We start from the raw sequence: 46,438 nt of genomic DNA, 5'->3' as shown, positions 1-46,438 counted from the left end.
AGCAGTGCCCATATTGCCGAAAGCAAATCCTTGAAAAACAGCGGCGAAAACACATTCTGCCAAAGTAGTGTTAGCCTAGCGCGCGATGATGATCGGCACACCATCAGCGGCTCCATTCATTTGCTTGCATGCTGCGGCAAGGACCGCATCGCTGTTGGATCAACTCAGTCTGAACTCCAATTCCTTCCTTTGCCGGACACACCCCCGGTCTTGGGTCGAGATGGAGAGGCATTCAGAGGATTTAGAGCGTATCGATCGCGTGCACGTGTACGCCTCTGACGGCTCTTCCGGACGGATCGTCCCTGTTCGCAAAATCCTGCGACCAGCGAAATGCGGTAGGCGTCGAGCATGCAATTGATGGACCGACAGGAACGGTGAGGCAGGCCGTCGGATTCTTGAAGATGCTGTCAAACACCGTTCTGTACCAATATCCCTCCTTTGATGTTGGCGTTTGCTGCGGAAATCGCTGCGACGCGTCCGCCATCATCTGGTCGGTGACCTTTTCCTCCGCGTGACGTTTCAAGCAGTCGATCCAGCCATAACCTACCCCGTCTGAAAATTGCTCTTTCTGCCGCCAAAGGATCTCCTCGGGGAGATAATCTCGGAACGCGAGACGCAGGATCCTCTTTTCAATCTTGTTGCCCGGACACATCTTGTCGGTCGGATCGATCGACATGGCGTAGTCGAGAAACTCCTTGTCCAGGAACGGCACCCGCGCTTCGACGCCCCAGGCGGCCGTGGCCTTATTCGCACGACAGCAATCGTACTTGCTAAGTGCAAAGAGCTTTCGCACGGTCTCCTGATGGAATTCCTCTGCTGTCGGCGCCATGTGGAAATACAGGTAGCCTCCGAACACCTCATCGGCTCCCTCTCCCGATAGCACCATCTTGATGCCCATAGACTTTATTTTGCGAGCCATAAGGTACATCGGCGTCGCCGCTCGGACAGACGTAACGTCAAAGGTCTCGAGATGGCGAATGACATCCGGTATGACATCAAGCCCCTCCTGGAGCGTGAAGACGGTCTCGTGATGAACCGTACCGACATGTGCAGCTACTTTGCGGGCGTACTTCATGTCCGGCGAACCCTCGAGGCCCACGGCAAACGAGTGCAATCTTGGCCACCACGCTTCCTCGGTGTCGTCTGATTCCATCCTCTTCAACCGGTGCTTTGACGCGATTGCAGCAATCAATGACGAATCGAGACCGCCCGATATGAGGACCCCGTATGGAACGTCGCACATCAGTTGCTGCTTGACGGCCGCCTCAAGTGTCGTTCGCAGCCTTTCCAAGGAGACCTTTTCGGTCGGGACATTGTGCGCCCACAAAGGATCGTACCATTTGACAAATCGCTTTTCGTTGCCTGCGTAGTAGTGTCCCGGCGGGAACTCTTGGACTGAGCTGCATACGCCGTCGAGAGCCTTCATCTCGCTCGCGACGTAGGTCGCACCGTCGTTATCCCATCCTATATAGAGCGGCACGACGCCTATGTGATCTCGCGCCACGAAGAAGTCGCCCTTCGCATCTGAAAGAGCAAAAGCGAAAATTCCGCTTAGCATTTGGCACAATGCAGGCCCATACTCGTCATAAAGATAGAGGATGATCTCACAGTCCGACTTCGTCCTCCATTCGTGCGAGCGTTTCAGCTTCTCGCGCAGCGCGACGTGGTTATAGATCTCGCCATTGACGGCAAGTGCGCGGCCTGCCGCGACATCGAGAAGCGGCTGGGCACCATGCTCCACGTCAACTATCGAAAGGCGCTCGTGCGCGAGGACCGCGTTGCCATCCGCGTATATTCCGCTCCAGTCCGGACCGCGATGTCTGATCGTTTTGACCATCTCCAGCGCGCGTGCGCGCACCGTCTCAGGAGGGTGCTTAAATTCGAAGATTCCGACAAAACCGCACAAGGATCACCCCCACCGCTACTAAATAATCCGCCTCATATTATATGTACTAATTCACTTTTATTTATCATCAACGTACAGGACGCAAGCTACGAAGCCTTCGCGTCCGGGGCCACCTGAGGGCGAGAGTCGCAGTCTGACACCTGATCGAGCCTCGCCTGGATCGATGCCGCAAGGATATTCACGTTCGGCCCAAGCAGCAACTCCTTGACTTCGAAGCCCCCCGCGAGATGGTGCTCGCAGAACGTTCCTGCCAACCCTCTCCATAGGTGTGATCGGTGCCACTTGTCGGCCGTGACGAACACATCGACGCGGCCAGCGTAGTGACGTGGTCTGTAGCTGCGGACGGCAGCTACAGTTGCCCTTTCGACTCGGTGCCTCGCGCGCAACTCGGCGGGAGGAACTGCTGCCTCGCTCCTTTTTCGTTCGAGGCGTAACAGCAGCCTGCGCCTGAAAGCGGCCGGTGTAAGCAACTCCGTGTAGCCCGACAGGCGGACCCATATCAGTGCCGCCCGGCTAAACACCGTGGGGAACGGACTGCCGATGAGCGCGAGCAGGGCCACCTCCTGGCCCGCGGCAACCAGTTGCTGGGCGACCTCGAAAGCGAGCGTCCCCCCGGCGCAATGCCCTGCAATCAAGTAAGGGCCTCTCGGTCGATAGCGGCGAATCTGCGAGATCTGATAACGTGCGAGCGCCGCCAGCGAGTCGAGCGGCTCCGTTCCATCAAGGCCCGGCGGCTGGACGCCAATCATCGGCTGCTCCGGGTGCAGGTGACGAGCCAATGGCCGAAGCCAGAAGACGTCGCCGCCATGGCCAGACACAGCGAAGATCGGTGGCCTGCCGCCATCGGCCTTTATCGGCACAATCGAGGCCGGGCCGCTGTTCAGTGCCTCCGCCTGGCGAAGGAAAGCAATGATCTCTTGCTTGCAGCTGGCCAGCCCCTGCCTTAGCCCGGCGTCCAGCGCTCCGACTGGAGCGCTGCACTTAAGGCAGGAGCCATCGATCCATAGCTTGACGTCGCGGGCACGAAGAGTCGAGAGAAGCGTGGCAGCGTCCATCACAGATCCAATTCCTCACGAAGACCCGAAAAGCACTGTGGAGACCCCGCGTATCGCCGGGAGCATGTCAATTGCTTCTGATAGTTTCGCCACTACCAACTGGGGACAACCCTCCGCCCGAAGGCTCCTTAGCACACCTTTTTTAAATATTTAAATGATCCACGCGAGCCGCACAACACCAATAACCGCCAAATTAAATGGTTGACCATTAAACCGAAAGCTAATATGGATTTTATTGATTAGTAATATATTGCATCAGAGCGTGTAGTGTCGCCGCCAGCGCAATTAACGCGGTCGATTACTTTTGTTTGTCGCGCCTTCTTTGACCGGACTGCCCTCGAAAATGAACCATAGCGTCCAGGCTGCCTTACCCTCGTTACGCCTCGCTCGCGGTCAAATCTTCGCCGGCTTGTACATTCTCGGCTGCGCCAACGGTTTATTCGCGAAAGCGATGCTGTCGGTCCACCGGCTTGGGTGGAGCGATGCCGTCTTCGGCACGTTCGACATAAGTGTCGTCGTCCTGGTGGCGTGCTTCATTGGCCTGTCGTTCGTTTTGGGCGACCATACAGGCACTTTAAACTTGGCCGATGTTACGGTCGCGACCTTTTTGTTGCTGCTTATCGCTCTTCCAATCGGCGCCATGAGCTGGTCAGCGGTAAGTTTGCTGAGTCTCTATATCCTGCTCCTTAGACGGTCGACAGAACTACAGCGCCGAGGCGCGATCATTCTTCTTGCCGCCACAGTGCCGATGATGTGGAGCCGCCTCGTCTTCGACTTGTTTGCCAATTTTATCCTCGGCGCGGACGCATTTCTTGTCGCATGGATGCTGGGTACAGGCCGGAGCGGAAACATGGTTGAATTTGCCGACGGCTCTGGCACGCTTGCGATCTTCCCCTCCTGCTCGTCGCTGGCGAATGTTTCGCTCGCAATATTGTGCTGGGTGACTGTTTCTCAGTCTGTACGGCATAAATGGCGCGTTCACGACATCCTGTGGTGCCTCCTTGCATGTTCTTCCGTGGTCGCAGTGAACGTCGTCCGGATCAGCCTCATGGGATTGAGCACTGCGCACTACGAGAATCTTCACACGCCAGTAGGGGAGACCGTCTCGAACATCGTGCTTCTGATATTGATTGTAGCAATCAGCATACTAGGTGTCAGACGTGATGCATTCGCTCGCGCTTAAGCTGTCCGTCGCCATAGCGCTGCCGCTTACAATCGGCTGGAAAGCCGCCGTGAAGCCCGAGAATCCGATTGAAATAAAGGACAGTATCGTAGGGTTTCTAACCAGAGAAGGGTTCGATGTTCGCGTTACGAACGAGATGTTGGAATACATGCCCGTCATCGAGGGCCGGTCGTCCTCGTGCCATTTGCGCGTAACAAGAGTTTCGCCACTCGGACACGAAGCCCGTCTGGTTCGCCAAACGAGTGCGGAGCGTACGGTTTTCGTATTTCGGGGCACTGCCTATCCTGAACAACCGGTCCCCCTGACGGTTGCAAGTTATCTATGGTTCAGGTCTCTTCGTGAGCTCGGCGTGGTCTCGCGCGTTCCGCCGGTCCTCGCCATTGTCGGCTCATGTGACGCGAACCAGCTACCTTGGGGCGATCTGGGTTCGCAGCAACCGACATGAATTGGACTACAAGAAGAATTCGATACGACGAGGGATCGGAGCAGGAGGCCACGCCGTCTGTTCAAAGGTTGTGACGACAGAGCCAAGCGAATCAATTTCGGAAAATACCAAGCAGATTGGATGGTGTTCCTGGAGTTCAGGGTAGTCAGGCCCCAAAAGATGCAGATTTTTGCCCATCGGCGGGTTAACATCAGCTCTACTTTAAATTTGGCATCGGTCTAATAATTCGAGTGTTGCAGCACGATGAAGGTAATCGAATTTAGACGATACGTGAAAATTGGCATCAGCTTGGCCTACTACGCTCTGCGAGGCATTTTTTGCTGCTCGTTTCGTCTGGTAGGACGCCCGTGTCCCCGTCGACTGACCATTCTTTACTATCATGCTGTCTCATCTGAAGATCGGATCCGCTTTGTGCGGCAAATGGGCGCATTGCATCGCCGAGCGCATGTGCTGCCGGCGTCGTACCGTGGCGAACTGCCGTCTGGGAAGAAATGTGTAGCAATTACGTTTGATGATGCGCTCGTCAGCGTTGCCGCCAATGCACTCCCCGAGCTCGCCATCCGTTCATTTCACTCAACCATATTCGTTCCGGTCGACTGGATCGGGCGAGTTCCGGGATGGGCCATGAAAAAGAGTGAACACGCAGCAGCAGCGGAGCAGGCGGAAGCTGTCATGTCGTCCGATCAGTTGCGAGCGCTCGATAGTTCGCTAGTCTCACTTGGCTCGCACAGCTTGACCCATCGGTCGATGGTCGAAGTCAGCATCACGCACGCACAGAAAGAAATCGAGCACTCGCGACACCGCCTGGCGGAGCTGAGCGGACGCGAAGTTCTCGAATTTTCGTTCCCCTACGGCGAATATGACGAGGCTGCAGTCGCAATCTGCCGTGCAGCTGGCTATACGACGGTATATTCCATAAGAGCCCACGGGACAGATACGACGACCGCCGGGCTCTTGCGGGGGCGGACCAAAGTCGATCCATCGGACGGTCAAATTGAGTTTTTCTTGAAGTTCAACGGCGCATATGACTGGATGGGCCACAATGTCTCTTTAAGGAAAATGTTGCGGTTAGGATTCGGAAAACGAGTGCAAAGTGTCCGGATCGAATCCCATTAAAGCCCACCATCCCTATTGCGCACCTTCTTTCTCCATTGAAGTCTTCGACGTAAGATGGTTCGCTGGGGCAGCCGTTCCGTGTGGCCCTACCCGATCTGTCGAGCACACGAGGCGAGCGACGGCGGCTCCGAGGGGATTGCTCAACCTCAACCGGACCTCGTGATCGATTTTGCAGAACTTGACGCAAATAACTGCTGCCCTCGTAGGCAACCTAGAGCCGATGAGATTAGAATGAATCGTGATCGCGCTTCAGGTTTTTGTTGAGCATGATCTTTCCGGAAAACCGCTGCGGACTTTTCCGGATCATGCTTTAGTCCTTTTCAGTGGTGGAACGTTGGCCGGCCGGTTTCACCCCTTACCCCTGCCAACAGTCCGCGCATAGCCGCCTTGAAATTCTTCGGGGAACGGGCAACGAGATAGGTCATGGCGTAGACGCACCCCAGGACCATGGCGAAAGGCAAATATCTTTGCCAGTGCATGCGAACGAATTCGAGATTGTTCCGGCTCTCCAGGTAGACTGAAAGCTGAGATCTTTCAGCGCGGAAACGTGCCGACCCGATCGTTGTGCCTCCCCTGTGGGCTACGATGGAGTCTGGAGCATACCCCAAACCATGTTCCTTTGCCCGTATCGACCAATCCGCATCCTCGTAAAACAGAAAGAAGCGCTCCTCCATCGGGCCAATCTTCTCCAGGCACTCGCGCGTGATATACATCGAGCCGCCGGCAATACAGTCGAGAGCCGCTTCGATGGCATGGAGGTCCACAGGCCCATCGATTGGATCACCGAGGCCAATCAGGGCAAGGCTCGTCCGTAGCTTGCGCCAGCGATGACCGGCACGACAATAGATATAATCGCGGCCTACTGTTGGCACGATGGTGCTGCCTACCATGCCCTTGTTGCCCGAGATGGCGCGCTCAACCAGAGCCTGCAACGCGCCGTTATCGGGTTCGGCGTCCGGATTTAGAACCCAGATGCCGTCCCAGCCCTCGATTGGCTGCAATCGATCAATCCAGACATTAATTCCACCAGCATAGCCTAAATTATGCGTGGCACAGCCCAGATACACCCGCGAGGACCGGTTCTTGAGCGCAAGACACTTGATGTCGCCCAGGCGCCCCGAGGGGGACGCAAGCGAATCCGGCAAATCATTCAATACGGCGCCGCATGGTCCCAGCGGGTCCGTCAACACCTCGAACAATTCACGAAACGATTCCCTCCCACCATTCTCGCAGACGAAAACGTCGAAGTCTGGTTCTGGCGCCGAGCGAGAGAGCGCCCCCAAGCACGCTCGCACGTCTTGCGGATTGCGGAAACCGACGATCAAAATCGCCACACGAAGTCTGCGTAGCTCGATCACTTGGGACTCCAAATCACACCAAGCCACCTTTGCTGGCGCTTTCGATTGCGAACGAAATCTCACACTGGCCCCACAACTGCGATCGGCTCCGTAGCGAAAGCGGCACTCTATCAGGAGCTTCGAACGGCGCAACTGCACTGTCGATGGTCAAAGCGTCCATACAAGTTAGAAACATGACCGTCTTGCTTGCTGCGCCCAAATCAGCCGATGCAGGCTGACCCTCGTGCCCGCAAACTCGGCTGCGATATCGGCGAAGGGTGGCATTTCAATAGGATTGTAAGAGCGCCTCGTGTCGGTGGCATCGTTCGGAAGCTTCCGCTCGACGCCATCATTTCAAACAATTGTGCGAACTCCCGCTCAAGCGACACCGTCGCTTGAAGACCCGGAACGTGCTGCGCCTCTCCAGTCGAGCCCGCCGGGGGACCGGATTGATCCATTCCACGTGACCCCGTTCGTGAACAGAGCGCCGCCTTACCCTCCCGCCTTGGCCAATGATCCCTCACCAATGTCAATCCTACTCCGATCCGAAGGATGCTTCGATCTGGCCAAACAGGAGAGCACCAAGTCCACGACGTACCAAGGATCGCCTTTGGACTATCGGTTGCGCTGCGAGGGGACTCACGGCGCCACCGCTTGTCGTTGCCGCGCCGCCGAGGCTCCGTGTTCGGAACGCCACCACTTGACGAGATCCGCGAGGCCATACTCGAGCGACACTGTTGCGTGAAAACCCAGTAAACGTTCCGCCTTTCCCGTAGAAGCCACACGACGCGGTACCGGATTGATCGAGCGTTCAGGCGCAAATTGCGGCAGCACGCCGCTATGGCCCATGACATTGGCCAGGACTGAAGCGAGCTGCATGAGGCTCGTTTCGATGCCGCTTCCCACGTTGAACACCTCGTCGCTGACCTGTGCCCTGGCAGCAAGGATGTTCGCGCGCGCAGCGTCACGGACATGGACTAGATCCAAGGTGTGCTGGCCCGGCCCAACAATCACCGGCGGCGTTCCAGCTTCCAATTGCTCCATCCAGCGGATCAACATCTCGGCGTATCGAGCGTGCACCTCCATGCGGCTGCCATACACGTTGAAATATCTGAGAGCGACGTATTCAAGGCCATACAGATCATTGTAGGCACGTAGCAGGCCTTCATTGCACGCCTTCGCGGCACCATGTACCGTACGGTTGCCATGAAAATTCTGACGCTCGGTTGTCGGAAACTCCTCCGCCATGCCGTACACCGAAGCCGACGACGCGGCGATGATCTTCTCGATGTCGTGCTTCACGCAGAGTTCGAGCAGTTCGAAGGTCCCATTCACCATGACATCCATGGCGAGACGCGGTTCGGCTGCGCAGCGGGTGTTCCGCAATGCCGCGTGATGAAAGACCATGTCGGCAGCTTCGACCAGCGCTTCCAATAATTTTGTGTCACGTATGTCGCCTTGGACCAGCCGCACCGGTCCCCGTGTCAGCGCCTTTTGAAGGTTCTGCGGTCGACCGGTCAACATATTGTCGAGCGCGACAATTTCGATGCAGCCTTCGTCACACAGCAGATCGATGATGTGCGAGCCGATAAACCCCGCACCTCCAGTAACAAGAATGCGTTTCCCCTTGAGATCGATCAACACCGTTCTCCGATATTAGACTACTGACCATGTTGAGGCAATTTCCTGAGTCCCCGGCTACTCCGATGATAGCGGCTGACGTCGCCACGAGGTTCATGGAGACCTTGATGACCCCATCGCCTGGCCCCACTCCGACCGCCAACAATGCCAAATAGAGCGCCAATGCGCCGATGCTGACGGCCCGGCAACAACCAATGTTGCAGTATGCGGCGAATTCACTCCCAAAAATACAAGCCTCAAGCCTCTGCGCAGATCGCTCGTTCCCGATGGCGCGCGTGATCGCAACATCGATCAGCGATTCGATCATTCGGGCCTGTACTTTCACGTCGGGGAAGGGCATCAAATCAGTCATCTCATCGCTAGTCCGCTCAACTTGCCCGTCACGTCCGCACAGGCATGTCCTGCCATATACCCCGCGTGTCGATTACATCGAGATGACGGCGCTCGGCCAGCGGCACCATCTTGAACTCATCGTGGTCGACCAGGAGAATGGCGATTTCACATGAACGCAACGCCTCATCTATGTTCACGAAGCCAACTTGGAAGTCGGCCAGTTCCGGCGGTAGCCGCCGCAGATTCGGTTCGACGACCTTGATCCGCTGGCCGTACTTCTTCGCCAAGTGTATTGCAATTTCCATGGCCGGACTCTCGCGTAGATCGTCCACGTTTGCCTTGAATGCCAGCCCGCAGCAGGCCACGCTTGCGTAAGGATGGTCGTCGATCAGAGCTTCGGCGCGCTTAATAATATTCTCCGTCTTGGCGTTGTTGACCTCGCGGCTCGTTCGCATTACGCGCGCGAGATCCGGCGCCGAGTCGATAATGAACCACGGATCGACGGCAATGCAGTGCCCACCCACGCCTGGTCCTGGCCGCAATACGTTAACCCGCGGATGACGGTTGGCGATATCGATCACCTCCCAGACGTTGATGTCGAACCTGTCGCAAATCAACGAGAGTTCATTGGCAAATGCGATGTTCACATCCCGAAATGCGTTCTCGGTCAATTTGACCAACTCGGCCGCTCGCGCCGTGGTGGCAACGCAGGCGCCGCGGACGAACAACTTGTAAAAGCGCTGAGCACGCCGCGTGCAGGCGGGAGTAATTCCCCCTATACATCGGTCGTTGTTGATAAGCTCGCTGAGGATCCGACCGGGCAAGACGCGCTCGGGACAATAAGCGACGTAGACCGCGCCGTCCTCACTGCCGTTGATGCCAATTCTCAGATCCGGCCTACGCTCGCCGATCCGCTTTGCAATGCCTTCGGTCGTCCCGATTGGCGACGTCGATTCGAGAATGATGAGATTGCCTGGGACAAGGAGATCCAGAATGCTCTCGACGGCGGCATTCACGTTGGACAAATCTGGTCGGTTGCTGCCATCGATAGGTGTGGGCACCGCGATGATGAAGACATCGGCGGCCTGTGGCTTGTTTGAGGTCGTCAGCGCGCCGCTCGACACGACCTTGGAAACGAGACCATCCAGATCTGGCTCTGCGATATGAATGGCTCCGGAAGCTACCGTCTTGACCACATACTCCTTTGTGTCCACGCCGACCACCTGAAATCCACGGCTGGCAATCAGCGCGGCGGTCGGCAAACCGATATAACCCAGTCCGACGACAGTCACTTTCTGGAACTCAGGCATCAAGAAGCACCTTCACGATACGCTCGCTGGCGTGCCCATCGCCAAAGGGATTATGGGACCGGGCCATCGCGGAATAAGTCTCATCGTCGTCAAGCAGACGGAATGTCTCCCCGACAATCCTGTCGTAGTTCGCGCCGACCAGGCGAGCGGTTCCCGCTTCGACCCCCTCTGGACGTTCGGTCGTGTCGCGCATCACAAGCACGGGCTTGCCGAATGTCGGCGCCTCCTCTTGCACGCCCCCGGAGTCGGTCAGCACAAGATGGGACAGCGACAGGAGACTGACAAAATCCGTGTACTCCTGCGGGGAAATGAGCACGACACGCGGATGGTTACCGAGTCGCGCTGCAAACACGTCACGGACATTCGGATTCGGATGAACAGGAAGCACGATGGCAACGTCCTCCCTGCACAAGATCGTCTCCAGTGCATTCACGATATTGAGGACTCCTTCGCCGAAATTCTCCCGGCGGTGGCAGGTGACCAAAATGATGCGGCGGTTGCCGTGATGTTTTTTGACGACGTCCCACCGGGACGAAAGCTGCGGACTGGCTTCAACCATCGCTTTCGCGAGGATCAGCGCGTCAACGACGGTATTTCCAGTAACGTGAATGCGATCGTTGGATACGTTCTCCGACCGTAGCGCGCTCGCGGCGCGCTCGGTCGGCGCGAAATGCTGATCGGCGATCGAGCCGACAATCTTGCGGTTCACCTCTTCCGGCCAAGGCGCGAAAATATCTCCACTTCGCAGGCCCGCCTCGACGTGCGAGACCGGAATGCGGTGATAGTACGATGCCAACGCGCCGGTCATCGCGGTCGCAGTGTCGCCCTGGACGATAACCCTGCTGGGTTTCACCCACTGCAGGACTTCACCGATTTGCGCCAACAATCGACCAGTAAGACTATCGAGCGTCTGGTCGACCGTCATCACGTTGAGATCGAAATCCGGCACGACGTTCGCCAGCTTGAGAACCTGGTCGAGCAGCTCCCGATGCTGCGCCGTGGCGCATACGGTGACGGCGACATCCTTGTTCTTTTCGGCCTTGAGCCGATTGATGACCGGAAAAAGCTTGATCGCTTCCGGTCGGGTTCCCAATAGAATCAGAAAATGCTTGCGCACGCTCAGCCTCCGATCCGCCCTGCTCCCGGCGGGAGAGCACTGTACATAGCGGGCGCTCGCCGGAGCGCATGTCGAACGAGCGCTTGCACCAGGACGCCGGCAAATAGCGTATTGGTCCTGGCATACCGCCACCACATGCGTCGGGGCTCCTGATAGATGCGGTACAACCATTCGAGACCGAACTGCTGCATCTGAATGGGCGCCCGAAGAACCTGGCCTGCGAGAACGTCGAACGAACCACCGACACCCATGATGAACGGCACGTCGAGCTCGTCGCGATGGGCGGCAAGGAAGCGTTCCTTGCGCGGCGTGGGCATACCGATGAAAAGGCAATCGGCGCCACTGGATCGGATATCGCGGACAATAGCGCTCTCCTGCTCGCGGCCGAAGTAACCATGCGTCAGTCCAGCAAAGACAAGCGAAGGGTGCCGCTCACGGGCACGCCGCGCCGCCTCGTGCAAGACGGCAGGGCTGGCTCCCAGAAAATAGGGACGGAAGCCCTCTCGCGCGCAAACTTCCAGCAGTTCGCTCAGGAGATCGACGCCCGTGACGCGCGACTTTGCCGGCAGACCAAGCGCTCGCGCGCCCCAAATGATGCCCATGCCATCGATGCCGACAATGTCGCTGTTGGCTACATCAGCGGCGAGCACGGGATCGGAACGCATGTTCACAAACTTCGCGACATTGAGAGCAACGTGCTGCAGACGCTGACGTCTTCGCATGGCCTGGCGCGCCAGGTCGATCGTCTCGGGCATCGTCAGAATATCGATGGGACATCCCAGAAATGAAACACGCATCGGCTTCCTCGCTTGAAACCGCGCCGGGCGTTAAACTGCCCGTCACTACGATTTAAAATCATCAATAAGATAATACTGACCTATCTATTTAATTTCAAGCTTTCTTGATATTATATTTTTAAACGTGTTTACTGGAGCTGCGGCATTACGCCAGATACCGCCAGCAAGGCCGCGACACCGCCGCAAGGCAATCAAGAGAGATTAAATGACATGATTTCGGTGATTATTCCGCATCTAAATCAGCCGCGCGAACTGGACATCTGCCTGGCGAGCCTGGAAGCGCAGAGTCTTTACCGCGGCTCGTTCGAGATCATCGTGGTGGACAATGGATCCGCCATTTTACCGACAGACGTTGTCGCCCGACATTCCGGGACACGACTGCTTCAAGAGGCGCAGCCCGGCCCTGGCCCGGCCCGAAATGCTGGCGTTGCGGCGGGAGCTGGCGAGGTGCTTGCCTTCATCGATGCCGATTGCCGGGCGCATCCGGACTGGCTGGGCAGCGTAGTGCGCTCATTGCATTCGTTGCCGCCCGGCACAGTCCTCGGGGGGGACGTTCGTATCTGGCAAGGCGAGAACGCGCAGCTCGACGCAATTGCGGCCTACGAGAGCGTTTTCGCCTATCGATTCAAGCTGTATATTGAACGCCATGGCTATTGCGGTACCGGCAACATGGCCATGCTTCGGCGAGACTTCGAGTCAGTGGGGCCGTTCGCGGGGATCGATGTAGCGGAAGACATGGAGTGGGGACATCGCGCACGTCGTTCCGGGCTTCGGTTTCGGTACGTACCGGAGATGATCGTCTTCCACCCGGCCCGGGGTTCCCTCCAGGAGCTTTACGTCAAGTGGGACCGGCAAATCGTCCACTACCGCAATATGGCCGAAGGTACTCCGGCTTGGAGATTGCGTTGGATCGCGCAAGCTCTTGTGGTGCTGGCCTCCCCAGCACCAAGCATTGTAACAGTTCTAACGAGCGACCGGCTCCATGGCGTTCGGCACCGCATCAAGGCTATCGCCGTCATGTGCGCCGTACGTCTGCATCGAGTGACGACCATGCTGTCATTGCTGCGCAATCGGCGCGTCGTCGCATGGAACCGCTAGCTGATCGAAACGCGCATTGTGTGCCCTGCCAAAGGCCGGGTTGCAGGCCAACTCTGGCAGATCGTTGCGCTGGCCAAAGGACCACAATATCCATCCCAATTCGTAGCTGCGGCATTCTAGCCGAAGCCCCACACCAGAACTCTCGATCAGCTCGGACTCGCGTCCCCTGTAGGCATTCCCGATCGCACGCAGCATCCTGGGCGCTCGCGCCGTGACTTCGCCCTTCCGAATCTGCGATCTGATGGTTAGTCCGAGATCAGGTACCAGCATTGAGCGGCGAAGCTGGTTTTCGCCGAGTATCCAGTTAAATCCCTTAATCAAGGCGTTGCGCGCGCCTGGAACGTCATAGCGCTCTGCCCACTCCAGCAGCGCGGGGGCCATGCCATATTGATGAACAGAGTAGACTTCATAGAAGTCGAGCACGCGGCCGCTAACGGCATCGAAAAACCAGGGCCACTCGCCCCGGGGTCCTTGAAGCTCAATCAACTTGCGTGCGCAGGCGCCTGCCATTGCAAGTGCGGATGAATCCCCTGCCAGTTCACCGTAGTGGTAGCATGCGATCGAAAGATAGATCTGGGTCGCGAAGGAGGCGAAGCGCCGCCGCAGCCCGAATCCCGCGTCGAAGAATAGGCCTGATCCGCTATGGAACCGCTGCTTGAGAAAACGATAGAGCGGTCCAGCAAAACAAGTCCATTCGTCGCCGCCCGCCCCGACTTGAGCAACGACGCCCGTCAACAGCATGCCCAAGTCCTGCGCACGAAATGCTTTCCACCTTTCCTGCTCGGTGAGAAGCGCTCTGACTTCGCGCCTCACTTGCTCGGGTACTTCGAAGCCAAGTTCTGCCGCAGCCCAAAGCGCCATGCCCAGCGCATATTTCCGCACCGGAAGCAAAGTGAGCTGGACTGCGTTTCGGTGGAATACGTCCGAAAGGTTGAGGCTGCTGGGAGTCTCCCGGATCCTGGACATTCCGAGCAGAACGTTGAGGGTGTAGAACACGTCGCTGTGGGGCAACGACTCGTTCGGCGATGTACGCCCGTCGAGATGGTAAATGTGAGACCAGCGGCCGTGTTCGGGAAGCCAACACCGTTCCAGTCCTTCGAGCGCATAGCGGACCAATGCGGAATTTTGCGACACGCCGGGCATCAAAGTCACGCCATTAATCGGAGTACACTTCATCTAAGCGCTACCGTGGCTTGGGCCTACACCAATATTTCCGACTACATCCGCTCAAACCAATAGTGGCTGCGCGGCGGCTACACCGTGCTGTCCCATCTTTTCTACGTGGCCGATCTCGCGTAAATATCGGCCGTAGCCGCTCTTCTCCAGCGGTTTTGCCAGCGCTTCGATCTGGTTACGGTCGATGAAGCCTTGCCGGAACGCGATTTCCTCGAGACAGGCAACCTTCATCCCTTGCCTTTTCTCAATGGTCTGCACGAACATCGCCGCATCAATCAGAGATTCCACCGTGCCGGTGTCCAGCCAGGCGAAACCACGCCCCATCCGTTCAACGTGGAGCGCCTTGGCCGAGAGATACCGCATCTGCAGATCGGTGATCTCTAGCTCGCCGCGTGCCGACGGCTCGACACGGCGCGCATATCGGACGACCTGGCTGTCGAAGAAGTAAAGACCCGTGATCGCCCAATTCGACTTTGGAAGCTTCGGCTTCTCCTCGATCTGAACTGGCCGATCGAGCTCGTCAAAGGTAACCACGCCATACCTCTCCGGATCCCGCACGTGGTAGGCGAAAACCGTTGCTCCCTCCTCACGACCCGCAGCTCTGGCGAGCAGTCCACTCAAGCCGTCTCCGAAGAAAATGTTGTCGCCCAGCACCATCGCAACGCGGTCGTTCCCGATGAAGTCGGCGCCAATAATGAAGGCATCCGCAAGACCGGCGGGACGGGGTTGCTCAGCATAACTGAGCCTGATCCCCCACTGACTACCGTCACCCAGCAACCTCTCGAACTGACACCGATCTGAAGGCGTGGTGATGACAAGAATCTCGCGGATGCCCGCCAGCATCAGTGTCGACAAAGGATAGTAGATCATCGGCTTGTCATAGATGGGCAGCAGCTGCTTGCTCACCACCCTCGTGATCGGATAAAGTCGCGTTCCGCTGCCGCCGGCCAGCACGATTCCTTTCAGCATCGATTTCACCTTCCACGAGTTGGTTGAGACAGGTTTCGAGAGAGCAAGGCCACGTCGGCAGTCGAATCCCGAGGACACGCTCGGCCTTCGCTGAATCGAGGCGCGAATTCCGTGGCCTCTGCGCGGCGGTTGGATACTGTTCCGTCGTGATCGCTTCGAGCCGGGGCACCTGCATACCGCGACGAGCGAGCAGGTCGAAAACCGCCTGGGCAAAGCCATACCACGTTGTTTCGCCTCGGCCGGCCAGATGAAAGATGCCGGCCATCGCTCTACGATCATGGGTTAGCAGCGGTCCCACGAGCTGAAGGATCGCCGCCGCAAGGTCGAGAGCAGATGTCGGAATTCCGTATTGGTCCTGGACGACCCTGACGATAGGCTTCGCTTCACGGAGCCGCAGCATCGTCCGAACAAAGTTGCTGCCGTGCGGACTGTAGATCCATGACGTTCTGATCACGGTTGCGAGCGGATGCGCGGCCAGAACGGCAGCTTCGCCAGCGAGCTTGGACGCGCCGTACACATTCAATGGCGCTGGAACATCGCTTTCGTCGTAGGCTTCCGATTTCCTTCCATCAAAAACGTAATCCGTTGAGACGTGGACAAACGGAATGTTCATCTGCCACGCGATGTCGGCCAATGCCGCCGGACCATCGCGATTGATGAGAAATGCTTTTGCTACTTCCGACTCCGCGAGGTCCACCGCCGTGTAAGCGGCAGCGTTGATGATCATGGACGGCAGGGTCCGATCGATGACCGTGCGGAGCTCGCCGCAAGTTTCAAGATCGAGTTCGCTGCGTCCGAGAGCGACGAGAGGGATACCGTGCATTGCCGCGAGGTCACGAAGACACCTTGCCAACTGACCGTTGCGGCCGGCAACCAAAATGGGCCTTTCCGTCATTGCACCCTCAGTGTTGAGTAGCGAGGAGACCGAGACGCGAGCCGTCGTAGACTCCGCTGCGAGCACGCTCCCACCACGCGCGGCCGTTAAGATACCAACTGACGGTTTGGGTGAGCCCCTCCTCGAACGTCCTTGTGGGCTGCCAGCCGAGCTCTCTGTGCGCTTTCGACGCGTCGATTGCGTAGCGAACATCGTGTCCTGGACGATCCGGCACAAACGTGATCATCGATCGTCTCGTTGTCGAACCGGGACATAGCCTATCCACGACGTCACAGATCTGGGTGACCACGTCCAGGTTAGAGCGTTCGCTGTCGCCGCCGAAATTGTACTTCTCGCCGGGCTTGCCTTCGGACAAAAGCTTGACGAGTCCTGCCGCATGATCCTCGACATGCAGCCAATCGCGTACGTTCCCGCCGTTGCCGTAGACCGGTAGCGGTTTGTGCTCGATCGCATTTAGGATCGTCAATGGAATGAGTTTTTCCGGAAATTGATATGGCCCGTAGTTGTTCGAGCAGTTCGACACGATCACCGGGAGGCCATAGGTCTTGAACCATGCAAGCGCGAGATGATCTGACGCCGCCTTGCTCGCAGAGTATGGAGAACTCGGGCGATAAGGCGTTTCCTCGCGAAAGTAGTCCGCGACACCCAACGAACCGTAGACTTCGTCGGTCGAAACGTGAACGAAGCGAAAGCGCTCTCGCCGCGGCCCCGTGAGGCGGTCATAATATTTTCTGGCCGCTTCCAACAAGGTGTAGCTGCCCACGATATTCGTGGTGATGAAAGCTGCCGAACCGGTGATTGAGCGGTCGACGTGACTTTCGGCCGCAAGGTGAATGACCGCGTCAGGCTGGTAGCGGTCGAACACGAGATCCATGGCTCCTTGATCGCAGACATCCTGCTGCTCAAAAGCGTAAGACCTCAACTCATCGAGGCACGCTAACGAGGTCAAGTTGGCTGCATAAGTCAGCTTGTCGACGTTAATGACTGCAGCACCCTTCTCCAGCACCAAGTGCCGGCACACTGCAGAGCCGATAAAGCCCGCTCCCCCGGTCACCAAAACGCGCATCCTACTACTCCCGTCATTCGAAAACGGTGCTAAACTGATCAAACCCGGGCAAAGACCGGTCTTTCTGAGATACCTGGGCGGCTCCTGTCGTCACGGGCCATTCGATCGCCAGCGCCGGATCGGCCCAATAGAGTCCTGCGTCATGGCTAGGAGCGTAGACCTGGTCGACCTTGTAGAACACGACGGTCTGGGGCCGCAGTGTGCAGAAACCGTGCGCAAAGCCTTTCGGAACAAACAGCTGATCACCAGTTTCGCTATCCAGTTCGATCGCTACGTGCTTCCCGAAGGCGGGCGACGAACGCCGAAGATCGACGACGACATCGAGAATGGCCCCGTTCAACACCCGAATGAGCTTAGCCTGGGCAAACGGCGGTCGCTGAAAGTGTAGACCCCGAACCGTCCCGATCCGATCTGAGCTGGATTGATTGTCTTGGACGAAGTCGTCCAGAATTCCCTTTTCTGCAAAGGCCGATCGCTGAAACGTCTCGCAAAAGTACCCCCGGGCGTCGGACACCCGACGTGTCCGAACCATCTTGACGTCGGGAATCTCCAAACATCTCACTTCCAGCATAGCGATGTACCCTCAGATGCGCGGTTCCAGGTCCTCCTCGTTAGGACCAGTTGGTTCTCCAAGCGCCAATCGAAGCTGCTCTCGCCATTGTCGTACGACGTACCCAACGGGGAGTTGCTCCCACCGGCGACGAGTCCGCGGTGCGGGCCAGGTTTGACAAGCTCGGCCGCTCCACCGAGCATCTCCTTCTGACCGCGAGTGCGCCATTCAGAGCCTGCACCGCCGCGGCGTGGGGGATTGGCTCCGATTTGATTTGACAGGTATTGCTTTTCCAACACGGGGTACGCCCGAAGATGTTCATTTAATTTCTGCTCAGAACTTTGATCAAATATTCGATATATTCATTCACGGCCGACTACTGCCGCGACGACGCGCGTTGAACCGTTGGCGCACCTGACCTGCCCGGCCCTGCACTGCCTCTCGACCGGCGCCTTCACATTATCCAAATATCATTTAATTTGGCAATGACTTTTTTCTCGTATATATATTTAGTAGTGTTATTAAATCCGGCGGTCAACGTACATACGTTGGCTACTAATCCACGTGCCTCACCCTGACAGGTCCCTATGCTGCAGAGCAATCTTCTACAAACCGACAGAACGCATCTGCAACTGGGGGGGCATACCCAACCCGATCAAATCAACGGCGGGGGAATCGGCGACCTTGTCAAATATGCCATCGCTTTACTAGAGCGTCGGCACCTTATGATTCTCGTCACTGCGGCCCTCGTATTTGCCGCTACCATGCTCTACCTTCGGTTTGCTCCCCCTACCTACACGGCAGAAGTACAGATCCTGCTGAAGAATCCGCAAGCCAAGTTCGTCCAGCAGCAGTCGCTTCTCCCAGAGCCGGTGATCGATAACGCTCAGATCGAAACGCAACTGCAGATGATAAGATCGAGAGCGATCGCTGCAGCAGTTCTAACGCAGCTTAAGCTCGCCAGCGATCCGGAATTTGCTGGGTCGATCCAGCCCCTAAGTTCTCTTCTGCAACGGATTCGAAGTCGAGGTCTCGGGCCCGATAACGATTCACAAGCCGATATATCGAATCACCCCTCCGAAGGAGCAATCGTAGCACTGCTGGACCGACTATCCGCGTCCAGGGTCGGCTACAGCAATATTATCGAGGTCAGCTACAGCTCGAGCAGCGCAACACGCGCGGCGGAGATCGCAAATGCCGTGGCTAACGCCTATATCAACGACCAGATGAATGCGAGGTTTGAAGCTGCACGAACGGCAGCGAATTGGCTGCAGGAACGCCTAACCAATCTTAATGAGCAGGCACTGGCGGCCGAACGCGCTGTAAGCGCATACAAGTCTCAGAACAACATGGTGTTTACGGGCGGAAAGTCGATCGACGAACAGCCCGTCAACGATCTTAGCGCCCGATTGGTAACCGCCCGAACGCAGACCTCTGATGCTCAGGTCAAATTCAATCGCTACGATGCAATCCTGCGCGCCAATGCAACGGGGTCGTCGACCATCAGCGCACCTGACGCGGCCAGCGCCGATGTCCTACAGAGCCCGATCATCAATTCCCTTCGCCAGCAATATCTTGACTTGTCACGTCGTGAAGGCGATTGGTCGGTCCGACTCGGTCGCAACCATTTGGCCGTCGTCAACTTGCGGACACGGATACGCGACATTCGCACATCTATCATCGAAGAAGTTACGAGGCTTGCTGATGCCAGCCGAAACGAACTGGAGGCAGCACAGCAACGGCAGAAGGAGCTCGAGAAGCAGCTCGCCGAAGCCGTATCTCAGTCGCGCCTGACGAACTCAGCGGAGCTAACAATACGGGAGCTGGAGATTCGGGCGAAAGGCCTCCGCGCCATGCACGAGGCGTTCCAGCAGCACTACATGGGATCGGCGCAGCAGGAGACATTTCCGAGTCCGGAGACACGGATCGTCTTTCCCGCCTCTCCGCCCGAGCGCAAAAGCCGACCGAAAACAAGATTGGTGCTGGGCTTCGGCCTGGTTTCCGGACTCGCACTCGGAATCGGCTTGGCTCTCCTGAGAGACGTTATGGACCGAGTGTTCCGGACGTCTTCACAGCTGGAGGCCGCATTGGAACTCCCCTGTTTGTCACTAGTCCCTGTGCTGTCACCTCCCAAGACCCCGAAGGCAATAGTTCGATCCGAGCAACAGACTGAGGATCTGCGATCACGGACGTTGGCGAATGTCCCGACAATTCACCGATCCGTCCTCGAGATGCCGCTTTCCCGGTTCACGGAAGCCATCCGTTCCATCAAGCTTGCCATTGACCACAGTCCGGCCAAGGCTTCCAATCAGGTGGTTGGAATCACGTCGGCTCTGCCGAACGAAGGTAAGACGACAATTGCGGCCTCCCTGGCACAGCTGATCGGACATAGCGGCAAGCGAGCCATCATCGTCGATTGCGATCTCCGAAACCCTTCACTTTCCGCCAGTCTGGCTCCCAAAGCCGCTTTTGGCCTCCTCGAAGTTCTAAACGGCAGCCGCTCACTCGAAGACACCATATGGCGAGATCCAAAAACCAATCTTGCACTCTTGCCCGTCGTGCGGCGCGGTGTCCTATTCCATACCAGCGAGATCCTTTCCGCCGACAATGTAACCAAACTGTTCGACCGTTTACGGACCGAGTATGACTACATCATCGTGGATCTTCCGCCATTGTCTCCTCTAGTCGACGTACGTGTCACTGCATCATTGATTGACTGCTACGTTCTTGTGGTAGAATGGGGACGCACGAAGATCGATGTGGTCCAACACGCCTTGCACACCGCGCCGACCATTTGCGATTCGGTGATCGGCGCCGTCCTCAACAAGACCGATATGAGGGCGATGGCCCGCTACGACACTTCCCGCAGTGATTACTATAATGACAGCCACTACATTAGATATGGCTTGTCGGACTCCTAGGATGACTCTCTGGCTACCGCCGACCAAACGATGCAGTCAGCGCCTTCTGCAATATGCTCTCCGTTTTGAGCGGGTCAGAGTCAGAGATGGTGTAAAATGGTTGTCCTATTAGGTCCAGGGGTGCTATCCGGCGTTCTTGCGGCCGCTATGCTGGCGGTGGGCCTCTTCGCCGCGTCGTCAACCCTCGCCTCCTTCGCGAAGCGTGTGCGGCCCCTCTTCATTCTGGCTCTTGCCGCACCCGTGCTTTGGATCGCATTGCAAGTTGTTCCGATCCCGCTCCGCGGCCTCGGAAATCAGATCTGGGCGACGGCATCGGCAGCCCTACACCAACCTCTCGCGGACAGGTTCTCGGTTGATGTACGGGAGACGATACTGGCGCTATCACATTACAACCTTGTTCTCGCCGTGGCTCTCGTCACCGCAGTCGTTACCCTGGACAAGCACCGGGCAGCGCAGGTCCTCTATGTCCTTGTATCGATCACCGCAGTCATCTGCATATCTTCGATATGGAGAAGAAGCAACCCGAGTGGCTCCTGGCCCGCCGAGCAAGTCTGGACGGGCTCGGCCGCAGCGGCACTTGGTGTGCTTCTCTCCATTGCAATGGGTATCCGTGCCGTCGACCAGCTGCGGCGACCTAGACGGTCCCTTCGCTCGCCGACAGGACCGCTCGCGATTCTTAGCTGCGCAATTCTGTCATTGATCGCCTACCTCTCGGCAACCCTGCTTTGCAGCGGCTTGACCGCGCTGATTGCTGTTCTGCTCGGAGCGACAACTATCCTTACGGTCGTCGCGGTCCGCAAATGGTTCTTTGGCGTGTGGGGCAGAGCTGGCGTTCTCGCGACCACCGCCATGTTTTTCGCCGCCAGCTTCACTTTCATTCCGATCAATCGGAATGCTGACCTGACGGTTGCCTTATCGACGCAAACTCAGGCCGCAACCGAGCGGATGCTACAGGACACTCACCCGATCGGGACCGGTGCAGGCACTTTTGTTGCGCTTCTGCCGATTTATGGCGACGTGGGCATGGCAGCAATGCGCGAACGGCCGACCGCTGCGGCGGCGGTCGCGGTCGAAATGGGACGTACGTTCCTCTGCGGCCTGTTGATAGTCACTGTCATCAGCACCTGCATTTTGTTCGGGCGCGCCTTGTCTCGCAATCACGATTACCTATACCCAGCCGTCGGCGCAGGCGCTTCCGTATCGTTGACAGTACTGGCCTTTGCCGAGAATAGCCTTTTCGAATTATGGACATCATTGTTGGTCGCGGGGGTCTACGGCCTGGCTTTTGCTCAAAGCCTGTCCGCTACGGCTCGCGACGTGGAGTCCACATTGCTGCGGCAGCTTGCTCAGGACGCGAGCGACCGAACCACGGCGCCGCAACGGATTCCTTCGCCTATCTTCGCTTCCCCATGGATCCTGACCCGCATTGCTCTAATAGTCATCGGATTGCTGTTGGCCGCGCAAGCAGCTTGGATAGTCTCGCAAAGCCGACCGTTTGGTGATCGCCTTCCCGTTGCATCGGTTGCGGGTTCGAGCGAAGCCTCAACCTCGGCGCTCCAATCCAGGCGCGAGAATGCCGCCGCTGCAACTGTACGCCTTAAGTCAGACAGGGCCACGGACCCGCAGAACATCGGCCGGTCCACAGGCTTGAATGCTTTTTCTGCAGTGTTGGAATACTCACCGCTTCGGGGCGACGCTTGGCTCATGCTTGCGGCGCTTTCAAAGCAGCACCAGACGGCATATGACACGACAAGCTTACTTAAAATGTCCTACTATACTGCACCAAACGCGCTGGAGCTTATTCCATTGCGGCTTACCGTGGCTCTCGGCACCGATGCTGCGGTCAAGGAGCCTGAGCTTCGGGATCTTATCCGGCGCGACCTTAAAGTTGCCATGACCGGCCGGACGGCACTCAGGCCAGCCGTCGCCGCCGCTTACCAGTCGGCATCGGCAGACGGCAGGGCGCTCGCCGAGAGTTCGATTTCCGAACTCGACCCAGGCTACGTCCAGAAGTTGCGCCCGCGAGGCCCATAGCCGGTTCAGCGGCGCGCCCCAGCCCTATTTGATATCGCGGCACGCACCAAAATTTCGATTAAATTTATCGACTCGCAGCGAATTTTGGTTGATTAATATATTTAAATTTTAGTATATTAAATTATTAAGCCACCGGCGTTCTGTATCAGCCATGAATTTTATCAACCGGCATATCGGTGGCCATGAGAGCGATCTAACTCTCCTCAACCGACGATTGTCCATTGCGAATGAAGGCAAATGGCCCGTCCGGTACGACTCTGTTGAATTTGTGATGATCTGCGCCGATATCTCGACCATTCTATTCGCCGGCTTCCTTTCCGCATTTCTTTCGCCCGGTAGCCCGGCACCAGCTGGCCTAGCCCAGGCATGCGCCTACGCGGCAGCAGCAGTATCTTTTGTCTACATTCTGAAAGGCAGGGGACTGTATCGGCCAACCGAACTCCTCGTACTCCGGAGCCAAGTTCGCGGCATTTGCCTCACGTGGATTTTGTTGCACGTTCTGGCGGCCACGGTGGAGATGCTCGATGACAATCCACACTTCTTCCGAGGCGCCGGCCTCCTGTTTGCGGCACTCGGCCTGGCGTCTTTGATTGCCCAACGGTGCGTTGCCAGGGTACTGCTGATAAAATGCGTCAGCGGCAGAAGGTTCGCTCGGACGAGTCTCATCCTCATCACCGATCAGCCGCCTTCGAATTATGCTGGTCTGTCGGAGACTCTTGCTGTCCTCGGCTATTGCGTTAAGGGCCGCTTTGATTTGCCTGCCATGGGCTCAGATCCTGGTTTCAGAAAACGGCTCAGCTCCCGCGTGATCGAACATATTAGGAATTCCGAAGTCGATAAAATCGTGCTCGAGGCCAATCCTGCACGATGGCCCGACCTTCGTGCCCTTGTCTCCGATCTGAGGGTGCTGCCATTCCCCATCATGTTCGTCCCGGTCGGCGCTGCATCCGAACTGCTTCGACATCCGGCAAGGAGCTTGGGAAGTGCCGCCTGCGTAGAGATCCAGGCTGGCTCCCTCACCGCAATCGAGCGCGCAAGCAAACGGACAATTGATATTATCGGTGCAGGACTTGCTTTGACGGTTCTTGCACCGTTGCTCGCGATAGCTGCCGTCGCGATCAGACTAGATTCTCCCGGCCCGGTCCTCTTCAAGCAACAACGATGCGGCTTCAATGGCCGAGTATTTTCCATCCGCAAGTTTCGGACGATGCATGTGCTTGAAGATGGGCCTGTCGTCGTTCAGGCAACGCCTCTCGACCCGCGTCTCACCAGGGTCGGCAGATGGCTACGGCGAACGAGCTTCGACGAGCTGCCGCAGTTGTTGAATGTCCTCGAGGGCAGCATGTCGCTAGTAGGCCCACGCCCCCATGCCGTGGCCCACGACGGACAGTTCGACAAGCTCGTCCGGAAGTACGCCTTCCGGCGCCGAGTGAGGCCGGGATTGACAGGATGGGCTCAAATCCATGGCTGCCGTGGACCAACGCCTACAGCGACCATGGTTGAAAAACGTGTTGAGTACGATCTCTGGTACATCGACAACTGGAGCGTTCGGCTGGACCTCACAATCCTACTGCGAACTCCCATGGAAGTGCTGCGGGGGCGAAACGCCTACTAGACGGATAGATTCACGGGTCTGCGCGGGCTAGCTGACTGCAACAATCCTGCCGATGAATGCGGATCCGGTCACGCCCGCTGACGAAGCTTCGGACTTGCTTCGCCTATGCGGAAGTCCTCAATCCTCCGGCCAGACTTCATCGCGGCAACCAACCACCGCGGCCGCTTGCCGCGTCCGGACCAAGTCTCGGACGTTTGTGGATTCCGATATTTCGGCAGCACCCGCGGATATTTACGCCTCTGTTTGCCGGCTGGAGACGCGTCCACCCCACTCGCGTCTGCCCGAGCAGCCATCCCACCCCCGAGAACTGCTAGGCGCTTCTCCAATTCGTGCTTTTCCGCCTTGATCCGGTCAGACAAAATCCCGCTAACTTCCTCATGAAGTGACCAGAGATCGTCAAGGGACATGGATTCTAGTTCGAGCTTCTTAGCTGACATCCTGGCACCGTGTAGTTGCACACATCTAATCTCGTCTAATATTGCCCCCGTCGACATTAATCAAGACAGGAGCCGAACTATCCCAAAGCAATGCATGGAACCGAACCGGATCTTGCACCTCAGATAACTGCCTCGATTTTCCTGATCAAGCAGATAAAGTGGCCAATCCGCGTGTCATTTAACTGGGTATCCGTGAAAAAATCCCAGGCCATTGATTTGGAAGGCATTTTGCCGTGGTGAGATTTGCCAGAAAGCGGGCCCGTGGAGCGGGATTCCTTGCAAACTTGATTTGGGATTTCCTCGCCTTTGGCAGTTTTGGCGAGGCGACGAGATGCGACCACGGGAGCGGAGCGTTACCCGAGAACAGGATCTTTTTCGCTCTCGGCTCGATCAGATCATGGACATGAAGCATCCGCTGGTAACGCTGGGTCACGCGGTGGATTGAAGCTTCCTGAAGGTGCGGTTCGCCGAGGTCTACACCGATGATCCCCGCCGGCCGACGCGGTTGATGGCGGGGCTGGCAATCCTCAAGCACACCTACGACCTGTCGGACGAGGTGCTGTGCGAGCCGTGGATCGAGAACCCCTATTCCCAATACTTCTGCGGCGAGGAGTTCTTCTAGCACTGACTGGTGTTCGATCGCTCGTCGCTGCCCGCTGGCGCAGCCGGATGCGCGAGGAGCGATTGGCTGCGCTGATCCAGGCGAGCCTGTCGGTTGCCACCACCAGGGCCAACGCAATCAAACCGTTCACGGCCTGGCTTTGCGCCAGTCTTATAGGCGCGGGCGGGCAAGCTCCCCCTGATCCAGCATCAGCGCTATGCGCACGCCAAGCAGTTCAAGCGCGCCAACCGGAAGCTCAACACGCTGCAGACCTATCTCGGCCGCGTGCTCTGCGACATTTGGCCGCAAGATCGAGGACAAGAGCGAGCTCCAGGCGGCGGTTGCAAAGCTACTGCCGCTGGCACGGCGCGTGCGCGAACAGCAGCAGCGTCAACGCGGGCACAATATCTATTCCCCGCATGCGCCGGAGGTCAAATACTCCGGCAAAGGCAAAGGCCCACCGGCCCAATGAGTTCGGCGTCAAAGTCTCCGTTGCCACCACGATCTGCCGCGCGTCACCCATGGAAAGCGCTGCCCGGCAATCCGCATGACGGTCACACGCTGGCCACCGTGATCCCGGATGGAGGCGCTGGTCGGCAACACCATCGCACGCACCCTCGCCGACAACGGATACCGCGGCCACAACGCCCCGCCCGATCACAAGCTCAGGGTCTTCATCTCCGGCCAGAAACGAGGGGTGACGCCCAAGATCAAGCGCGAACTGCGCCGCTGGGCCGCCGTCGAGCCCGTCATCGGCCCCCTCAAGGCTGAGCACCGCATGGGCCGCAATTTTCTCTGGTTCCGCCACGGCGACGCCGCCAACGCCGTCCTTGCCGCCGCCGGCTACAACTTCCGCCGCCTCATCCGCTGGCAGCCTGTTGCTGCGCCAAATCCTCTCCGCCTCGCTGCCGCGGTTCAGACGCTTCCGCCCTGAAGCCAGAGTTGTTCACGCAAGACTAACTAATATCACACGCGCTACGTACAGCCAGGGAGCCATTCACGCGAGAAACCCGACGCGAAGGGAGACGAGATCAAGCTGGACTCACGAACAATATGACACACCGCAGCCTCGATAAGGATTCTTGGCACGCAGGGCCGCCCCTCCATCGATCTGAGAGCCTCGTTGCCGTCCCCCCGTCCCATAGGCGCAAACGGGAGCCAATAACCTCGATGTTCATAAATGCGAGCCACCTGAGTTCGATTTGGGGCCTCAGGGGTAAGATGTCCAACAACGTAGCCGAGGGAACGATAAACCGGCCGATTGAATGTTGAAGACGCTCGAGAGGATACTCGATCACGACTAATTCTCTCTTGCGCCCTCCGGAAGCTTCTGAGCTTGCTGAGACTTATTAATAACATAATCATCGCAATAATTATTAAATGATATATAATGAATATGTTGCTTCGTCAAATTGAGCGCCGACTTTGTTCATTCGTCGTTCGGGCCACGATGCTTGATTATGACCGATGCTAGATGGATAGGCGGCCGGTCCAACGGTGACGAGAATGCTATCTATGCGCAGGCAAGATCTCGAAGCCATGGACTTTGAGGAACTTTGGCTCCTCCACGAAGAGCTGACGAAGATACTTGCCGAAAAGATCACGGTCGAGAAGCGGGAGCTCGAAAAACGGCTTGCGCAACTCAACCAGCCTGATCAATTCGGTGAAGCTGAAAGCGGGGCCGCCAACGCGGAAACGGGTCAGCCGCCGCGCCGCAAATACCCGAAGGTCGCGCCGAAATACTTCAATCCACTCCGACCGACCGAGACTTGGTCGGGACGTGGTAAACAGCCTCGCTGGCTAGTTGCCGCGCTCCAAGCGGGGCACACGCTCGAAGAGTTCAGGATTCGCGAGAACGGCGAATCGTCCGATCGGAATGCCGGAGGTCAAGGGCATTAGCTCCGCGCAAACTGCAGAAATGTCGTTCGCCTGAAACGTTGGCCCTGCGAAGGCGCTCGTCGGAGTGTTGCTGGCTCTAAACCTCTCCGGCACGCACTGCGGTGGCGGCCCTCAACAGGTATCGTAAGTGTCCGTTCTCGGCACGAACCATAATCCAGGCCGGCGCATGCCGGTTTGATTGTAACCAGAGTTCGTCTCCCTCTGGTAATTTCTGAGGTCCAGGACCGTCATTGCGAGGAACGGCACACGTGTGGCCGGAAACCGCGCTTGCATCAACTTTCGCATGAACTGCAGACGGGAAATTAATCGGGAGCGCATTAGCGCAGCGAGAGCGAGCAGCTGGTTTCGACGGCACGCTCATTAATTCGCCCGAGACATGAGAGGCAAGTTTGTGCCAGTCCAGGCCCTCGACGGAATTGTTCAGGTCGCAACGAGATGCGGCATATCGTGCTCGCCAAGCCAAACCGCAGTCTTGAACTGATCATGGATGATCAACATGACTGCTGGATAAGGGGGCGTTGGGATGTACATGCTTCCCCGCTCCAGCAGCGCGGGGAATTGTCCGGGGCCAGAATAGAGGGGTCGTGTCCCCAGTGATGGTGTAGCTCAGTAGAGCAAAGCCGCCCGTACGCGCGCCCCAATAGCGCCGTAGCGGGCGGGCGGCTTTGCGGTGGTCACCGGCAGTTCTCCGGTAGGATTGGGTTGCGACACGCCAACGCAACCGAGGAACCACCGATGACCGACGAGATGATGAACCTGCGAACGCTCGTGGAGAAGACCCCCGATGCGGATTTGCTGCGCGAGATGATCGGCTTTGCCGCCCAGCGCCTGATGGAGCTGGAAGTCGAAAGCCAAACCGGGGCCGGCTACGGCGAGAAGAACTCCGAGCGTCTGGCGCAGCGCAACGGCTACCGGGACCGGATCGGGGAGACCCGCGCCGGCGCGGTCGAGCTTCGCATTCCCAAGCTGCGCAAGGGCTCCTACTTCCCGGGTTTCCTGGAGCCGCGCCGGATGGCCGAGAAGGCGCTCACGGCCGTCGTCCAGGAAGCCTATGTGCAAGGCGTTTCAACCCGCCCGGTGGACGACCTGGTGCAGGCCATGGGCATGACCGGCATCTCCAAGAGCCAGGTGAGCCGGCTGTGTGGTGAGATCGACGACAAGGTGAAGGCGTTCCTCACCCGTCCGATCGAGGGCGACTGGCCGTATCTGTGGATCGATGCCACCTACGTGAAGGTGCGCCAGAACGGGCGCATCGTGTCAGTGGCGGTGATTGTCGCGGTCGGCGTCAATAGTGATGGACGGCGCGAAGTTCTCGGCATGGACGTCGGTCCCTCCGAAGCCGAGACGTTCTGGACGGCATTCCTGCGCAAGCTCGCCCGCCGTGGCTTGCGCGGCGTCAAGCTGGTCGTCTCCGACGCCCACGAGGGCATCAAGGCCACCGTGGCCAAGGTGCTCAACGCTAGTTGGCAGCGCTGCCGCGTGCACTTCATGCGTAACGCGCTGGCTCATGCCGGCAAGAGCGGCCGGCGCGTCGTCTCCGCCTTCATTGCCACCGCCTTCGCCCAGGACGATGCCGACGCCGCACGAGCGCAGTGGCGGAAGGTCGCTGACCAGCTTCGCCCCAAGCTGCCCAAGCTTGCTGGCTTCCTCGACGAGGCCGAGACCGATGTGCTGGCCTACATGACGTTCCCGCCGCAGCATCGCACCAAGCTGCACTCGATCGAGCGTCTCAACGGCGAGATCAAGCGGCGAACCGAAGTGGTCGGCATCTTCCCCAACGAGGATGCCATCGTCCGCCTCATCGGCGCGATCCTGCTCGAGCAGAACGATGAATGGGCCGTCCACCGGGCCCGCTACATGACGCTGGAAACCATCGCACCTTTGAGCGATGATCCAACCGTCAGCCTTCCGGCTATCGCCAGCTGACCGACCCGGCTCCTTCCGGTGAAGCAGGTGACACACCAGCTACACCACGCCCGGGGACACGATCGAATAGAGGTGCGCGGGCCCGGAGCGGCCCGATGCAGATCGACGGTTCCGACATCCCGCGGTCGACTCAGCTCGATACACCACCTCCCACTTTTGAGGCGCGCTTGATCATGAATTTCATAGCCAATTGTGCCCAGAGCGGCGACAGCTCTTTCAGCCTCGTCCGGCATGACCATGATGTCCAGATCGAACATCAGCCGAACTCCTCGCCGTTCGATAGGCGGCGGGTAGCGTTGCCGGCCCCTTGAGCAACACCGGCGTAACTCCCCGGCCGTTCAATCGCTATGACGGCCTCTTCCAATTGACCGGCCAACCGCTCGTTGCGCAGCACGTCTCGGCGATGGATCTGGCGGATATACGTGCAGACGTCCTCCGGCAACACAGATGCAAATTGATCGACGATGAGCGCAGCGGCGCGGCTCAAACGAGCCGTAGTTGCCGAGGAAATTTGGCTGAACGCCTCACGGCAACCAGTCCACATCCCGCGCAGGTGCACATCACCTGACTGCGCTTCGCTTCGAAATGACCATGCGGCCCCAGTCACGCCGCCAGCTGACTACCTCGCGCGTCTCAGATAGAGCAATATTCAACACTTGTTCTCCGGGCACACTCACCGGTGCAGTCAACCGGTGAGAGTCCAGCAAATACCGGTAAACTTCGCGATCAGCACTCCGCTCTCTTAGGACGCGCTCCTTCTCGTTTATGCTCGCTAGTTTGTCGTTCATTTGGGCTAACTGCTGCGCAGCCGAGGTGGAGTTGTGCTCCTTCTGGATCAATTCCCGCATCGTCTCCTCCAACCGAAAAGTTGATAAAAGTAGCTTACGGCATTGACGGCAACTAACAATGAGATTTATATCATCATCATATAATCAAAATTTATTTCATGCTTGAACCGGAAGCAATCATTCAAGCATCAAAGAAGCGCCCCGTGTCGAACGACGACCAGCCGAGACGGCATCGTAGAACCCGCCTGATCGTCTTGGCCTCCTGCGTGCAGGAAAGCAGGAAAATAAAATCCGACGAGAGTCGCAAACCGGACCGACAGCGCTGGTTTAATTTACAGGATTAAATCATAACGAGGAATGTTTCGCTAACGAGAGTGGAGTGAAGCCGGTGATCGACCATGGGCAGCATGATCGTCTTGGTCGGGAGCGGTGTAGCACGGACAAAACTCTCACCCCATCAGATTGGTCCATTTTCAGTGGCACCCCCTCAAGAGCTTTCGAGGGCCGCATAATCAACGGCCCGCGCTGCCGAGCCAAAGACACCGGCAGCGTCCAAGGAATGCTCAAGGAGCGATCCAGCCGGTTGGAAAAAGCCGTCGCGAGCAAGCCGCCCTTTGATCGAACAAGCACTCCCAATGTGCGATGCCCCCAAGTAACCCACACTGGGGATACGCACTCCAGCCGGCCGGTTCTCTTTCATTAGACAACGAATAATTTCCGAGGGAGGCTCAAATGGGCATGATCATGGTCAAATGTCCGCAAACCGGTCGCGCGATTCCTACTGGCATCAGGTCGGATCGCGAGGCTTTCCTGCGAAGCGTTGTGTTTTATAGCAATACTCTTTGCCCGGTCTGTCGCGCCAATCACAACTGGTTCGCTCGCGAGGCCTGGGTCGAGGACCCGGTCGTGCGGCCCAGGGAGATGTTCGATGAAGCACCGCCGGCGTAGCGGGTTTCGGTCCCGATGCGTGGCCGCACCAACTAGCATTGCACGAGTTCCGGTCGGCCGCTTTATTTGGCGGCCACGTGTGCGGAGTTGATCTCGAGCGGCATGGCCGCCGCACCAGCTCAGAACTGGGACTTGGTACGGAACTAGATGCGCTCGATCGTCGAGCAGCGCTCATCCAGTTTCTTCTTTTGAGGCCACTGCTTCTGTCACGTCTTACCGACGGACGCTCTGGAGGGATGCGAAATATTTCGCTCTACGTCGTAAAGCGAACTGACGCCGTTATGAACCGTACGTTAAGCGTCACACCGGCAGGTCGTCACAAACTAAAGCTTCCGGTCGCTAATCCTGCAAGGGCCTGTTTGGGGGTATTGTAGTGAGTAGTGGGATTTGCAGCCGCTCGGCTGTTCTGCGTCAAACGGCGAGGGAGCTCGTTAGCCTGCTTGTTCAATTGCATAGGCTTCGGGAACAAGTGCGAAGGCGGAAGGGCGAAGCCTCGGGGAAAGAGCGAGATTAGGGCCGGCGTCGCGGATGCATCGGCGCCGGTTTGGGACGAGTTACCGCACGCGGATTCAATGATGGCGAGCGGCGCGCCTAATTTTCAGCGAACTCGAAGATGATCGTTTCACGGATCGACTTTGAAGCCGCCGATAGCCCTTTGCACTGCTCCAAGCCGCTCGATCGCCCCCCAATGGAGCGTGCGCGCTCAGCAGAGCTTCAAGGCAGGCCGATGATGCGAGTGAAGCCCTGTGACTAGAGAAAACGGCTGCACTTGGATCCGCCATGCTTTCCGGTCCGGCCGAGATCACCCACGGTGGCATGCTGCTGATCATGTCCCGCGCCTGAGTTAGCTCTAAGCCTGACCTTTTATCTGATTTTTTAGTTTGTGAAGCAGCGCTCCATCTGAAAGACGATTTGAAGGCGAAGCGAAAGTCGTTCGCGTCAAATCGTTTCGGCGGTAGCGCCATGGAAGGCGAATTTAGTTATTTTATATAATCATAATTAACCCGACGCAAAACAGAAAATAAGGTGGGTAAAACTCATGGGAGGGGTGGATGGAGACTATACGCCGCTTGCGCGCAATGGCGTCGCTGTGCCGACAGACTTCCGCGCATTATCCTGATCGAAGCTGGAAGCTTCTCGCCGAAGCTGAGTTCTGGGAGCACTTGGCCAATGGCATGCTTCGCGAGCATTTCGAACAATGCACGGCTGGCTCCTCGCTCCCACCGATCGGAGATGACCCTAATACCGCGGAATCGAGCGCGCACGTCACCGCGTGAATGCTCTCGCCTGACTCTAGACCTCGCTCGCCCGTGCGCCGGGCGTCAGTCCTCTTCAAGGAGTCTCATACAGAACCAAGCCCTGCCGGCGCCTTCCAGTCGAGATCAACTGGAAGCCAAGCAAATCTCAAATGAGCGGTCCGGCGCCACACAGATCTGCGCAGGTTGATGCCGGGCCGCCCGCTCGGCCGCTCGGACTACTGAGCTCCGTTTGTTAGTCGTCCGTGAAAAATCCTGAAGCAATTGAGCGGCAAAAGGAAAATGCCGGAATTTGCGGGATTGGATTTGCCAGCAACCGGTGCTTGGGAGGCGGTTTTCTTGCAAAATGATGTTTGTGATTCCCTCGAATCTCGCGCTGTGATTCCCTGCTGCTGTCGGTGACGAGCGGAGGATTCGATGCGGCCACGGGAGCGTCGGGAGAGGGGCGATCAGGATCTGTTTCGTTCACGGCTTGACCAGATCATCGACACGGAACACGCGCTGGTGAAGCTGGCGCGGACGATCGATTGGGGATTTCTGGAGGCGAAGTTCGGAGCGGTCTACACCGATGACCCCGGCCGTCCGCCGCTGCCGACGCGCTTGATGGCGGCGCTGGCCATTCTCAAGCACACTTATGACCTGTCCGACGAGGTGCTTTGCGAGCGCTGCGTCGAGAACCCCTATTACCAGTTCTTCTGCGGCGAGGAGTCCTGAAGAAGTAGAGAAGTGCAATGACTGCGGCCGAATGGTCGCACTTCGTGACCGCACCTATTAATAAATTTCAATTGATTTGATTATATTACAGATATTTAATCCACTCGCAAACCTCGGAGAGATGCCATGCCCGGCCAGGACGATGACCGCCGTCAATTTCTGAAGGCCTGCGGAAAGTTCGCCGCCGTGGCACCTCCAGCGATCACGCTACTACCGGCTGGGGAAATGGCGGCGGCCAGGGCAGCCCCAAGGCAAGGACGATAGAGGCCGCTGAACCATTTGTCGGGGCCGTGTCGCGATGGCCATTTTCTCTTTTACCGCATTCAAGAACCCTAAGGCACTGAGCCTGAAGTATTGAAATTCTACTTTTGCTCTCGCGCTATTTGCTCTGACGCCATCCTGATAGTGCTTTTTTGTGCTGGGGAGGACATTTATGCGAGGCTCTCGCGCAATCCTTTACGCCGAACGACTTAGCGAACTCGCTTCTCAGCTCTCAGAGTTGGAAGATCTTCGAGATCTGGTCGAAGAAGCTGAGCGAAGCGCCCCGCGGTGTGCCTCCATTACGTTTGACACATCCTCCGTCGCGCCGCGTTCGACGTCGTGAACGGGGCGCTTTATCTGTTCGCCTCCGTGGCCACGCGCCACTAAGCCGGAATGCAGGAGCTATCAGCCCCCCTGACAACGACAACCAAGTCGATCGGACTTTGTTGGAGCCATTCCCCGACGGGTGGTGGGCTTCCTCCTAAAAACCTCTCCAAGCGCTGACTCGACGAAGAGATCGATCCAATGCTGGCGGCCCACCCACCTTGAGGAGCAGACAGCTAGCCACCCTTGCAGCCTGCAGGTGCCGAGGCTGCTCCGGCCGCACCTATCAATTTTGGATCACCCTTCGCCAAACTCCCTTTCGGCAACCTGCAATGGCGAGAGTGAGACAGGGAAGACGGTCAGCACGACCTATGCGGGCTTGAGGTGAGCAACTGCAAAAGCGAATGTCACTTGTCGGCGAGAACACCGGCGTCAAGCTGAGGTCATTTCGTAAAGATTGGTTTCAACACCTCTGGAATTGCGATGACGAAGAACGATACCGCCGTGTTCGACGCGATGCGCCCTGATCCAAACGGACGGAGACAATGGGCCGGCCGACTGGGGACGCGCGAGGCAATAAAACGGGATGGCTTAGAGCTCGACCCTGGCTCGCTCGTTTACTGTCCCCACGAGTGGATCAATGCCGCTGGCTATGTTGACCTCGAACTGGTCGGCAAATACCCGCTGATGTTCGCGGTCTAAAGTCGTGACGAACCAGAGCCGACGCGCAAGTGATCCGGACGAACCAGCGATTCGACGGCTGCTAAGCCGAGCGGTAAAACGCAGGCGTTCAAAGCCGTCCGTGCCACCTGTGCCGTTTGGCACTGACACAGATCCGAACCGTGAATTTTCCCGGGCCGAACCGGAGGCCGTTTGGTTCTTCGTCTTCTTGCCGATCTTCATGCTGCTCTATGCGATCGTCGAGAAAATGCACGTGAGATAGCGCAGGGCTGACGTGTCGCAGGTGCCGCCAGCCGCCGGACGTGCGGCGAGGAAGTGTCCCGCCGACCCATTGAAGGCGATCACAGCATTGGGGTAATCTTCGCACCAACGAAAACAGGAGCGGCACGCATCCCTATGGACGAAAAATCACCTGCAACAGCGGGAAGTTCAGCTAGTCCGAGCGGTTCGTGTCACTGCGATTGACGCGTCACGCATGGGCTTAGAACGTAGACGGGGCGTCCGACGGTGATTTCTTTCTGGCGGCTGATCTACTGCCATTGCGGTCACAACGTTGCTCTTAGCGCCGATCGCTGGCCGGACGATGTTCACTGGTCTGACATCGAGGCGCGCTTTGTGTGTGCCGGATGTGGGCTGAGGTCAGGCCGGATTTCAGCAGCGGCAGCCCGCCGCAGTTTGCAACCTCGAGCGCTCGAGAGGAACGAACGCGCGGTGGAATGTTTGGAAGTCTTGCTGGCTCGCCCGACCGGAAGCCGGCGGAGCGGCCCCGGCATTAACCCCCAAGCGCCCAAGCCGGGGCCGTCTCTCGCGGTTCCTCAGGCAGAATATCGGCCCCCGTGCATGGAGGTCCGCACCTATCCGGAGCACGGGAGCTCAAGCGTCGGCGCCGCCGCCGACACCCAGCTTACGAAGCACCGCTTTGCCGCGAGGGAATGAAGTAGGTGAAGCGAGCAGTTGCCATTGGGTATGATATCTATCTTAAGAGAGCTCAGCGGGGCCTCTGGTGAAGTTGCTTACCGAGTACATCCAGCGCGCGCTACATCCAAAGCTCGCCGCAAAACGTGCAGAGAAGTACGGCACGCCCGCCGAGTCTCCCTTAACGACCCACGAGCTGACTGCAAACTGATCGGGCCCACCGAGGCCGCGTCTGCGCTGCGGCAGAATTTTGCTGCCGGCGCTGGCTGCATATTTCACTTGGTCTTTTTAACCCGGCTTCATTTGACCACGCGGGCCGCAGCAATTCAACCTCCCGCTGCGGCCCTCGCCGTATCGCATCCCAGCGTGAACCGGCGACGATCCATAATATGCGAGGGTCAAAAGCGACGGAAATTCGTGCGATAGATCAATGCGCGGTGACTGCGGCACCCGTGATATCGTCAGATGACCGGAGCCAAGCCGCCGAACGGTGAGCGGACCAGCGCACCGCCGTGTGGCAAGCGGGGGACCGCTGCAGCCGGGTCGTCCCGGCACGCAGAACGTCGCCAATTGATCACAGATTACATCAGCGATTGCAGGGCGATCATAAGACAGCTGCAACGCAAGTTACGCTGAAATGGCAGCAATTTTGGCCGTTTATTTCCAGCGACGCCGCAGCGCATTTAGCTGTATCGTTCCGTTCCGTTTTCCCAGCAGCGGATCTGATTGCCATGCACCACATCCGGAGTACGCATATTGCCGCGATCCTCGAACTGACCGCCCAGCAGCTTGAAACACTTCGCATCCACCCTGGGATCGAAAGGGAATATTCCGAAATCCTCGTTTTGAGAGAGAAGATAAAACTGGCGACCGGTCAGAAGAAGGCTCGCCGCCAATTCATTGCTCGGTGCCTGCCATGATTGAATAGAGCGGTCGATTACCTTCTACAACGCATTAAGTCATGCTGCCAGGCATGAAGCATCGAACACGCGGATGGCCATCGATGTAGTGCCTCCAGACCATTGTGCGGCTGAAACGGTTTGGTTGTGTGATGACCGCGCCATCAGGTACGATCACCCATTCGTCGGCAATGAGGACGCGGCAACGCCCACGACTGGACTCCCAATCCGCATCCGACACTGTGTACCCGTCCGCATCGGTACAGCACTTTCCAAATTCGCTCTCTAAGCTTTCGAACCATGACTTCAGCGGAGAGTGGTCGTATCAGCCATCACGTGCGAGTGCTGGCGTCAGTAGCAACGCTGAGCCAAACAACAAGGCCGCAGGTTTCGCTGGAAACATCTCTTTGCCTCCGCGATATCACACGCCGATCGGTTGGCTTGGTGAGGCTTAGGCTGTCAACCCGCAAATAAATTGCAGCTGCCGCCGAAGAGCGACGATAGCTACAATCGCTCGATGTTGTGATGGGCCCGTTCATCCCCACCGCCTACTGACGTGAGTCCCGCAATTCAAACGAAGGTTCAAAAAGATAACACCTCAACTAAAGGTAAGTGCAACTGCGTCTTTGGTCTAGCCGTTGAGCACGGCTTGGGGCGACTCGAGCGGTGCCCCCGCCGCGGACGGTTGCGCTTCAAACTCATCGGCGGCTTGGCCGGCGCGCGGCGTAGGTCTCGACGACGAGCAAGACAGTGGGGATCTTTTTGGCGGCAGCCAGTTCGCCGGCGGCACGAACGGATGTGCTGCTTTCCCGACGCAGTGCGGCTTCGGTGGCCCCGGGTGAATGAGAGCGCGCGTGGCAGCCTTTGATCGCCATCGGCCGTACCGATGCGCTTCTCGATTCGGTGTCCCTCAACGACAATTTTCGCCACCCACATGCCTTCGCATTTGTCGGTCCGGCGAAATCCAGCGACAAGCCGCTGCGGCCGCGCTGCTGCCAAACCAATAGGGGTTCTTCCGCGGCCGCATCCGCGATCGCTTCGCAGGGGTGTCGATGGCGCAGGTAGGCATACGTCCCACAGTTTTATCTCACACAGAGGGGCATGATGTCTGTGATGTCAGTAGAGGAACAAGCCGCTAATTCCCTGTTCGTATATAATAAACATCAAAAACACCGGAAAGTCCCCTTCGCCCGGACAGCGACCGGTCGCATCGATCGAAGTTAAATTAAACATCATAAATTATCAAATAAAATGATATCATTTAATCTTAATTATAGCTAAACTGCAACTTGCCAAACGGATGACGCATTAATGTCGTGGATGTGGGCACCAGCGCCGATGCAGGTAGAGTTGGGCCTAGTATCGCCCGTTCAGCGCGCAGACTTATGGTTTGCTGCCAATTGCGTTCGTAGCTGTGCGCGCACGTGCGCAACAAGGTCGGGGTGGGTTGCACCAACTGTCCTGACTGCAATGTCGGTTTTGACGATACCCGTTCTCGCGCAGCAGCCAAATCGGCCTGCTATCGACGCCCCTGTCATTACGACGCACTTGCGCGGCGCGAACGGCTCGGGGGAGCGGAGCCCCATGCAGCTGAAACAATCCGCCGCCCCGAACCTCCTGAAGCTCGCACAAGCCACGATCGGCAATGCCGAGCGGTCACGGCAAGCGCTCGCCCCGGAACAGCAGAGGATCCAGACCCTTAGTGGTGACCTTCGAGCATGCCGACGGGAGCAAGATACCATGCTGGAGCTATTGCAGCACGCACGCGAGCAATGGACCAGCATTGCGGAGGCTGCCGAGAATGAAACCGAGAAGCTGCGGAAATCGCTCCGGGAAGAGCGCTCGTCCACGCAGCGTCTGGAACGAGAACTTGCCGAGGCCCGCAACGAACTCCAAGTGCAGGCGCGACTAAGCCGCGAAGTCGGCGCCGAGGGTCACGAACTCGAACGCCCGGCACAGAGTGGCCCGAGAGAGCTGCAGGCAGCTGTCGAGCGGGAGCGAGATCGCGCAAACCGGTTGGAGCAGAATCTGACAGCCGCTCATCACGACCTGGAGACCCAGTCCGCAGAGGTAACCAGACAAGCCGCAGAGATCAGTGCAAAAGAGGCAGCGGAGGCTCAGGTACAGGCAAGCCTCCGACAGGAGCACGATCGTACCAAACAGCTGGAGGAGACGCTCGCGACGACGCGAATCGAGCTCGAGAACCGATCCCAGCAGATCGCGAAGGCAACCGAAGAAACGGTACAGACCAAACGAACAGCGGAGAATACCTCGGCTAAACTGAAGCTCTCATTAAAGGAGGAGCACGAAAGAGGAGATGCGTTGGCGCAAGAGCTCTCGTTGGCGCGTTCCAAGCTGTTCGCCTATGAAGCGCAAGCCGCGGCAAACGATGATCGAGCCGAACAGTTGAAAAAGCAGCTCCGGCGAGAATGCAACCAATCCGGCCGAGATGAGCAAGAACTTGCCGCAGCGCGCCCGAGTATCGGACCGTGGCTACCCGCCGGGGTGTCGGGTGAAGGCGGAGCCGGCAATTCGCCAACAAGGAAACTGCTCCGACTGCTGCTGGGATCGCCGCAGGCGCCGCCCGCGCAATTCGCGCGAGAGCTCGTGGTCACAGCAGCTGAGCCGAAGGCGCCATCACCGGTTCTCGGGAACGAAAACGCCGCCGAACTCGTGCGATTGATCGCTCGCGCAACCGGATTGCTTCGACAAGGCGATATTGGCGCGGCACGCGTTGTCCTGGAGCGTGCTGCTGAATTAGGGAGCGCACCGGCAAGTTTCGCCCTCGCAGAAACGTATGATCCGAGCCTGCTTGCAAAATGGGGCGCGAGCGGAACGCGCGGCGACACGTCCAAGGCGCGAGAGCTTTACGCCAGAGCAGCAGCCGGAGGGGTCAAGGAGGCAAGGGAGCGATTCGACGCACTTGGTCATTAGCAGCATCGGTGCAGACAAATGGTCGTGCGCTGTATCGACTAGTCAGATCGAACTTAAACTTACGTGTCGAAGTGAAGAGCGCAGCGGACAAAACAGAGTAGACGTTCCTAGGGGAGCCGCATCGATGAAGCAGCTGGTTGGAATACGCTCTTGGTTTCTCCTCATCGCGATAGCCGCTCCGCTTTTGATCATGGGCTGTCGCGCAGCAATGGCCCAGCAGACTCCGCGGGCGCGTGCGGATCATGCAAGGGCGGAAATTGCGGCCATGAACGATTGGACTGTCGGAATAGCCGGAGGTCTGCTGGAAGGAGCTCCCATTCGGCTTGCCGCGGAAATGGCGCGAGTGGCCGATGATGGAACGGACCTCCACGTGCTGCCCATCGTGACCCGTGGCGCAACCGAAAACGTCAATTCGCTGCTGTATTTGCGGGGCATTGATGCAGCAATCATCAATTCCGACGCACTTGACGAGTACAAGAGCCAAGTGCCGGACATCCAGCGACGGATCACCTATGTGCTCAACCTGTTTCCATCTGAACTGCACGTATTCGTCAGGCCCGAAATTCAGAGCTTGAGTGATCTGGTCGGAAAGAAGGTCAATTTCAACACCCAAGGTACCGCCGCAGCTTATTCGGGCCCGCTGATCTTCAGCCGGCTGGGGATCGAGGTCGATAAGGCATTCATCCCCCATCAGGTTGCGATGGAACAAATGCGCAGGGGTGAGCTGGCCGCCGTCGTTTTCATAACATCGAAGCCGGTGGATGCATTCATACGTGGTCGCTGGGATGCCGGCTTCAAGTTCTTGCCGGTCCCCTACGAGAGCAAGTTCGAAGATTATTATCTGCCATCTTGGCTGGACGCAGCTGATTATCCAAACTTGATCAGGCAGGGGGAACGCGTGACAACTATTGCCGTTCCAACCGTGCTGGTCGCTTTCAATTGGCCGATCAAATCCAATCGCTTTCATCGTGTGGCGCGCTTTGTTGACCGCCTGTTCTCGCGGATCAACAAGCTGCAGGAGCCCGGTTTCGATCCGAAATGGAAGTCGATCAACTTGGCGGCGACGGTCCCTGGCCTGACGCGTTCTCCTGCGGCGCAGGCCTGGCTCGATCGTCTGCCGCGTTCGAGCCAGGCGGCACAATGACGTTCACCCTGATCGCTCTCGTCGTGACGCTCGCGATCGCAAATGACCTCGCTCGGGCCCGAGGCGCCGAAGACCCTATGGCGCCGGTTCGCGTCTCTGATCGGCCCGCAAATGGAGCCGGGGCGTGGATCGTCAGCGCGACCACCTCGCCAGTTGATTATTCATCGATCATCAAGGCGACACTACCATCTCAAGGGGACGCAGCAATGAGCCTGTCGATACGCTGTCGCGGCGGCCTGACCGAAGTGTTGCTTGATGGAGCCGGCCTGTCGGGCCGTCGCGAGGATTACACCCTATCCCTGCGCATCAATGATGATCCACCTTTTCAGGTCTCAACAATTACGTCGGTGCGCGGTGTCGCGCTTGAAGGCGATGTCGTTCGCCTGTTGCAATCGATCCCCGGCCACAGCGAACTTTCCGTGCATGTGTCACGCCGAACGGGGACCAGCGCCGGTGCAGTGTTCGCTCTCGATGGTATCGAGAGCGTGCGTGCAAAATTGGCGGCAACATGCAAATGGCCACGCGCGATCGCGAAGCCCAACAATTGATCATAAACCTCAGCTTGCTTGGAGAAACAACATAATGCCCAAATTTCCGAAGATTATCAGAGCGATGATCCCGACAATCATCTCGCTCCTGGTCGGGCTGTCTAGTTCCGCGGCGCAGGAGACTCGCCTGCTCCCGGCACAGCCTAGTTTGCCTGCAGCCTCAACACATGGCACGGCAAGAACGCACGCGAATTCATCGGCGCGGGCTGCGACGCCAAAACAATTTGAGCTGGCGCGCATCGCGCCATCGTCTGCTGCCAAGAAAGAGCACCGCTTAATCCTTCAGGTCAACACAAGCGACTCCGCGTCAATGAATCTTGCATTGAACAATGCACTCAACGTCGCGCAATACTACAAGGAGGTTGGTGAAGGGGTGAAAGTGGAGGTGATTACCTTCGGCCCCGGCCTCCATATGCTCCGCGATGACACGTCGCCGGTGAAAGCGCGAATTGAGGAAATGGCTCTGAGCACGCCGGAAGTATCATTCAAAGCCTGTGGAAACACGCAAGAGAAAATGCAAAAGGCCGAAAATAAGGACATTCCGATCGTTGCCCAAGCCCAAGTAGTGAGGTCGGGCGTCGTTAGGGTGATGCAGTTGCAGGAGCAGGGATGGACCTACGTCAAGCCATGAAATGGCGACCAGACAATGCCTATCGAGCGGCTTGGTGCCGGCCTGCGGTCGCGACACCCCGATCGAGTGGGTCGCCGCAGCCGATGCAAAATTGACTGGCCTCGATCGGGACAGATCTATCGCGCGCTATTCACCGGGCAGCGCCAGACCGACTGGATCATGCGCACGAGAGCGACTTCGGGAGCCGGTTGAGCGAACATCGGTTCGTCTCGGTCACTTGCGAGGTCTGGTAGCAATTTTGCGGGGCAGCCCCTGCCCCGCCCATCCTACTCGGCCGCCTGCTAAGGTCGATTGTCCCGTAGCAGCATAGGGTATCGGAGATGAAGGGCGGCGCGAGCTGTGACGCACGGTGCTTCGATTTACGTCAGTTCTGATGACCTCTTTTTCGAGGGCAAGCGATTAAATTCCACTGGATTTTATTTTGTTAACGCGTCAGATTTCTAGACTTAAAGCGAGCCGATTTTACGTTGGGGATGTTAAATGGCAAAACCTGCCGTTTCCCGTAATGCCTTTCGAGGGTTATTCGCTTTTTATGCGAAGGCTGATCACAAGCACGATGGCGATTATTTTGTGTTGAAGCTGTTTGGATCCGCTCAAGGCATTCCTGATCGGCTGCTACAGCAGTGGTCGCACCAGGCTGATCTACCCGGCGCTGAAGCCATCGCCAGCACACTGGAGCCCCGCACCTGCGAGATCGTGAATGGTCGTAAACGCTATGACCACGCCAGCGACTTTCTCCACGTGCTGCTGAGGGACCTAGAGCTAAGGGAACACTGAAGAGACTTCGCTGCGTCAGGCTTCGCGAGGTCTTGCAGACCTGAATGATAATGCCTTTTGCCTCCGCGCTCTATATGCACCAGTCTGCTATTCCAATGCCGGGCAGCCGGCCCATTTTGTCGATATGGTGCTCGCATGCCGAGGTCGATTTACCAGCCATTGCATGAAAGGCTGCGAACGGAGAACGGTCAAAGTCTCCGCCTGACCTTTTCAGAAATTGAAGCGATCTTGGGGAAGCCTCTGCCGAGATCGGCCTACACCTTCACTGCGTGGTGGAGCACACTGAAGAGAGCAGGTCCTCAAGCGAGAGCGTGGATATCCGCTGGTTATCGTGTCCGGGTCTCAATGAAGCACCGCATCGTCGAATTCTATCGTTCTGATGTGAACACCAATGATCGTCATGGAACGCCCTGGCTGCATTGAAGCTTCCCGTGATGGCGGACCTATCAACCTCGGTGTTCGGGACAAACTGCGAGAACAAGCCGGCGCAGAATCAAGTTGCAACTTCAGGGCCGCAGCGAAAACTGCTGCGCCCCTGTTTTTGAGCGGAAGCCGCGACCCGGATGCTCCGGAACGTGGCGAGAAAAATCTAATGGGAACGCTGCGCGATGGCCTAGGCCGCATGAGGGTTGACGATGGTGTACCCTCGCAGGGAGCGCGGGTGAATTCGCGTTGCGTGCCCACCTGAGTTGGCATCGTACGCCTTCCAGATGTCACCAGCGATGTGCTGCTCAAGGACGAAGACGTGTCCACGTCGCGCGGCAACCATTCCCGGTGCTGGCGAGGTGCGGGGAAAGCGCAGCCAATTGGCTGCGAGGTTCAGTTCCGGTACTACCCGACCAAACACTCAGATCGCCGCACCACATCCGCAGAACGATCGAGGGCAACCGGCCGGACGACCGCTGACGATCTCACTACTTAAGGCCCCTGAGCTGGCCACAGACATCCGTAGGCTAGCAACGGCACCTCGCTGCAGGCGCGGTGCCCGTCTCGTGTATCTCTGCGCCTGCACCAGCGAAGATGAAAAGTCGCATGGCATAATCACGTTGCATTCAGGTGGCGAAGCGGCGCGCAAGGGGCGCGCTTCAGATGAAATGGATGTCGCAAAAGCGAGCAATAAGGCTACGACTACTCGAGTGAACATGCAGGACTCCGGTTAATAGCCCTGCCCCGACGCGCAGAGAGCGCCTTTTAATTTGGCGAAATTAAGTTGCAAAGTCAGAATTAAATAAGATTTTGAGGGTCGGATTAAAACAAGAAAGGAACGTTTCGATTTGCCTCGAGTCCTGCTTGTGCGACCGATCCCTTGTTGTCGTGGATCGACAGATGGAAAAGGCAGTCGCCTACGCAATCTCAGCGGCCCTCGTGGGTATCGGTGTTTTGATACTGGTCGTTGGCTTGTCCTCCAGCTCGCCCGCTTTGTGGGTGATGGTCGCGCTCGTGCCGATCACGATCGGGATCGTGAGCGCTTTTGGCCCCGTGTAAGGATGGGGAAAACGGCCGATGCGTCAGATCGTCTGCATTTTCCGAATCGGGCCTCTGTGCACGCTCTCAACTGGTTTCAGATTTGCGGGTACACGCGCGTGAGCCATTTCGTCTCTATGCTTCTGCTTGCCCTCGCGCTGACGCTGACCTTGTGCTTCGGGGTGGCAGCCTGGCGCGTGTCGGCCGGCAATGACGTCGAGATCACCGCAACGATTCCGCATGGGGAATACGGATGGAGGTCGAGGTCGAGGAACTGAATGCCTTGCGCTCACCCTTCCGCTACATCCTGGCGACAATGAACGTGGACCTTGACGACTCGCCATCGAGCGGAGGCTGCCCCGCGCCTCCTACCGGTCCTACCTCGGGCTCGCCAACGGGCCTTTAGGACCGCAGGTCGTCCGTTCGCAACATAGCGATCAGGTTCGCGACCGCCAGCTCCAGGTGCGGCAGGGCATCGTCCACGTGCCAATTCTGGACCCGGTCCGCGATGGCCAGGAAAGCGGCGTTCGACCATCGATTGATGCTCCGCCTCTTTTAATCCTATGACGATATCTGCTTGCCGACGTCAGGTAAGGTGCACGGCAGCGGAAGTTCATCAGCATCGTTGCGGAAAACTCCCTGACACGCGGCGAGGTCATAGCTTACCGTCAACTATTCTGACGAAGGAGGAATAGCACCAGCTTCTCAAAGATTTCTATCCGAAAACGATCAATCTCCCAACTGAGCGCATCGCTAAATCCCGCGGCATACGCATGGATGATCGCTCGGTCCGCAGTCACTTTGGTCGTCACGCCATTTACGACCACCGAACCTGTCAGGATCTTTCCGTCCCATTCAACAGCGCGACCACAACCCACCGACATGGTAACTCCAAACACAAAGAGGGTTAGTCTTATGCCGCACCAGGCAGTTATCTCACACCCACGTCGTCGCTTGTTTGTTCGTGCTGCCGCTCATCATCCTCGTCTCGGATAAGTTTGTGAGATTAGCGCAAACCAAAGCAAGGCACGACTGCGCACCACAGTCAGTTCCTTCCGACTCTCTCGATGAATTCCAACGCGGCTGGCGCAATGTCATCGAACTCGACAAAGCAGCGGCGCAGTTCATCTGCGATCTCTACGGTTACATCACGCGACCATCCCTCAACCGTGTTGAAGACCACGATCCGAGCAGGGTGCTTGTATTGACCTTCCATTATTTGGCGCATCAGCGTCGCTCGACCAGTGTCGTCTTCGGAGGCTTCGCTCCAGGCACGGCCGAGCCCACCTCCATAATCCTCGAGCACAAGATAGACGTCACGTGGATATGGATGAGGCACGATGGACGGAGAATGAGGCATGATGCCAAAACCCTGAAAATCGTCATTTAATTTCGATATTAAACTATATTAAATATGGGATTTCAATCTAATTTACAGCCGTCCGGCTGCGCTTTCGATCGGTGGAGACGGCCTATCGAGCGACCCACTCGCCGGCACACGCGCTTTTGGAGGCGAGCAAAAAGCGAGCCGTGGGGTAACGGCGGCGGCGATGGCAGCCCCAACGGCAAGGACGACAGAGGCCGCTAACGTTTTTCGAAGGCACGGCGGTTGGTACGGGCTCGCAAATTACCGCGTTTTCTCGATTCCTCTCCCCAAGCGGGCGATGCAGTCGGGCCCCAGCTTTCCCCATTGCCGCAAGGCTAGGCTCATTTTGTTCGGCTTGGAACGACTTACTGATTGCCAAGTTTTCCCGTGCCCTCCCCAAGGGGCGGCTGCCTTCACCAAGGCAGCTCGATAGCCCCAGCTTCACCGCCCTGAGGCTGGGGTCCCTTTGCTGTCTGGATAGCTGCAGACTCAGGAGGGCGTTGATGCAGGGTTATAGCTCGATCCTTCTTGTCCAACGGTTGAACGACCTCGTTTGTCAACTGTCAGAGCTGGAAGATCTGCGGCTCAAAGTCCAAGAGGCGGAGCGACGCGCTTCGGCTGTACCTGCATTGCAGTCGCCTCCGAGCACTCAATCGCAGCGACGGCGAGCCGCGGGGGAGCGGCCCCCCGAGGAGTGACTGGAACCCGATTTAACCTGCGTTAGCGAACGAGCGTAGAGGCTGTGCAGCTCGACTGCCCTGAAGGGAGTGAACTTCACGATTCTCGCGTGGTGAGGCTTGAGCAAGGGGCTGCGCAGTTCCGCATTTATCTTCGGCTTTCTCGCGCGCGACAACGCGCGCCAGTCAATTATCCGCGCAGAGCGACTGGCCGCCGAACTGATTGAAAATATCGATCGGCTGTTTGCCCCTCTTCCTCTCGATGAGGGAAATAAGGCGCAGCGCGCTCGAGCGGTCGACCAGCGCAAGCGTGTATTGGCGGATTGGCGCAGGCCGCACGCGACAGCAATGGCGATGAGACAGCATGGCGTTCTGAAGCCTTGCCCCACGCTGATGTTCGTCAATGGCGCCGGCAAACTCGACAAAAGCACGACCAGGACTTACGTGATACCTGCGTCATGCTGCTCGATCGGGCTGGCTGCGACTTGCTGATGATCTGCGACATCACTGGGCATTCATACCGAAGCGCACAGACCATTGTGAAGCACTACCGCGCCCGGAAGGCGCCTCAGGCCGAGTCCGGCATCGACTGGCTTGAATTGCAGGTGCGGCGGAGTGCGTGTTCCAGCCGATCGTGATCACCGATTCCAGGCCATCGTGATCACCCATTCCAGAGCATCGTGA

36 protein-coding genes and 3 pseudogenes are annotated in these 46,438 nt (G+C 57.7%); 21 read left to right on the top strand and 18 right to left on the bottom strand.

Going from position 1 to position 46,438, the window contains the following annotated elements; all coding sequences use genetic code 11:
* Positions 1-241: 241 nt before the first annotated feature.
* Together asnB and IVB13_RS01170 are read right to left on the bottom strand one after the other, a co-directional pair.
* Positions 242-1,906 carry an asparagine synthase B gene (asnB, locus tag IVB13_RS01175; protein WP_247487433.1) on the bottom strand — a complete coding sequence of 555 codons (1,665 nt, stop codon included), beginning with the start codon at positions 1,904-1,906 and terminating at the stop codon, positions 242-244.
* A gap of 86 nt (positions 1,907-1,992) precedes the next feature.
* Positions 1,993-2,961, bottom strand: coding sequence for a thioesterase domain-containing protein (locus IVB13_RS01170; RefSeq protein WP_247487431.1), 969 nt, complete (start codon positions 2,959-2,961; stop codon positions 1,993-1,995).
* 343 nt (positions 2,962-3,304) lie between these two features.
* Between IVB13_RS01170 and IVB13_RS01165 the strand changes: the two genes are divergently transcribed.
* Together IVB13_RS01165 and IVB13_RS01160 are read left to right on the top strand one after the other, a co-directional pair.
* Entirely contained in the window at positions 3,305-4,144 is an 840-nt protein-coding gene (locus IVB13_RS01165) for a hypothetical protein (RefSeq protein WP_247487429.1), read from the top strand.
* A 688-nt stretch (positions 4,145-4,832) separates the two neighbouring features.
* Positions 4,833-5,705, top strand: a complete 873-nt coding sequence (locus IVB13_RS01160; RefSeq protein ID WP_247487427.1) for a polysaccharide deacetylase family protein — start codon at positions 4,833-4,835, stop codon at positions 5,703-5,705.
* 320 nt (positions 5,706-6,025) lie between these two features.
* On the opposite strand, the gene IVB13_RS01155 is transcribed toward IVB13_RS01160, so the two are convergent.
* The 6 genes from IVB13_RS01155 to IVB13_RS01130 all read right to left on the bottom strand — a co-directional run bounded on the left by IVB13_RS01155 (position 6,026) and on the right by IVB13_RS01130 (position 12,240).
* Positions 6,026-7,063, bottom strand: a complete 1,038-nt coding sequence (locus tag IVB13_RS01155) for a glycosyltransferase family 2 protein (RefSeq protein WP_247487426.1) — start codon at positions 7,061-7,063, stop codon at positions 6,026-6,028.
* Between the two features lie 618 nt (positions 7,064-7,681).
* Positions 7,682-8,683, bottom strand: coding sequence for an NAD-dependent epimerase/dehydratase family protein (locus IVB13_RS01150; RefSeq protein ID WP_247487424.1), 1,002 nt, complete (start codon positions 8,681-8,683; stop codon positions 7,682-7,684).
* The gene (locus tag IVB13_RS01145; protein ID WP_247487438.1) at positions 8,601-8,990 is read right to left on the bottom strand and encodes a DegT/DnrJ/EryC1/StrS family aminotransferase; all 390 of its coding nucleotides are present in this window, start codon (positions 8,988-8,990) and stop codon (positions 8,601-8,603) included. The genes IVB13_RS01150 and IVB13_RS01145 overlap by 83 nt, the downstream gene beginning before the upstream one ends.
* A gap of 73 nt (positions 8,991-9,063) precedes the next feature.
* On the bottom strand, positions 9,064-10,326 hold the full coding sequence (gene wecC / locus IVB13_RS01140; protein WP_247487422.1) for a UDP-N-acetyl-D-mannosamine dehydrogenase: 1,263 nt from the start codon (positions 10,324-10,326) through the stop codon (positions 9,064-9,066).
* The gene (gene wecB, locus IVB13_RS01135) at positions 10,319-11,443 is read right to left on the bottom strand and encodes a UDP-N-acetylglucosamine 2-epimerase (non-hydrolyzing) (RefSeq protein WP_247487420.1); all 1,125 of its coding nucleotides are present in this window, start codon (positions 11,441-11,443) and stop codon (positions 10,319-10,321) included. The genes wecC and wecB overlap by 8 nt, the downstream gene beginning before the upstream one ends.
* A 2-nt stretch (positions 11,444-11,445) precedes the next feature.
* Positions 11,446-12,240 (bottom strand): WecB/TagA/CpsF family glycosyltransferase, encoded by a 795-nt coding sequence (locus IVB13_RS01130; protein ID WP_247487418.1) that lies wholly within the window; start codon positions 12,238-12,240, stop codon positions 11,446-11,448.
* A 210-nt stretch (positions 12,241-12,450) separates the two neighbouring features.
* Between IVB13_RS01130 and IVB13_RS01125 the strand changes: the two genes are divergently transcribed.
* The gene (locus IVB13_RS01125) at positions 12,451-13,338 is read left to right on the top strand and encodes a glycosyltransferase (protein WP_247487416.1); all 888 of its coding nucleotides are present in this window, start codon (positions 12,451-12,453) and stop codon (positions 13,336-13,338) included.
* Here IVB13_RS01125 and IVB13_RS01120 read toward each other — a convergent pair.
* The 5 genes from IVB13_RS01120 to rfbC all read right to left on the bottom strand — a co-directional run bounded on the left by IVB13_RS01120 (position 13,297) and on the right by rfbC (position 18,015).
* Positions 13,297-14,481, bottom strand: a complete 1,185-nt coding sequence (locus tag IVB13_RS01120; protein WP_247487437.1) for a hypothetical protein — start codon at positions 14,479-14,481, stop codon at positions 13,297-13,299. The genes IVB13_RS01125 and IVB13_RS01120 overlap by 42 nt on opposite strands.
* A gap of 84 nt (positions 14,482-14,565) precedes the next feature.
* Positions 14,566-15,483 (bottom strand): glucose-1-phosphate thymidylyltransferase RfbA, encoded by a 918-nt coding sequence (gene rfbA / locus IVB13_RS01115; protein WP_346731709.1) that lies wholly within the window; start codon positions 15,481-15,483, stop codon positions 14,566-14,568.
* Entirely contained in the window at positions 15,392-16,378 is a 987-nt protein-coding gene (gene rfbD / locus IVB13_RS01110; protein ID WP_247487414.1) for a dTDP-4-dehydrorhamnose reductase, read from the bottom strand. Before rfbD ends, rfbA begins: the two co-directional genes overlap by 92 nt.
* A 7-nt stretch (positions 16,379-16,385) precedes the next feature.
* On the bottom strand, positions 16,386-17,444 hold the full coding sequence (gene rfbB, locus IVB13_RS01105) for a dTDP-glucose 4,6-dehydratase (RefSeq protein WP_247487412.1): 1,059 nt from the start codon (positions 17,442-17,444) through the stop codon (positions 16,386-16,388).
* A 13-nt stretch (positions 17,445-17,457) separates the two neighbouring features.
* Positions 17,458-18,015: a dTDP-4-dehydrorhamnose 3,5-epimerase gene (rfbC, locus tag IVB13_RS01100; RefSeq protein ID WP_247487410.1), complete on the bottom strand. Its 558-nt coding sequence runs from the start codon at positions 18,013-18,015 to the stop codon at positions 17,458-17,460.
* 566 nt (positions 18,016-18,581) lie between these two features.
* Between rfbC and IVB13_RS01095 the strand changes: the two genes are divergently transcribed.
* The 3 genes from IVB13_RS01095 (at position 18,582) to IVB13_RS01085 (ending at position 24,564) form a co-directional block, all read left to right on the top strand.
* Complete coding sequence (locus IVB13_RS01095; RefSeq protein WP_247487409.1) at positions 18,582-20,915, top strand: polysaccharide biosynthesis tyrosine autokinase; 2,334 nt, start codon at positions 18,582-18,584, stop codon at positions 20,913-20,915.
* A gap of 147 nt (positions 20,916-21,062) precedes the next feature.
* Positions 21,063-22,949, top strand: coding sequence for a hypothetical protein (locus tag IVB13_RS01090; RefSeq protein WP_247487407.1), 1,887 nt, complete (start codon positions 21,063-21,065; stop codon positions 22,947-22,949).
* A gap of 151 nt (positions 22,950-23,100) precedes the next feature.
* Positions 23,101-24,564, top strand: coding sequence for an exopolysaccharide biosynthesis polyprenyl glycosylphosphotransferase (locus tag IVB13_RS01085; protein WP_247487405.1), 1,464 nt, complete (start codon positions 23,101-23,103; stop codon positions 24,562-24,564).
* Positions 24,565-24,632: 68 nt separating this feature from the next.
* Here IVB13_RS01085 and IVB13_RS01080 read toward each other — a convergent pair whose 3' ends face one another.
* Positions 24,633-25,001, bottom strand: a complete 369-nt coding sequence (locus IVB13_RS01080; RefSeq protein WP_247487403.1) for an H-NS histone family protein — start codon at positions 24,999-25,001, stop codon at positions 24,633-24,635.
* A gap of 331 nt (positions 25,002-25,332) precedes the next feature.
* Between IVB13_RS01080 and IVB13_RS01075 the strand changes: the two are divergent.
* From IVB13_RS01075 to IVB13_RS01065, 3 genes and pseudogenes are all read left to right on the top strand, one after another.
* Positions 25,333-26,473 (top strand): annotated as a pseudogene (locus IVB13_RS01075) (transposase); the annotation flags it as partial.
* Positions 26,474-27,117: 644 nt separating this feature from the next.
* On the top strand, positions 27,118-27,501 hold the full coding sequence (locus tag IVB13_RS01070; protein WP_247487402.1) for an H-NS histone family protein: 384 nt from the start codon (positions 27,118-27,120) through the stop codon (positions 27,499-27,501).
* Positions 27,502-28,236: 735 nt separating this feature from the next.
* The gene (locus IVB13_RS01065; RefSeq protein ID WP_247487400.1) at positions 28,237-29,427 is read left to right on the top strand and encodes an IS256 family transposase; all 1,191 of its coding nucleotides are present in this window, start codon (positions 28,237-28,239) and stop codon (positions 29,425-29,427) included.
* 256 nt (positions 29,428-29,683) lie between these two features.
* Here IVB13_RS01065 and IVB13_RS01060 read toward each other — a convergent pair whose 3' ends face one another.
* Together IVB13_RS01060 and IVB13_RS01055 are read right to left on the bottom strand one after the other, a co-directional pair.
* Entirely contained in the window at positions 29,684-29,914 is a 231-nt protein-coding gene (locus IVB13_RS01060) for a hypothetical protein (protein ID WP_247487398.1), read from the bottom strand.
* Between the two features lie 73 nt (positions 29,915-29,987).
* Positions 29,988-30,275 carry a hypothetical protein gene (locus tag IVB13_RS01055; RefSeq protein ID WP_247487396.1) on the bottom strand — a complete coding sequence of 96 codons (288 nt, stop codon included), beginning with the start codon at positions 30,273-30,275 and terminating at the stop codon, positions 29,988-29,990.
* A 672-nt stretch (positions 30,276-30,947) separates the two neighbouring features.
* Here IVB13_RS01055 and IVB13_RS01050 point away from each other — a divergent pair.
* The 4 genes and pseudogenes from IVB13_RS01050 (at position 30,948) to IVB13_RS01035 (ending at position 36,234) form a co-directional block, all read left to right on the top strand.
* Positions 30,948-31,163: a hypothetical protein gene (locus IVB13_RS01050; protein ID WP_247487394.1), complete on the top strand. Its 216-nt coding sequence runs from the start codon at positions 30,948-30,950 to the stop codon at positions 31,161-31,163.
* Between the two features lie 1,673 nt (positions 31,164-32,836).
* Positions 32,837-33,124, top strand: a pseudogene (locus tag IVB13_RS01045) (transposase); the annotation flags it as partial.
* Between the two features lie 1,077 nt (positions 33,125-34,201).
* Positions 34,202-34,420 (top strand): hypothetical protein, encoded by a 219-nt coding sequence (locus IVB13_RS01040; RefSeq protein ID WP_247487392.1) that lies wholly within the window; start codon positions 34,202-34,204, stop codon positions 34,418-34,420.
* Between the two features lie 1,487 nt (positions 34,421-35,907).
* Entirely contained in the window at positions 35,908-36,234 is a 327-nt protein-coding gene (locus IVB13_RS01035; protein ID WP_247487390.1) for a hypothetical protein, read from the top strand.
* Positions 36,235-36,268: 34 nt separating this feature from the next.
* Here IVB13_RS01035 and IVB13_RS01030 read toward each other — a convergent pair.
* A pseudogene (locus tag IVB13_RS01030) lies at positions 36,269-36,616 on the bottom strand (hypothetical protein).
* 1,181 nt (positions 36,617-37,797) lie between these two features.
* Between IVB13_RS01030 and IVB13_RS01025 the strand changes: the two are divergent.
* The 6 genes from IVB13_RS01025 (at position 37,798) to IVB13_RS00995 (ending at position 43,732) form a co-directional block, all read left to right on the top strand.
* The gene (locus IVB13_RS01025) at positions 37,798-39,147 is read left to right on the top strand and encodes a hypothetical protein (protein WP_247487388.1); all 1,350 of its coding nucleotides are present in this window, start codon (positions 37,798-37,800) and stop codon (positions 39,145-39,147) included.
* A gap of 124 nt (positions 39,148-39,271) precedes the next feature.
* A complete protein-coding gene (locus IVB13_RS01020) occupies positions 39,272-40,291 on the top strand; it encodes a TAXI family TRAP transporter solute-binding subunit (RefSeq protein ID WP_247487385.1) in 1,020 nt (339 codons plus the stop codon).
* The gene (locus IVB13_RS01015; protein ID WP_247487384.1) at positions 40,288-40,839 is read left to right on the top strand and encodes a hypothetical protein; all 552 of its coding nucleotides are present in this window, start codon (positions 40,288-40,290) and stop codon (positions 40,837-40,839) included. Before IVB13_RS01020 ends, IVB13_RS01015 begins: the two co-directional genes overlap by 4 nt.
* Before the next feature lie 34 nt (positions 40,840-40,873).
* Positions 40,874-41,470: a DsrE family protein gene (locus IVB13_RS01010; protein WP_247487382.1), complete on the top strand. Its 597-nt coding sequence runs from the start codon at positions 40,874-40,876 to the stop codon at positions 41,468-41,470.
* 480 nt (positions 41,471-41,950) lie between these two features.
* On the top strand, positions 41,951-42,247 hold the full coding sequence (locus IVB13_RS01005; RefSeq protein WP_247487380.1) for a hypothetical protein: 297 nt from the start codon (positions 41,951-41,953) through the stop codon (positions 42,245-42,247).
* Between the two features lie 1,326 nt (positions 42,248-43,573).
* Entirely contained in the window at positions 43,574-43,732 is a 159-nt protein-coding gene (locus tag IVB13_RS00995) for a hypothetical protein (protein WP_018456767.1), read from the top strand.
* A 647-nt stretch (positions 43,733-44,379) separates the two neighbouring features.
* Here the strand turns inward: IVB13_RS00995 and IVB13_RS00990 are convergent.
* Entirely contained in the window at positions 44,380-44,595 is a 216-nt protein-coding gene (locus IVB13_RS00990; RefSeq protein ID WP_247487378.1) for a hypothetical protein, read from the bottom strand.
* Positions 44,596-44,675: 80 nt separating this feature from the next.
* Here IVB13_RS00990 and IVB13_RS00985 point away from each other — a divergent pair, with 80 nt between their 5' ends.
* On the top strand, positions 44,676-45,101 hold the full coding sequence (locus IVB13_RS00985; RefSeq protein WP_247487376.1) for a hypothetical protein: 426 nt from the start codon (positions 44,676-44,678) through the stop codon (positions 45,099-45,101).
* A gap of 773 nt (positions 45,102-45,874) precedes the next feature.
* The gene (locus IVB13_RS00980) at positions 45,875-46,246 is read left to right on the top strand and encodes a hypothetical protein (protein ID WP_247487374.1); all 372 of its coding nucleotides are present in this window, start codon (positions 45,875-45,877) and stop codon (positions 46,244-46,246) included.
* Positions 46,247-46,438 lie beyond the last annotated feature (192 nt).

The organism is Bradyrhizobium sp. 17, from assembly GCF_023073515.1.
In the GTDB taxonomy this organism is placed as follows: Bacteria; Pseudomonadota; Alphaproteobacteria; order Rhizobiales; family Xanthobacteraceae; genus Bradyrhizobium; species Bradyrhizobium canariense_D.
Note: the sequence above shows the minus strand (reverse complement) of the source record. Positions and strands in the feature narration are given on the sequence as shown.

Bases quoted from the DNA above. Each gene is read 5' to 3' on its own strand.
- IVB13_RS01170 (WP_247487431.1), bottom strand. From the start codon at position 2,961: ATGGACGCTGCCACGCTTCTCTCGACTCTTCGTGCCCGCGACGTCAAG.
- IVB13_RS01165 (WP_247487429.1), top strand. From the start codon at position 3,305: ATGAACCATAGCGTCCAGGCTGCCTTACCCTCGTTACGCCTCGCTCGC.
- IVB13_RS01160 (WP_247487427.1), top strand. From the start codon at position 4,833: ATGAAGGTAATCGAATTTAGACGATACGTGAAAATTGGCATCAGCTTG.
- IVB13_RS01145 (WP_247487438.1), bottom strand. From the start codon at position 8,990: ATGATCGAATCGCTGATCGATGTTGCGATCACGCGCGCCATCGGGAAC.
- wecC (WP_247487422.1), bottom strand. From the start codon at position 10,326: ATGCCTGAGTTCCAGAAAGTGACTGTCGTCGGACTGGGTTATATCGGT.
- IVB13_RS01130 (WP_247487418.1), bottom strand. From the start codon at position 12,240: ATGCGTGTTTCATTTCTGGGATGTCCCATCGATATTCTGACGATGCCC.
- IVB13_RS01125 (WP_247487416.1), top strand. From the start codon at position 12,451: ATGATTTCGGTGATTATTCCGCATCTAAATCAGCCGCGCGAACTGGAC.
- IVB13_RS01120 (WP_247487437.1), bottom strand. From the start codon at position 14,481: ATGCCCGGCGTGTCGCAAAATTCCGCATTGGTCCGCTATGCGCTCGAA.
- rfbA (WP_346731709.1), bottom strand. From the start codon at position 15,483: ATGCTGAAAGGAATCGTGCTGGCCGGCGGCAGCGGAACGCGACTTTAT.
- rfbD (WP_247487414.1), bottom strand. From the start codon at position 16,378: ATGACGGAAAGGCCCATTTTGGTTGCCGGCCGCAACGGTCAGTTGGCA.
- rfbB (WP_247487412.1), bottom strand. From the start codon at position 17,444: ATGCGCGTTTTGGTGACCGGGGGAGCGGGCTTTATCGGCTCTGCAGTG.
- rfbC (WP_247487410.1), bottom strand. From the start codon at position 18,015: ATGCTGGAAGTGAGATGTTTGGAGATTCCCGACGTCAAGATGGTTCGG.
- IVB13_RS01095 (WP_247487409.1), top strand. From the start codon at position 18,582: ATGCTGCAGAGCAATCTTCTACAAACCGACAGAACGCATCTGCAACTG.
- IVB13_RS01090 (WP_247487407.1), top strand. From the start codon at position 21,063: ATGCTGGCGGTGGGCCTCTTCGCCGCGTCGTCAACCCTCGCCTCCTTC.
- IVB13_RS01085 (WP_247487405.1), top strand. From the start codon at position 23,101: ATGAATTTTATCAACCGGCATATCGGTGGCCATGAGAGCGATCTAACT.
- IVB13_RS01080 (WP_247487403.1), bottom strand. From the start codon at position 25,001: ATGTCAGCTAAGAAGCTCGAACTAGAATCCATGTCCCTTGACGATCTC.
- IVB13_RS01070 (WP_247487402.1), top strand. From the start codon at position 27,118: ATGCGCAGGCAAGATCTCGAAGCCATGGACTTTGAGGAACTTTGGCTC.
- IVB13_RS01065 (WP_247487400.1), top strand. From the start codon at position 28,237: ATGACCGACGAGATGATGAACCTGCGAACGCTCGTGGAGAAGACCCCC.
- IVB13_RS01055 (WP_247487396.1), bottom strand. From the start codon at position 30,275: ATGCGGGAATTGATCCAGAAGGAGCACAACTCCACCTCGGCTGCGCAG.
- IVB13_RS01050 (WP_247487394.1), top strand. From the start codon at position 30,948: ATGGGCATGATCATGGTCAAATGTCCGCAAACCGGTCGCGCGATTCCT.
- IVB13_RS01040 (WP_247487392.1), top strand. From the start codon at position 34,202: ATGACGAAGAACGATACCGCCGTGTTCGACGCGATGCGCCCTGATCCA.
- IVB13_RS01025 (WP_247487388.1), top strand. From the start codon at position 37,798: ATGCAGCTGAAACAATCCGCCGCCCCGAACCTCCTGAAGCTCGCACAA.
- IVB13_RS01020 (WP_247487385.1), top strand. From the start codon at position 39,272: ATGAAGCAGCTGGTTGGAATACGCTCTTGGTTTCTCCTCATCGCGATA.
- IVB13_RS01015 (WP_247487384.1), top strand. From the start codon at position 40,288: ATGACGTTCACCCTGATCGCTCTCGTCGTGACGCTCGCGATCGCAAAT.
- IVB13_RS01010 (WP_247487382.1), top strand. From the start codon at position 40,874: ATGCCCAAATTTCCGAAGATTATCAGAGCGATGATCCCGACAATCATC.
- IVB13_RS01005 (WP_247487380.1), top strand. From the start codon at position 41,951: ATGGCAAAACCTGCCGTTTCCCGTAATGCCTTTCGAGGGTTATTCGCT.
- IVB13_RS00995 (WP_018456767.1), top strand. From the start codon at position 43,574: ATGGAAAAGGCAGTCGCCTACGCAATCTCAGCGGCCCTCGTGGGTATC.
- IVB13_RS00990 (WP_247487378.1), bottom strand. From the start codon at position 44,595: ATGTCGGTGGGTTGTGGTCGCGCTGTTGAATGGGACGGAAAGATCCTG.